Genomic DNA, 56882 nt, shown 5'->3' with positions numbered 1-56882 from the left:
CAACCTGTTGCTGTACGGCGAGCACGATCCGTGGCTGGTCCTGCTCTCCGTGTGCGTGGCCATGTTCGCTTCGACCATGGCCATGCAGGCCGCCGTCCAGGCGCGCAACATCCCCCAGGCCCGCCTGCGCAACACCACCTTGCTGGCGGGCAGCCTGGCGCTGGGTTGTGGCGTCTGGGCCATGCACTTCATCGGCATGCTGGCCTTCCGCCTGTGCACCCAGGTGTCTTACGAGACAGGCGCCACGACGCTCTCGGTGCTGCCCAGCATGGGTGCGTCCTGGATCGCCTTGCGCCTGCTCAGCCAGGACCGGGTCACGGCGCGCGAGCTGCTGGTCTCCGGGGTGCTGATGGGTGCCGGCATCGGCGCCATGCACTACGCCGGCATGGCCGCCATGCGCATGGCGCCGGTGCTGCGCTACGACCCCTGGATGTTCGCCCTGTCCATCGTGGTGGCGGTGGCGCTGGCCGTGCTCGCGCTGTGGGTGCGTTTCGGCCTGGCCACGCGCTTTGCACGCCGCAGCGGGCTGCCGCAAACCACGGTGGCCGGCGCCGTCATGGGCCTGGCCATCGCCGGCATGCACTACACCGGCATGGCCGCGGCGCGCTTCATCGGCAGGCCCACCGCCGAGTTCGACATGGCACCGGCCAACCAGGTGCCGCTGGCCCTGTCCATCACCCTGGTGACACTGGTCATCAGCGTGATGGTGGCCGCGGCCATCGGCCTGGTGCGCTACCGCCGCCTGCTGGAAATCAACCAGGCCAAGGAAGCCCGCCTGCGCGCCATCGCCGACACCTCCATCGACGGCATCATCGTTTTCGACGAGCACGGCACCGTCCACGAATTCAACGCCGGGGCCGCGCGCATTTTCGGCCGCTCCGCCTACAGCCTGATCGGCCAGAGCGTCGCCGAGATCATGGTGGAGCCCTACCGCAGCCAGGCCTTGGCGTCTTTCCCTGCCTTCCTGGCCTCGATCCGTCACGCGATGGGCACCACGCTGTCCATCCACTGCTTCCACAGCGATGGGCGCAGCATCCCCATCGAGCTGGTGGTCGGTCGCACGGCACGGCTGGAGGAGCAGATGTACGTGGCCTTCGTGGCCGACGTCAGCGAGCAGCAGCGCATGGAGCGCGCCCTGCGCGACAGCGAGGCCCAGTTCCGCTCGCTCATCGGCAACATCCCGGGCATTTCCTACCGCTGCCGCATGGCGCCCGGCTGGCCCATGGTCTTCGTCAGCGACGCGGCCGAGCGGCTCACGGGCTGGCCCAGCAGCGCCTTCATGGGCTCGCCGCCGGAGGTCAGCTTTGCCGACCTGGTCTCGCCCGAAGAGGCCCAGCGCATCGGGCGCATCGTCAAGCAAGCGGCCGAGACCGAACAGCAGTTCGTGCTGGAGTTCCAGCTGCGCACCCGCGGCGGCAGCGTGCGCTGGATGTGGGGCAATGGCAGCCTGGTGCGCGCGGCCGACCACAGCGTGAAGTGGATCGATGGCGTTTTGCTGGACATCACCGAGCGGCGCCAGATGGAAGACGACCTGGTGCTGGCCAAGGAGCGCGCCGAGGCCGCCGCCCAGGCCCGCAGCACCTTCCTGGCCAACATGAGCCACGAGATCCGCACGCCCATGAACGCCATCCTGGGCTTCACCGAGGTGGTGCTGGGCGGCGAGTTGCAGGGCGCCCAGCGCAAGCACCTGGAGACGGTGCACAAGTCGGCGCGCAGCCTGCTGCACCTGCTCAACGACATCCTCGACACCTCCAAGCTGGACCGCGGCGCACTGACGCTGGAGTCGCTGGACTTCTCCCTGGGCGACCTGACGCAACAGCTGTGCGCCGAGCAGTCGATCCAGGCGGGCCGCAAGGAACTGGTGCTGCGCTGTGACATGCACGAGGCGGTGGGCGACATGGTGCAAGGCGACCCGCACCGCCTGCGCCAGATCCTGCTCAACCTGCTGGGCAACGCCATCAAGTTCACCGAACAAGGCGAGGTGGTGCTGGCCGCCACACGCCAGGGCCACATCGTGCACTTCACGGTGCGCGACACCGGCATCGGCATCGCCCCGGACCGCCTGGACACCATCTTCGAGGCCTTCACGCAGGCCGATGCGTCCATGAGCCGGCGCTTCGGCGGCACCGGTCTGGGCACCACCATCAGCAAACAATTGACCGAGCTGATGGGCGGGCGCATCTGGGTGACCAGCACCGTGGGCGAAGGCAGCACCTTCCACGTGTCCCTGCCGCTGCCCGCCAGCCAGGCCGTGCGGACCGAAGCGCGCCGCCATGCAAGCGCCGTGCACCTGCCACCGCTGCACATGCTGGTGGTCGATGACGTGCCGCAGAACACCGAATTGCTCAAGGTCGTGCTCGGCCGCCAGGGCCACACCCTGACGGTGGCCAGCAACGGCCAGGAGGCCGTGGACCGCTTCGGCGAACAGGTGTTCGATGTCGTCCTCATGGACGTGCAGATGCCGGTGATGGACGGGCTGAGCGCCTGCCGCGCCATCCGCCAGCTGGAAGCCCAGCGCGGTCGCGGTCGCACCCCGGTGATCGCCCTGTCGGCCAGCGTGCAGGAAGAAGACCGCCAGGCCGCGGTGGACGCCGGCATGGACGGCTTCGCCCACAAGCCCCTGGACCTGCCCGCGCTGGCGCTGGAAATCAGCCGCGTGACGGGTGTGGCGCCACTGCCCGCCCCGCCGGGCGAGGCCACCGACGCAGCGAGCGACACCGACGCAACGCACACCCCGGTGGGCACCCGCCACGATGGCGGCCAGGCCCTGCTGGTGGACGTCCAGCAGGGACTGGCCCGCTGGGGCGATGTCCAGCCCTACCACCAGGCGCTGCGCCGATTCGCGCAGGAGCAGGCCCGCTGGCTGGACGCCCCCGAGCACCAGCCAGCGCCCGACACCCCCGCCCAGGCCCAAGCCACCGCCCACCGCCTGCAAGGCGCGGCCGCCAACCTGGGCCTCGTGGCGCTGGCCCAGGCCGCGCGGCACGTCGAGCGCTGCGACGCCGACACGCCCTCCACCCAGCGTGGCCAGGCCTGGCGCCAACTGCGCCAAGTGCTGCGCGACACCCTGGGCGCCGTGCACGACACCATGCCCGCCGAACTGCACACACCCGCCAACGGCGATGCCGCCACCTCGGACCCCCAGCAACCCGCCACCGCCGACCCCGCCCTGGTCCAGCTCTGGACGCACCAGGCCGAACGCCTGCGCCAGGCCTTCCAGCGCGGCGAGTGCCTGGAGCCCCTGTTCGGTCAGTTCTGCGATGCGGTGCGGCCCCATGCCAGAGGCCAGGCCCTGCGCACCCTGCAAGCCCTGGCTCAGGCCAGCGACGACTTCGATTTCGAAGGCGCCGTCGCCGCCCTCGACCGCCTCACCTCCCACCTGACGACCCGCAGGAGCGAAGATGCCGTACTCTGACCGCGAGGTCCGCCCCACCCTGCTCATCGTCGATGACGAGCCCACCAACCTGCAGGTGCTGCGCCAGATCCTGCAGGCCGACTACCGCCTGCTGTTCGCCCGCGACGGCCACAAGGCCCTCGAGCTCGCGGGCTCCGAGCGACCGGACCTGATCCTGCTGGACGTGATGATGCCGGGCATGACCGGCCACGAGGCCTGCGCAGCGCTCAAGGGCCACCCCGACACGCGCAGCATCCCCGTGATCTTCGTGACCGCGCTGGCCGAGACCGACAACGAGGCGCTGGGCTTCGAGCTGGGCGCGGTGGACTACATCGTCAAGCCCGTCAGCCCGCCCATCGTCAAGGCCCGCGTGCGCAACCACCTCTCGCTGGTGCGCATGGACGAGCTGATCGAGTCGCGCATGCAGATCATCGAGCGCCTGGGGCGCGCCGCCGAGTACAAGGACAACGAGACCGGCCTGCACGTCATCCGCATGAGCCACTACGCGCAAACGCTGGCCCTGGCCGCCGGCTGGTCACCCGCCGCCGCCCAAGAGCTGCTGACCGCCGCGCCCATGCACGACATCGGCAAGATCGGCATCCCCGACCACATCCTGCGCAAGAACGGGCCGCTGTCGCCGGAGGAGTGGGACGTCATGCGCACCCACCCGCGCATCGGCGCCGACATCATCGGCGAGCACCCCTCGTCCATGCTGCGCCTGGCCCGCGAGATCGCGCTGCACCACCACGAGAAATGGGACGGCACGGGCTACCCGCACAAGCTGCAGGGCGAGGACATCCCGCTGGCGGCGCGCATCGTGAGCATCGCCGACGTGTTCGACGCCCTGACCACCGCCCGCCCTTACAAGCACGCCTGGACGGTCGAAGACGCGGTGGCCCAGCTGCAGAAAGACCGGGGCGGCCACTTCGACGCGCACCTGGTCGATCTGTTCGTTGCGGCGCTGCCGGAGATCCTGGAGATCCGCGAGCGCTGGAAGGAGTGAGGCCGGCCCCAGGGCTCAGGCAGCAGCATTCAGGCAGCTTTTTCCTGGCGGCGCTCCGCCACCACCGGCATGGCGTTGAGCACCGCGTGGTCCAGCGGCATGCTCAGGATGAGCTGGGTGCCTTGCCCCGGCTCGCTGCGGATCTGCAACCAGCCGCCATGCTGACCCGCACACGCCCGCATGCCCGCCACACCGTGGGCATCGAAACGCTCGAAGGCGCTGGGCGGCGCACCGCGGCCGTTGTCCTTGACCAGCAGCGTCAGGTCACCCGGCTTGGCACACACCCGGATGAGCACCTCGGTGGCCTGCGCGTGGCGCGCCACATTGGTGAGCATTTCCTGGAAGATGCCGCAAATGGCGTCTGCGTGGGCACCCTGCGGCGCGCCCACACCGGGGTCGATGTCGATGGACGCCACGCAACGCAAGCCGCTGCGCTCGGTGAAATCCTGCACCTGCCACGCCAGGGCGGCCCACATGCCCTGCTGTGCCAGCAGCGACAGATGTCCGGTGGGCGGCGCGATCGGGTGGGCAGAAGGGGGGTGCGAGGCCATGGCAAGCGGGGCGTTGCAAGCGCCGTGCCACAGCCGCCCCGATCAGCCTGACCCGCCAGCGTCAGCCAGCGCTCAGCGCGCCCAGGCCTGCTTCAGCGCCTCGCCCAGAGCGTCGTGCGCCTGGGCGGCCTCGGGCAGGAAGCGGCCCATGTTGATGAAGTCGTGGATGACGCCCGGCCATTCGCGCAGCACCACCGGCACACCGGCTTCGCGCAGGCGCGCGGCGTAGAGGTGGCCCTCGTCGGTGAGCGGGTCGCACTGCGCCAGCCCGATCCAGGCGGGCGCCACGCCGGTGTGGCTGGGCGCATGCAGGGGCTCGCGGTGCCAACGCTCGCGCTGTGCACCACCCTGGGTCTGCTTTTCAAACCAGTGCATCAGGTCCCAGCTCAGCAAGGTGGAGCGCGAATACGCCATCAGCGATTCGGTTTTCATGCCGAGCTGCACCGAGGGATAGAACAGGGCCTGCAGCACCAGCGGGATGCCTGCGTCACGCGCCATCAGCGCGGTCGATGCGGCCAGCGTGCCGCCCGCGCTGTCGCCGCCCACGGCCATGCGGCTGGCGTCCAGGCCGCGGGTGTGGCCCTGCGCGGCCAACCACTGCAGGGCGGCGAAGCTGTCGTCCAGGCCGGCGGGGAATTTGTGCTCGGGCGCCAGGCGGTAGTCGATGGCCACCACCGCGCCGCCGCTGCGCTGCGCCAGCACGGTGCACATGGCCTCGCAGGTGTCGATGCCGCCGATCACGAAACCACCGCCGTGCAGGTAGAGGAACACCGGCATGTCGGGCGCCTGGCTGGCGGCCCACAGGCGCGCCGGGATCTGTCCGGCCGGGCCGGGGATGTGGAAGTCCTCGACCCGCGCCATGGGCAAGGGCGGCAAGGCCGTGGCGCCCACGCCCAGGCTGTAAGAGCGCCGCGCTTGCGCCAGCGGTTGTTCGTGGATGGGCGGAAATCCAGCGCGTTTGACGCTGTCCAGCAAAGCCTGGGTGGCCGAGGAAAACACCGAGGGGCCGCCGTTGGCGGGGTCCGGGCCGGGCATCGAGGTCATGCGTGTCTCCGTGTGGGGTCGTGGTGAGAGCGTGGTGGGGGGCGTGATGAGGGCGTGGTGCTGCTCATGGCGCGGTGCCGCTCATGGCGCGGTGACGCGGATCTCCAGTTGCTCCGACTGGCTGCTCTCCACATCCCGCGTGGACAGCGTACCGGATTGCGAGCGCTGCTCGCGCCCACCGTTGCGCGCCACCACCACCCACTCGCCCAGGGGCACGCTCACGGTGCTGGCCAGCTCGGTGCGGCGGGTCTGGCCATCGGGGTCGAGCTGGCCGCCATAGGCCGAGCCGGGCTGCACCGGCTGGCGCGACTGCGCCTCGATGTCCACCACCACGTCGCGCCCACCCGACCAGCGCGGCGTGACGTGGATGCCCTCGCCGACGTCGATCCAGACCGTCTGCGGCAGGGCCATGAGCCCCGGGCTGAAGACGAGCTGCCAGGCCGTGACCGATTGCGAGCGGCCCATGTACAGGCGCGCCCGCCCGCCGTTGAGCACCATCACCTGCTGGACGCTGCTGCCCTGGGACTCGGTGCGCACCGTGCCCGCCGTGATGCCCGCCTGTCCGATGACGCCGCGGCGGCTGTCGATGATGACGCGGCCCACCTCGATGCCCGCCTGGCGTTGCGTGCTGGCGCCCTGGCCACCCACCCGCCATTCGACCAGCAGGTTGCGCTGCGGCAGGCCATCGCGCGGGCCGGCGTGGACCATCCCGCTCAGCCCCAGCCACACCGCCATCCCGCCCACCGCCAAGCCGGCCCTTGCCGCGGCCACCCATGTTGTCATCTGCCACCTCCTGGGGGCGCACCACGCGCCCGCTGATGTGCCGATGTTCGCTCAGTGTGTGCCCGCCGTGCACGGCCACCGCCTGCGCAAAAGCGTGCAACAAGCACGCTCCTGGCCTGCATTTCCACCTGTCAAAAAAGTCTGGCATCGGCGAAGCTCTTGCCAAGACCCAACAGGTCGAAGAACGTTCACTCTGCCACGCAAACTGCGCCTGCCTGCGCCGTGGTGGTGATTCAATTGCTTTGCATCGGATTGGAGGCCGTCACATGCAGCTCGAAGCCCTGTTCAAACAACCCCAGGCCCTGCCGGCCATCCCCAAGATCGTCCATGAGCTGATCGACAGCTTCAACAACCAGGACGTCTCCATCGACGACATCGCCAAGAAGCTGGCGGCGGACCCGGTGCTGTCGGCCCGCCTGCTGCGCCTGGCCAACTCGGCCTACTACCATGTGTCGCGCAGCATCGGCACCGTCAACGAGGCGCTGTCCATGCTGGGCTTCGTCACGGTGCGCACGCTGGTGATCAGCTCCGGCCTGACCGGCGGCTACAAGTCCATGCCGGGCATGGACCTCAGCAAGTTCTGGCGCTACAGCCTGCACACCGCCGCGGTGGCCGGCTGGGTGGCCAAGAAAACCGGCGTCAACGGCGACCAGGCCTTCACCGTGGCCCTGATGCACGCCATCGGCCAGCTGGTGATGCACGCCGCCATGCCTGAGCAGATGCTGCAGGTGGACAAGCTGGCCTCGCCGCTGGACTGCCGCCGCCTGGACATGGAGACCACCTCGTTTGGCTACAACTTCTCGGCCGTCGGTGCCGAGCTGGCCCGCCAGTGGCGCTTCCCCGTGAGCTTCGCCCAGGCGATCGCCCACTACCCCGAGCCCCTGGCCCACGAGCCCTTCGACCCGGTGGCCGCCGTGATCCACATCGCGGCCTGGCGCGCCCGTGCCGAGCACAACGGCCTGCAAGCCGCCGAGATGGCCGCCACCGTGCCCGCCGATGTCTGCAAGAAGCTGGGCCTGGCGCCCGAGACCTTGCTCACCGAGATGCCGCCCCTGTCCGAGCTGTCGGAAGGGCTGGAGTCGATGCTGGGCTGATCGCCGTCAGATCGCCAGCGGGTCCACGTCCACCGCCCAGCGGATCAAACCGCTGCGGCGGTGTTGTTGTGCCTGGGCCAGCCACACCGCCTGCGCTTCGCTCAGAAACCGCTGCAGCACGGCGCGCTGGCCGCACTCGATCATGAGCTGCGCCCGCTCGACGTTGGCCACGCGCTGCACCGGCGTGGGCACGGCCGGGTAGAGCATCAGGCCGGCGGCCTCGGGCGTTTGCGCCACCAGGTCCTGCACCGCGGACGCCGCGGCCTCCAGGAAGCCCTGCGCGGCTTCTTGCGTTTTGCCCTCGGCGCGCAGCATGGCCAGGCTGGCGTAAGGCGGCAGGCCGGCCATCTGGCGCTCCTGCAACTGCCGCGTCGCAAAAGAAGCGAAGTCGTAGCGCTGCAGCGCCTGGTAAAGCGGGTGGGTGGCGTGCCAGGTCTGGACCCACATCTCGCTGTGGCCGGCCACGTCGGCGTCGCGCCCGGCGCGTCCCGCGGCCTGCAGCAAGAGCGCGAACTGGCGCTCGGCCGCGCGGAAATCGCTGGCGAAGAGCGCGGCGTCCGGGTTCACCGCCGCCACCAGGGTGATGCGGCGGAAGTCGTGCCCCTTGGCCACCATCTGCGTGCCCACCAGCACGTCCACCTCGCCGGCGTGCACGCTGGCCAGCTGCGCTTCCAGCGCGCCCTTGAGCTTGGTGACGTCGGCGTCGATGCGGCCCACGCGGGCGCCGGGCAGGGCCGCGGCGAGCTGCTCTTCCAGGCGCTCGGTGCCGCGGCCCACGGGCTGGATGTCCTGGTTACCGCAGTCCGGGCAAGCACGCGGCACGCGCTCCGAGAAGCCGCAATGGTGGCAGCGCAGGGTGCGGTCGGCCTTGTGGAAGACGCGCCAGGCGCTGCAGTGCGGGCAGCCGCTCTTCCAGCCGCAGTCGCTGCAATGCAGCACAGGCGCGTAGCCGCGGCGGTTGAGCAGCACCAGGCTTTGCTCGCCCCGCTCGACGCGCTGGGCGATGGCGTCCAGCAAGGGGCGCGACAGGGGCGGCGGCTCCTGCCCCATGGTGGCCTTGAGCACGTGGTTCTGGTCCAGCAGGCGCACGCGCGGCATGTCGCCACCGCCGATGCGCTCGGGCATGTCCAGGCGCAGGTAACGGCCACTGCCGCCCTCGGCCACGGGCAGGGCGTTGTGCCAGCTCTCCAGGCTGGGCGTGGCCGAGCCCAACATCACCGGCACCTTCTCCAGGTGAGCGCGATAGACCGCCAGGTCGCGGGCGGAGTAGCGCGCGCCATCCTGCTGCTTGTAGCTGGGGTCGTGCTCCTCGTCGACGACGATCAGGCCCAGGCGCGGCAGCGGCGTGAACACCGACAGGCGCGTGCCCAGCACCAGGTCGGCGTGGCCCTGCAGCGCCATCACCCAGTTGCGCAGGCGCTGGGCCGGCGTCAGGCCGCTGTGCAGCGAGACGATGCGCCGGCCGGCGAAGCGCTCGGCCACGCGGGCCTCCAACTGCGGCGTCAGGTTGATCTCCGGCACCATCATCAGCACCTGCTGGCCGGCATCGAGCGCCTCCTGGGCACGGCGCAGATAAACCTCGGTCTTGCCGCTGCCGGTGCTGCCCCACAGCAGGAAGGGCCGGGCGCCGCCCGCCGCCAGCGCACTCAGCGCCAGGGCCTGCTGCGCGCTGAGTTCAGGCAAGGGGGCGCCGGTGCTGTCACCTGCAGCTGTCGCGGCAACGGTCGCCACAGGGGCCGCCACAGGGGCCGTCGCCAAGGCCTTGTCCAGGCGCTTGAGGCGGCGCTGCAGCTGCACCGCGTCCAGCTGGCGCAGCTCGGGCGGCAACACCATCAGCGCCATCTCGCCCAGCCCGCGTTGGTAGTAGGCCGCGGCAAAAGCAACCAGCTGGCGCCACGCGGACGGCAGGGCGGGCAGGCCGTCCAGCACCTCGATGACGGCCTTGAGGTCCTCGGTGGCCCGCACCGGCACCTCGCCCGACGGCGGCAGCACCGCCCAGACCACGCCCGTCACCACCCGGCGCCCCAGGGGCACCCGCACCAGCGTGCCCGGCGGCAAGGGGGTGGCGCTGAGGTAGTCGAGCACCCCCAGCAGGCCGCTGTGCTGCGGCGCTTCCACCACAACACCCAGGCGCACGGCGGCTTCGTCAAGGCGGAGATCGGCGGGCGTCATGCGGGGCGGAATGTCGGAAGAATTCTGACAAAAGCGTGAAGAGGATGGGCCAAGTGCTTGATTTTCTGAGGGGTCACCCTTATCCACGGGGTCTGTGGATAACTTTGTGGGAAAGCTTTGTAAACGCTCGCTAAATGCTTGTCACGTCGTCGTTTGGGTCAGATTGCCTCAGAAAGAGGCAGCGCGATCGGCTCTATGTGAATCAATGACTTAGCGGTGGTTTGCGTGCATCACACCGCCCTCGCCCGCGCGCCCCAGGGCAGTGCGGTGGATCGCCCCTCGGTGGGGATAAGTGCGACGCGAGTCATCAAAATCAAGGGTTTTCCCTAGTTGCTCAGCGCCCTACACGGTTTGTCAGCGTCCGTGAACCAGTTCACGGATCGCAGTCATTCGCGAAATGTCCCCCACTCGTGTGCCAGACATGCGCCAGGGCCCTCCGCGTGGCCAAAACACCGCAGTGCGCGCCGCAATTGTGCGCCGGATCGGCCCGGAATCTGGCGCAGCACCACCCCCGCTTTCAGGCCCGACTTGGCGTCGTTACCAAACGCAGCACTGGAACTGCCCCCTCTAAGCCCTTGATTCACAAAGCCTGATCCCTTTGGACCCATCTGTGGATAACTTTGTGGGGAACCTCGGGGACTTCTGAGAGCGCCAAGCAGGCCCCGGGATTTCCCCTGAAAGATCAAGCGGCGTCGCATTTTCATATTTGCCAATCAAATCAATGACTTACATCAGAGCCTCTGGCGCTCACAGGGGGTTGACAAGGGCACAAAACTGCAATCCACCGCACGCTTCTTTTTGGGGATAACTGCCCCAGGCTGGCGCATGTTTCGGCCCGATCCACCTGCGCAAAACCTGACGTGGTGAGGACCCCGCGTCATCTGACGACAAAATGAGCCACATGCCGTCCCTTGAGCGGGGGTGTCCGCGCACGGCAGGCCGCGACGGCCACACGCAAAGGCTGACGCTCGGGTTATGCTAGAGCGCGCGTGGTGCCCAGACACACAAGCAGGCTCACCTGCTGGCCTGAACAACGCGCGTCACAAATCCACCCAGACCCTAGCGAGACAAACCATGAGCTTCTCGATCGAATCCAAACTCGGCGACCTGCTGGACAACGAAACCACCAAGGCCATCCTGGAAAAGCACCTGCCCGGCATCTCGACCCACCCGCAAATCGCCATGGGCAAGGGCTTCGCCCTGTCGATGGTCGCCAAGTTCTCCGGCGGCCTGATCACCGACGATCTGCTGCAGAAGGTCAACGCCGAGCTGTCCGCGCTGTGATCTGACCTGTGTCCGCTGCAGGCAACTGCAGCACGCACCCGTCAAAAAGCCTCCCCGGCAACTTGCCGCAGGGAGGCTTTTTCTTGGGCGTGTGCGTTGGGAGGCGCCCAGGAGCGCCTCAGGCCATCACGGCCACATTTCGGTGGGCTGGGTGCAGTCGGGCGACGAAGGGTTCACGTCGCAACGGATGCGCTTGATGATCTTCAGCCCCTTCTTGTCGTAGAAGCCCTTGTCGGCCATGTCGATGCGGCCGTCGCGCATGAGGTTGACGTAGCGCTCGGCGTCGGCCTCGGACGGGTCCATCCAGAACTTGGCCGGGATGGTCGCATCGGCGCGGCGGGTCAGCTCGACGATCTGGTCGAAGCGGCTCAACCAGGCTTCGCGCGACTTCTGGCCGTAGCCTTCGGGGAACTTGTCCCGCTTGAAGATCATCTGGTAGGTCAGGATGGTCAGGGGGAAGCGGTGCACCGCACCCTTGCTGCCCATGCCCTTGTGCAGCTCCAGCGGCTTGTAGGCAATGGACGGGGCCATGACCACATCGACGTTGCCGTTGTTGAACATGGTGCCGAAGTTCATGACGTCGGCGGACACGGGGCGCGCGCCCACACGCTGGATGAGCTGGGCCTGGGCCTTGTCGTGGTCGAAAGCGGCCACGCGCTTGCCGCTGGCGGCTTCCAGGTTGCTGATGCTGCGGTCGTTGACGAAGGCGTAAGCCGCGCCCAGCGGCGCGATGCCACCCACTTCGTAGGCACCTTGCACCATCAGCGGCGCGGCCTTCGGCGAGGCGAAGGTCTGCACCGTCTTGCGCACGACCTCGATGCTCGCGGCCATGTCGAGCTTGCCCTTGCGCACCACGGTGGAGGCGCCCACCGAGTCGATGGCGGCGGTCAGGGCGTTGAAGGCGCGGGTGCGCAGGGCGGTGGCCATGACGGCGTCGCACTGGCCGGTGCGGAAGTCTTCCACCGCCACGCGTTCGTCGATGTAAACCTTGAGCTCGATGTCGGCGCCGTGCTTTTGCATCTCCAGGGCGTAGTCTTTGGCGGTGTTGTAGCCGTCGCCGCTGGTGCCGAGGATGTCGAACACGCAGATCTTCTGCTTGGCCAGGGCCATCGGGCTGGCGGCCACCATCGCGGCCAGAGCGGCCGCTTTCCAGGTCGAGTGCATGGGATGTGTCTCCTGTCGTTGTACCGCGGTGCGTGGGCCCTTGACGCAAAGGTCAGGCACGCGCATCCAAGCGGCACAGCATAGGGGGCGATCGCTCGGCGGTCGCACTGCGCTGCGGGTAAGCCCGGGGTCGCCACCCTCACCCAGGTGGAACAAATGGCGTCATATCCAGCCCACGCAGCGCGGTGCACCGCACAGGCAGCGCAGGCGACCTGCGTGGTGGGTCGGGCCGTAGCGCGCGGTGAGCTCCTCGCCCTCGGCGATGTCGCGCAGCGCGTAAAAAGCGACGCGGCCTTGCTGCACCTTGAGCACCATGTTGGGCGCGCAGGCGTGGTTGGCGAAACGCAGCGGGTCGGTGGACTGGGTGGCGTCCACGGCGCGGCGCTCCGAAATGGCGACCATGAAGATGCGGCCGGTGCTGCGCTCGGCGGCACGGGCGCGGGCGCGGGCTTCGGTCAGGTCGATGAACTCGCCGCGGATTTCACCGATCTTGCGGCGCGCAGGGATGGCCTCGGCAGCGAAGGCGCCCTGGCCGTCGATGGCGCTGGGGCCGACGCGGACCTGGAATTTCTGCGGGTCGGCGGGCAGGCGCCTGGCCGGTGGGGCCGGGACGGTGTCGTCGGCTGGCGGTGGCGTCAGGGGTTTCAGCGTGGGCATGGCGGCGAGCCTAACCGCAATCCTCAGGCGTCAGACCACTCCAGCACGCGCCAGCGTTCGGCGCGGCCGTCGAGCTCGACCCAGGCCAGCGCGGGGTCGTCGGCATCTTGCCGCATCTGGCAGTGGTGGGTCTGGCCTTCGCGCGCCGGCAGGGTCGAGCGCTCCACCGTCCAGCGGCCCTGCTCGCAACGGCCGAAGCTGAGCTCCTGGTCCAGCCAGTGCAGGGCCTGGTCGGGCCGGTGCATCATGGCCTCGGCCAGGGTGAGGCCCGGGCGCATGCCACGTGGCCAAGCGGTGGCCCGCAGCCGCGCACGCATGGCGTAGGCGCCCGCCACCAGCACGCGGCGGCCGTCGTCCTGCCCCTGGGCGTCGAGGCCGGCCAGGCAGCGGAAACGGCCCACCGAGTCGGGCAGGCGTTGCCAGAGCTCGGTGTCGTCGGCATGAACGCCGATGCGCATGAGGCGGTCGGGCGCGAGGAAAACGACCCAGGCGGCGTCAGGCGCCAGGCCCGGCGGTTGGTAGTCGGCCTGGCGCAACCAGGTGCACAGCTCGCCTTCGGGGTGGGCCTGCACCTGGGCACAGCCCACGTGGGCCTGCTGGTGGGTCAGCGCGGCGAGCTGGGCGGGGCTGAGGCCGTCGAGCGCGCGGGCTTCGCGCTGCTGCAGGGCGTCAGGGGGCACGCGCAGGTGGGCGTGCCATCGGCTGGTCTGGAGCCAGCGCGCCCAGGGGGCACCCTGTGCTGGGTCGGCCGCGTCAGCGTCGGCGGCATGGCCGGCTCGGGTCCAGACGCCACGGTAGTCGGGGGGCACCCCGGCGCTCGGCGTCATGGCTGGGCCGCGACCGCGGCGGCGGTCCGTGGGGGGGGTGGCGCGAAGGGCGTCGAGCCCGCCTGGCCTGGCTGCGTCGTCGTGTGCATGGCTGGCCTGTGCTGTCAGGCGTCCCTGGGGGCCGGGCGTGCACGGCAAGGCGCCGCCCGAATCGTTGCCCGCACTTTACACAGCGGCCAGGGCCTGGCACGACTCATCCGCGCCACATTCACCCCCTAGGTGCCATCGATTGGCACGCTTGGCACAGCGAGACGCCACCCACCCCTGGCGATGGCGGACATCTCCCACCCAGCGAAAACCCTGAGTCAGGCCGGCAGCAGCCCGTCGGCGCGGAGCAGTTGCTCCAGGCACTGCGCCTGGATGCCGTAAAAAGCCTTGATGTCGCGGATCTGGGCGACCACCGCGTCGGCGGAACCGGCCTCTGCGCGCTTGACGGCCAGGATCATCTTGTTCTTGTTGGTGTGCTCCAGCGAGATGAACTCGAAGACCTGGGTGTCGTAGCCGGCGGCGTCCAGCAGCAAGGCACGCAGGCCGTCGGTGAGCATCTCGGCCTCTTGCGCCTGGTGGATGCCGTGCTGCAGGATGGGCCGCAGCGGGTGCGGGTTGAGCAGCTGCGGGCGCACTTCCTTGTGGCAGCACGGCGAGCACAGGATGATGTCGGCGCCGGCGCGGATGCCGAGGTGGATGGCGTGGTCGGTGGCGATGTCGCAGGCGTGCAGCGCGATCATCACGTTGAGCTGGGCCGGGTGGTGGTCACGCACGTCGCCCTGCTCATAGGCCATGCCGTCGAGGTGCAGCTTGCCGATGACGCCGCGGCAGAGCTGGACGAGGTCCTCGCGCAGTTCCACACCCGTGACCACGGCTTCGCGCTGCAGGGTGTGGCGCAACCAGTCGTGGATGGCGAAGGTCAGGTAGCCCTTGCCAGAGCCGAAATCCACCACGTGGATGGGCTGCTGGTCGCGCGGCGGCTGGGCCAGCGGCGAGCGCGCCAGGGCCGCGGCGAAGACTTCGACGAACTTGTTGATCTGCTTCCACTTGCGCGACATGGCCGGCACCAGCTGGCCGCGCGCGTCGGTGACACCGAGCTCGCGCAGGAAGGGGCGGGAGAGTTCGAGCAGGCGGTGCTTGTCGCGGTTGTGGGCGCCCGAGACCGCAGGGGGCGCGGAGGCCTCGGCGGGGGCTGCACCATGAGCCACCGGTTGTGACACGGTCTGCGCCCCTGTCTGTGCCGTCGGTTTGGCGTTCGACAGCTTGCCCACGCGCACCGTGGCCTTGCCCTTCTTGCTGAAGGCCAGCTGCACTTCCTCGGTCGGCGTGAAGAGATGGGCGTTGCGGAAAGCGCCATCGCGCAGCCACAGGCCCAGGTGGTGCCAGGCCTCGTCCAGCGTCAGGTTCTTGGTGATGTCTTTGGTGGGGAAGCGCAGCACCAGGCTCAGGTGGGGCTGGCCGCGCAGCGTCACGGGCCGCGCGATGACGCGCTGCAGCTGCTGGCCCAGGGCCTCGATGTCGGCCACGCCGCCTTGGTAAGCCACCAGCATGAGCTGCACCAGGCGGCCCGCGTCCGCCGCCTCGCGCAGCAGGGCGCCGAAACGGGCCAGCGGTGCGGCGTTGGCCTGGGCGGTGTCGGCATCGGGCGAGCGGGCGAGCTCAGAGGCTGGCTGGCGGGCGGGCAGGGGATCGGGCATGGTGGTGCGTTCGAAAGGGGCGGCCATTGTGCCTGCCGGAGACATGCGCAGGGGGCATCGGCGGCCTCACCAGCGGCTGATGCCATAGGCCGTCACGCCCAGGCCGAAGAGCAGCTGCATCACGAACAGCAGGTTGAAGGCCGCCGTGTAGCGCACCCAGCGCCAGCGGCGCTGGTCGTCCAGCAGGAAGAGGCGGGCGTGCTCGGGCAAGCCCGCTTCCAGCTGCTTGAGGCCTTGCTTGGTGAGGTGCAGCAGGTGGCGGCTGCGCGCGTCCACCACGGCGAACACCAGGGCCAGCAGGCTGACGAAGCCGCCCAGCAACACCAGCACGGCCGGGTGCGTGGCTTTTTCCAGGGCTGCGAACACCATGCCGTTGGCAAAGATGGACAGCGCCACGTAGAAGTTGAATGCCTTGAGCCGCTGCTCGGCGTTGAACTTCCAGTGCTCCCAGAGGTAGGTGTTGTGGGTCAGGCTCATGGCGGGGCTCAGCCGCGCGGGGCGCCGCCACCCTCTCGCCCGCCACCACCACCGCGCGGGCCGCGAGGCCCTTGCGGACGGCCACGGTCGTCTCGGCGGCCACCGGCGTGCGCGCGGGGGCCGTCGTTGCGGCCCTCGTTGCGGCCGCCTTCGCGGCGACCAGGGCCTTGGCCCGGGCGGCCATGGCCGTGCTCGGGGCGATGGTGAGGTCGCTGCGGACGGGCCGCATCTTCCTGGGCTTCCTTGCGAGCCTGCTCCAGCAGGCCGTCGAGCTGCTCGGGCGCGATGCCTTTGAGCGCGCAGAAATTGGCCGCGGTCAGCTTGGTGGTCTCGAAGTCGCGCAGCAGGCCGAAGCGCTGGCGGCGGCCGGCTTCTTCCTGTTCGCGCTGGGCGTCTTCCTGGGCGCGGCGGGCCTGCTGGTTGGCGCGGCGGCGGGCGAGCTCGTCGGCGGCCAGCTGGCGGTGCTCTTCGCTGAGCTCGCCGGCCGGCTGACCGTCGAGGTCAAAGCGCTGCTTGCCGCGCGACACGGCCACGAGGTAGGACGTGGCGCCGGTGAGGCGGCGGAAGAAGGCCGACAGGGCCTGCTTGCTGAACTCGCCGGGGGCGCGCTCCTGGATGTCCACCTGGATGCGCAGCTTCAGGGGCTTGGGCGCACCGCCGAACAGGGCCGGGAAGAGCTCGGCCAGGCGGGCGCCGGTGGCCGCGGTGGACACCTCGGCGCGCGGCGCGGCGGCCGGGGCGTCTGCGGCAGCAGGCTGGGTGGCGCCTCCCGCAGAGCCTTCCTCGGCGCCGTCTTCAGCACGGCGCTCGGCCATGGCCTCGGCAGGGTCGCCGCCATCGGCTGACGCAGCCGGCTCGGGCTGAGCCGCCGCATCGGGCTGCGTGGCCAGAGGCTCGGCAGCGGCAGCGGGCACCACCTCCGTGGACAGCGCGGCAGGCGCGGCCGTCACGGCGTGGGTGGGATCAGCGGTCTCGGCAGAGGGGGCCGGGTTCGTCGAGGACATGGGTCGGTCGCAGTGAATCGCAAAGCGGGGATTGTCGCCCCTGGCGAGCCGATTTCACAGTGCCCACCCCACATCTCGTCGGCAAACAGCCTGCGGCGGCGCCGTGCCGCGCGCCAAGGCGGGCTTCAGCGCCCCAGCACCACCCCACGCTCGCGGGCCGACAAGGCGCCCACAGGCCCCACGCGGGCCTCGATGGCGGCCTGCACCTCGCGGCGCCAGCCCAGCAGGAAACCGGCTTCGGCCACCACGAACAGCGGCCCGATGACCAGGCCGGTGAGGTCGTCAACGAACGCCGGCTTGCGGCCCTCGTAGATGTGGCCGATGAACTGCAGCACCCAGCCGCCGAAGAACAGGCCCAGGCTGGCGCTCAACCAGGCCGCCATGGGCAGGGCGGCCAGGGCGTGCCCGGCCCACAGCGACAAACCGGTCAGCACGGCCATGCTCAGGCCGTAGCGCAGGTCCAGGCGCAGGAAAAACAGCGTGGAGGCCAACCAGGTCAGCGTGGCCAGCGACACCGACACGCCGCCCACGTCCAGCGCCGCGCGGCCCAGCAAGGCCATCACCGAGACCACGATGACGGGGATGCCCACGAAGTGCGTGGCCACGTTGCGCACATGGCGGTGGTAGGCGGCGTAGCCGGCGAGGTGGTCGGTCAGGGTCTTCATGGCGGGCTTCAAGGTGGCGGCGGGGCGGTGGCAGGATGGCGGCAGGGACATCGAGAACAAGGCAATGGCCACATCGTGAGGCCAGCGCCGGCGCGTGTCTGCCATCTGCCCGACAGTCCATGTGCCTGCGCCTCAGGGATGTCACCTAGCGCCGCCACCGTTGTCGCGCGTAACCTGCGCGCCTGTGACACCCACCCACGACGCCCCCACCCTGGCCCTGTTGCGCCAGGGCCGCTGGTTTTCCGGCCTGCCCGAAGGTTTCCAACACCGCCTGGTGCAGCCCGGGCACCGCGTGCAACTGGCCCGCGGCGAGCGCCTGTTCGCGCGGGGCGATGCCAACAGCGGCCTGTACGCGGTGCTGTCGGGCGCCATCAGCGTGGGCGCGGTCGGCCCCGGCGGCAAGGAGGCCCTGGTGGCCGTGGCCGAAGCGCCGCAGTGGTTCGGTGAAATCGCCCTGATCGACGGTGGCCTGCGCACGCACAACGCCGACGCCCGCGAGGCCAGCACCCTGCTGTGGCTGCCATTGGCCGAGCTGCACGCCCTGCTGGCCGAAGACCCGCGCCGCTGGCAAGCCTTTGGCCAGCTCGCCATGGAGAAGCTGCGCGCCCTGTTCATGGGCGTGGAAGAGCTCGCCTTGCTGGCCGCCCCGGCGCGGGTGGCGCGGCGCCTGCTGTCATTGGCCACAGCCCACGGCCAGCTCGCCGAAGGCCAGACCCGCGATGCCCTGCAACTCAACCAGGAGCAGCTCGGCGCCATGCTGGCGCTGACGCGGCAGACGGTCAACCTCGTGCTCAAGGACTTCGAAGCGCGCGGCCTGCTGCGCTGCCAGTACGGCCGCATCGACATCCTCGACTGGGCGGCGCTGGGCCGCGAGGGCGAGGGCTGACGCGTCGGCCCAGGCCCAGGCTCAGGCTCAGGCGGCGGCCAACGCCCCCGGCAGCATCCGCGCCAGCAGGGCGCCTTCGAAGCGCGCGTCCAGCGGGATGCGCACGTGCAGCGGGCTGCCCGGTGCGGCCAAAATGGGCTCGCCGTCGAGGTTGCGCATGGTGTCGAGCTTGAGCATCTGGTTGCCCAGCGGGTGGATCACCTCGACGGTGTCGCCCACGTCGAAGCGGTTCTTCACGATCACTTCGGCCCAGCCGTCCTGCACGCCCTTGACCTCGCCGCAGAACTGGCTGCGGTGGAACTCGGAGTGGCCGGTGATGTAGTTCTGGTGGTCCTGCGCGGGGCGGCGCTCCAGGAAACCCGCCGTGTAGCCCCGGCTGGCCAGGCCTTCGAGCTGGATGAGCAGTTCGCGGTTGAAGGGCCGCCCGGCCATGGCGTCGTCGATGGCGTTGCGATAGACCTGGGCCACGCGCGCCACGTAGTACAGCGACTTGGTGCGGCCTTCCACTTTCAGTGAATCGACGCCGATCTTCGCCAGACGCTCGACGTGCTCGACGGCACGCAGGTCCTTCGAATTCATGATGTAGGTGCCGTGGTCGTCTTCCATGATGGGCATGAGCTCGCCCGGCCGGCCGGCTTCTTCGATCAGATAGACCTTGTCGGCCGCGGGGTGGCGCTGGCCGTCACCACAAGCACTCGGGGAGAAAGACGCGGCCTGCGCATTGGCCTGCTCTTCCTCGAAGTTGAAGACGCCTTCCAGTTTGACCGGGATGGCTTCGCCCGAGTCAGACTGCTCGGTGGCCGATTGCGTCTTGTAGTTCCAGCGGCAGGCGTTGGTGCAGGTGCCCTGGTTGGGGTCGCGGCGGTTGAAGTAGCCCGACAGCAGGCAGCGGCCCGAGTAGGCGATGCACAGCGCGCCGTGCACGAACACCTCCAGCGCCATGTCGGGGCATTCCTGGCGGATGCGCTCGATCTCATCGAGGCTCAATTCGCGCGACAAGATGATGCGCTGCACGCCCATCTTCTGCCAGAACTTCACCGTGGCGAAGTTGGTCGTGTTGGCCTGCACCGAGAGGTGGATGGGCACGTGCGGCCACTTCTCGCGCACCATCATGATCAAACCCGGGTCGGCCATGATGATGCCGTCGGGGTTCATCTCGATGATGGGCTCGATGTCGCGCAGGTAGGTGCGGACCTTGTCGTTGTGCGCGATCAGGTTGCTGGTCACGAACAGCTTCTTGCCGCGCTGGCGGGCCTCGGTGATGCCTTGCGCCAGTTGCTCCAGCTTGAACTCGTTGTTGCGCGCGCGCAGGGAGTAGCGCGGCTGGCCGGCATAGACGGCATCGGCGCCGAAGTCAAAGGCGGCGCGCATTTTGTCGAGCGAGCCGGCGGGCAGCAGCAGTTCAGGGGCCTTCATGGCCGGCATTGTCGCCGCTGCGGCGGTTTCGTGCATCCGGGTCTCAGGTCAGGGCGCCACGACGGCCTCACCGTCACGGGTGGCTGCACGCACACGCACCAGCTCATCGGCCATGAAGGCGGCGATGCCCTGCGGGTCGGCGGGGTAGAGGTCGCGCATGGCCGGGTTGCCGTCGAAGCTGGCCTGCACCAGCGCGGCCAACTCATCGAGCGTCATGCGCTGCGCTTCCAGCAGCTTGAAAGCCAGCAGCACCTTGAGCGCGTTGTCGGCGTTGCGGCGGGGCTCCTCGCTGAGCCACTGGATGCGCGAGCGGGCCGCGGCCAGCGCCGCACTCACCGCACCATCGTGCTCGCCAAACGGCGCACCATGGCCGGGAATGACCACGCTTGGCTGCAACTGGCCGATGAGGTCCAGCGTGGCGGCCTGCTCGGCGAACCCGGGGATGCCCTCCAGCTCGGGGAAGATGACGCCAAAGCCCTTTTGCCACAGCGCGTCCGCCGAGATCAACAGCCCCAGTCGCTCGCACCACAGCATCACCATGGCGTGGTCGTGGCCCATGGCGGGCAGCACCGTCCAGTCCTCGCCGCCCAGGCTGACCACGCTGTGCGGCTGCAGCAGCGCGTCGTGGCGGAAAGGCGGGCATTGCTGGCCGGTGCGGCGGTAGCTCAGGCGATCCTCGTCCCAGGTGTCCACCAGGGCGGCATCGCCGGGCGGGATCCAGGTCTCGCAACCGAAATGCGCGGTCAGCATGGCGTTGCCACCGGCGTGGTCGGAGTGCAGGTGGGTGTTGAGGATGCGGCCCAGCGGGCGGCCTGTCAGCGCCTGCTGCAACAGCGTCAGGGTGGTGTCGGCGTGGGTGACGTAGCCGGTGTCCACCACCGTGGGCACCTCGTCGGCGGCGAACACGATGTTGTTGGACGACAGCCAGCCGCGCTCCAGCACCTGGATGGCATCGGGCAACAGGGGGTGACAGAACGGGTGGCGCATGCGGGTCCTGGGCGCGCCTGACCGCGACGCGCCGGGTGATCTTATGACAGGCGCATGCCCCACGTTGAATTGGCCGTGGCATGCCCCGCTGTTTGCCGGATCACGCCACGCCAGGTTTTCCACAATCCGCTCACGACGTCCCGCCGACGAGGCGTCGTGGCGCACACCGCGTGCGTGCTCACCCCCACGAGGACACCATGACCCACAGTGTTTCCATCGCCGGCAAGCCAGAGGTGCGTCCACCCGACGCTCAGCACCACCGCGCTGCCACCGCCCCGCAAGGGCCTCACAACCGCGCGCGCATCCGCGAATTCTTCCGCTACCACGGCGTCTGGGCGCCCGGTGTGCGCCTGTTCCGGCGCCTGGGCTTTCAGGGCAAGGCCTTCGTGCTCACGGCGGTCTTCCTGGTGCCGATCGCGCTGCTGTCCTGGCAGTATTTCAGCGACAGCGCCCGCACCATCCGCTTCACCGCCCTGGAACGCCAGGGCGTGGTCGCGATGCGGCAGTTCGTGCCCGTGCTCAAGGGCATCATCGACATCCGCAACGCCACGCGCGCCATGGCCGGCGGCTTCGACGCCGCAGCCGATTACCAGCGGGCCCGCCAGGGCACCGACCAGGCCTTGGCCGCCATGGCAGCCACCCTGCGCGCCGACAACGACACCCTGCAGCTGCAAGCCGCGCTGGCCAAGTTGCAAACCGCCTGGGCCGCCACGGCGAACGCCAAACAGGGCTTGGACGACAAGGGCCGCACCGTGTTCGGCCCGGTCACGCAGGCCGCGGTGGAATTGCTCAACCTGATCGGCGACCGCTCGAACCTCGTGCTCGACCCCGACATCGACAGCTACTACCTGGTCAACGCGCTGGTGCTGACCCTGCCGCAAACGATGGAGAACGTCGGGCAGCTCTGGGGCTGGGGCACCTACGCGGCCATCCGCGGGGGCATCGGCACGGACAACGAGAAGTCCTGGTACGTCTGGGACGCCCGCGTGAAGTCCGGCGTGGACGATGTGCGCGCCTACCTGCACCGCGCTTGGGACGCCAACCCCTCGCTCAAGCCACGGCTCGACCTGGCCGCGCTCGACCAGGCCCTGACCCTGCGCAAGGTCGGTGAGCTTGCCGTGTTCGACGCCAGCGCGCCCAAGCCGGCCGACTACTACCGCCAGGGTCAGCAAACCGTGGCCAGCCTGGCGGCTTTCTACGACCAGGCCCTGCCCCTGCTCGACGAACTGCTGGCGCGGCGCGAAGCCCACCTGCAGAACGCCCGGCTGGGCACGCTGGTCGTGCTGGTGGCGGCGCTGACGCTGACCAGCTACCTGTTCCTGTCCTTCCAGAAGGTGCTGGAAGGCGGCCTGCGCGAGGTGGTCTTCCACATCGACGCCATCCGCCAGGGCAACCTCACCACGCACCCGCGGGCCTGGGGCGCCGACGAAGTCGCTGGCCTGATGAGCAACATCACGGGCCTGCAGACCGCGCTCAAGCGCATCGTCGGCCAGATGCGGACCTCGGCCGACCACATCGTGCACGCCAGCAGCGAGATCGCCGCGGGCTCCACCGACCTGGCCGCGCGCACCGAAGAATCGGCCGCCAGCCTGCAGCAGCAGGCCCAGACCATGGCGCACATCGCCCAGACGGTGCAGGCCACCGCGAACATCGCGAACGAAGCCTCGGCGCTGGCCACGAACAATGCCGAAGCCGCGCGCCGCGGCGGCGACATCATCCACACCATGGTGGACACCATGGGCGGCATCCAGCAAGCTTCGCGGCGCATCGGCGACATCACCGCCGCCATCGACGGCATCGCCTTCCAGACCAACCTGCTGGCGCTCAACGCCGCGGTGGAAGCCGCCCGCGCGGGCGAGGCCGGCCGGGGCTTTGCGGTGGTGGCCGGCGAGGTGCGGGCGCTGGCCCAGCGGGCCTCCACGGCCGCGCGCGAGATCAAGGGCCTGGTGTCCGACAGCGTGGGCCGCATCGACACGGGCACCGCCATCGTGGGCCAGGCCGGTGCCGCGGTGGACGAGATCGTCGCGCAGGCCTTGCGCATCAACGAGATGCTGGCCCACGTGGCCACCAGCTCGCGCCAGGAGGCCGACGAGGTCCAGCAGACCACACTGGCCGTGCAGGCCATGGACGCGGTGACGCAGCAAAACGCCGCGCTGGTCGAGCAGAACGCTGCGGCTGCGGCCTCCATGCGGGACCAGGCCGAGGTGCTGTCGTCCGAGGTGTCGGCCTTCCAGCTGGCCTGAGCCCGGCCCGACCCCGCCTCAACCGTGGCGGATGAGGTGGTCGAAGGCGCTCAGCGCCGCCTTGGCACCGTCGCCCGCAGCAATCACGATCTGCTTGTAAGGCACGGTCGTGCAGTCGCCCGCCGCGAACACCCCGGGGATGTTGGTCGCGCCCTTGGCATCGACGATGATTTCGCCGAACTTGCTCAGCTCGACCGTGCCGCGCAGGAATTCGGTGTTGGGCACCAGGCCGATCTGCACGAACACACCTTCCAGCGGCACCAGGTGCTCCACGCCGGTGGCGCGGTCCTTGTACTTCAGGCCATTGACCTTGCCATCCACGCCGGTGATTTCCGTGGTCTGCGCGTTGGTGTGGATGGTCACGTTGGGCAGGCTTTGCAGCTTCTTGACCAGCACCGCGTCGGCCTTGAGCTGCTCGGCGAACTCCACCACCGTCACGTGGGCCACCACACCGGCCAGGTCGATGGCGGCTTCCACGCCCGAGTTGCCACCGCCGATCACCGCCGTGCGCTTGCCCTTGAACAGCGGGCCGTCGCAGTGCGGGCAGTAGGCCACGCCCTTGTTCTTGTACTCGGCCTCGCCGGGCACGTTGACGTTGCGCCAGCGCGCGCCGGTGGACAGGATCACGGTTTTGGCCTTGAGCACACCGCCATTGGCCATCTTCACCTCGACGAGGCCGCCGGCTTGCGCGGCAGGCACGATGGCGTCGGCGCGTTGCAGGTTCATGATGTCCACGTCGTAGGCCTTGGCGTGGGCTTCGAGCGCGGCCGAGAACTTCGGGCCGTCGGTTTCCAGCACCGAGATGTAGTTCTCGATGCCCAGCGTGTCATTGGTCTGGCCACCGAAACGCTCGGCGGCGATGCCGGTGCGGATGCCCTTGCGGGCGGCGTACACGGCGGCTGCAGCACCCGCGGGGCCACCGCCGACGATGAGCACGTCGTACGGGGCCTTGGCATTGAGCTTGGCCGCTTCCTTGGCACCGGCGTTGGTGTCGAGCTTGGCCACGATCTCATCGACCGTCATGCGGCCGGAGGCGAACACCTGGCCGTTGAGGAAGACCATGGGCACGGCCATGATCTCGCGACGCTCCACCTCTTCCTGGAAGGCGCCGCCCTCGATGACGGTGGTCTTGACCTTGGGGTTCAGGATGGCCATGAGCGACAGCGCCTGCACCACGTCGGGGCAGTTGTGGCAGCTCAGGGACATGAAGACTTCGAAATGGAAGTCGCCGCCATCTGCAGGGCTCAGGGCGCGGATGTTGTCCAGCGTCTCGGCCGTTTCCTTCGGCGGGTGGCCGCCGGTCCAGAGCAGGGCCAGCACCAGCGAGGTGAACTCATGGCCCAGCGGCAGGCCGGCGAAGCGAAGCGATGTGTCGCTGCCGGTGCGCTGCAGCGAGAACGACGGCTTGCGGGCGTCCTGGCCGTCGGTGCGCAGGGTGATTTTGTCGGAGCGCAGACTTTGGATGGTCTGCAGCAACTCAAGCATCTCGCGGGAGTTCTCGGAGTCACTCAGGGATGCAACGATCTCGAAGGGTTGTTGGACCCGCTCCAGGTAGGCGGCGAGTTGGGCCTTGAGGGTGTCGTCGAGCATGGGGGGCATCCTTCAATGTGAGTTCAAGTGACTTCGGGAACCGGCCTCCTCTTGCGTTGGCGAGGTGAGGCGGCCAGGGTCATCCACCCACCCGCCTTGTGAGCGGGCAGGGGGCGGGTTTTCAACGGTGTGGTGAGGTCAGGCCTCCACACAGGTCAAAGCTTGGAAAGATCGCAAGGGCGCGATCAGATCTTGCCGACCAGGTCCAGCGAGGGAGCCAAAGTCTTGGCGCCTTCCTTCCACTTGGCCGGGCAGACCTGGCCAGGGTTGGCGGCGGTGTACTGGGCGGCCTTCAGCTTGCGCAGGGTTTCCGACACGTCGCGGGCGATTTCGTTGGAGTGCACTTCGGCGGTCTTGATGACGCCGTCGGGGTTGACGATGAAGGTGCCGCGCAGGGCCAGGCCTTCTTCTTCGATGTGCACGTCAAAGGCGCGGGTCAGCTTGTGGGTCGGGTCGCCGACCAGGGGGAACTTGGCCTTGCCCACGGCGGGGGAGGTCTCGTGCCACACCTTGTGCGAGAAGTGGGTGTCGGTGGTGACGATGTAGACCTCGGCGCCAGCAGCCTGGAAGGCGGCGTAGTTGTCGGCGGCGTCTTCGATTTCGGTCGGGCAGTTGAAGGTGAAGGCGGCCGGCATGAAGATCAGCACGGACCACTTGCCCTTCAGGCTCTCGTCGGAGACGGTGATGAACTCGCCCTTGCCGCCACGGTTGACGAAGGCTTCGGTCTTGAACGGCTGAACGGGGGTGTTGATCAGGGACATGACAGGGATCCTCTAAGGTTGGGTTGGCAGGGCCGGAAAAATGGCCCTGTGTGAGAAGGCAGAACGGATCTTAGGCCATGCCTTGCCATATGGCGAATTGATTGAGCAAATGCTTTTGATTGTGCAAGGCTATGGGGCGAACCCTGCGAACCAGCTCACCGTCGCCCATGAAAAAAGCCCCACCTGTTGCCAGACGGGGCCTTTGATGAGAGTGTTTGCTCACTTCACATAGAAGCGCGTCGCGTTGACCGGGGTGTTGGACAAGCGGTTGATGCCGAAAGTGGACAGCGTCGGGCTGACCGCGCGCCCGACCACCGCGGCCGACAGCGTCACCGAGCTCACGCCCGCAGGCACCTTGCACATGTAGAGGCCGGTGCTGCCAGACGCGCAGCTCACGCCCGCGGTGTTGACCTTGAAGGTGGCAGCGCCTGTGAACGGTGTGCCGTTGGTGTTGAGCAGCCAGCCCGAGACCATGAAACTGCCATCGCTGGCCACGGTGGTCGCGGTGGTTTTGCCCAGGGCGGCCACGGTGGACTTGGTCTGCAGCACCGAGGCCACGACGTTCTCCGTGGCGGTGCCGCAGACGGCGCCCGCGCTGGTGCACTTGAGTTGCGGCGAGGAGAACAGCGCCACGCGCGGCGAGATGTAGGACATCACCGTGCCGAACGCACCCGACACGCCCTTGCCGTAGCTGTGGCTGAACACGCCCGGGAAGGACGAGTTGGCCTTGTCGTGCGCGTTGCCCAGGTTGTGGCCCAGCTCGTGCGCCAGGGTCAGGGACTCGCAGTACCAGCCGTTGCTGGTCTGGCCGTCGTTGAGCGCCGCGAACATCAGGTAAGGCGCCTGCGACTTGAACGTGGCCAGGCCGGCAGCGTTGGCCGCAGGCACGTAGGCCAGGCCGCAGGTGCCGGTGGTGGACGTCACGGCGTTGAAGGGCGAGAAGAACACGGTCATGGCCGCGCCATTGAGCGACTTCTGAGCGGCCGTGCCCTTGAACGCACCCGCGTCCAGGCGCAGGTTGCCCAGATGGGTTTGCGGCGTGGCATCGGCCACCGCCACCTGGCGCCAGCCCACCACGCGGAACTTGATGCCCGTGCCGCTGTTGCCGTAGGCGCTGTTGGCCACTTCCACCAGGTTGGACAGGCGGGTGCGCGCGGCCGTCTCGTTGCCCCACATCTTGACGTAGCTGGGGCTGTAGGTCATGAGCAGGTTGATGGTGGTGTCCACCGTGCCGGCCTTCAGCGGGATCAGGCTGGGTGTGGTGGTGGTCGTGGTGGTCGTGGTCGTCGTGGTGGTGGTCGTGACTGCCGCCTGGGTCCTGACCAGGGCGCCGGCCGACAGGGGTTCGCCGTCCAGCAGGCCGCTCACCTCGATGTGGTCATCGCCCCGCGGGGCTTGCCAGCCAGCGGCTTTGGGGTCGAGGATCTGTGTTTTGCCACCGCGCGTGACGATCTGGTACTCGCCCTGCGAGGTCAGCACCGTGCCGAAGACGGCGTCTTTGCTGATGGTCAGTTGCGTCGGGTAGGCGATGCCGTCCATGCGGCTGACGCCAGTGACTTGCTGGAAGCCGTGCTCGTCGATGGCGGCGCGGGTCACCACGGCCACCTCGGTCAGGCCACCGGGCAGCGGCAGGGCGATTTCCGCACCTTCACCCGCTTGCGCGATGGCGGCAAAGTTGCCGCTGATCTCGTGGACGCCCTTCTCCAGGCTGTTGCCCACGGCGTAGGCCTGGCCGGCCACCGCGGCCAGGGCCGAGGCGTCCACCGCGCGCAAGGCACTGCCCTGCTGCTGGAAGGCCACCTGGCGATCGGCAAAGCGGATGGCGCCGACAAAGCCCGCCGAGGTCTGCTTCAGATAGACGCGGTCTCGGGTGCTGCCCGCCAGGCGGCCATGCCAGTAGGCCAGGCCGTCGATGCCGCGGGTGGTGGTCTCGAACACCACCGTCTTGCGGCCGATGACGGGGAAGTCGATGGCCACCTGCTCGCCGGCCTTCATGGCCAGCAAAGCGCGGGCGTCCAGCTTCATGGGCGACAGGATGTTCAGCCCTTGCGGCGCGGCCGCCGGCTCGGCGGCGTGGGCGGCACCCACCGACAGGGCCAGGACGGCCGAGGCAAAGACGGTGGGCAAGGCAAGGTGAGATCGCATGTGCACTCCTGAGACGCGGGACAAGGGATGGCGGTCTCGCCATCCAGGGCGTGCAAAGTGCGCGTGCGGACACCCCGCCCGATGGCGGCATGGCGGCCCGGCTGGCGTGGGTGCACTGGCACCGTTAGCCCCGCAGCTTTGCGTCACCGCACTTTCGTGCGGGTTGCCCAGATGAGTCCTCAGCTTAGTGCAAGCAGACGTGAACACGTGTGAACGAATGGACAAAGCGCGAAATGCCGCGGCTTGGGGTGCCAGTTTTCTGGCGGGCAGGCAGGCTGCATTTCCGGGTTTCTGTCAGGCAACTTCCTACAAGGCGTGTAGCCGGCTGCCGACCGGCCTTACATCCAGACACCTATCAAGGAAATTGGCAGGTGTTTGCACAATGACTCCATCGACACCGCAAACACAACGCGGTTCACCACACACCCCGCACACCGGAGCCCAACCATGAACGCCGACCAGATCCTGATGGAAATCCGCGAAGTCAACCTGTCCTACCTGATGCTGGCCCAGAGCCTCATCCGTTCGGACCGCGAACAGGCGCTCTACCGCCTGGGGATCTCGGAGCAAGCCGCCGAGCGCCTGGCCTCGCTGAGCCCGGCCCAGGTGCTGAAGGTCGCGTCCGGCAACACCCTGCTGTGCCGCATGCGCATCGACGACGACCTGGTCTGGTCCCTGCTGACCAGCCACTCCAAGTCGGCCAACGATTCCGTCACCCGCCTGCACGCCAACATCCTGATGGCCGGCCGCCACCAGGAAGCTGCCTGACCCGCACGACGACACCCCCGACTTTCAGAACGCCCCCAGGAGACCACCATGCGCACCAAGAGCCTGTTGACCGAAGCCAAGCAAATCGACCGCGCCGTCACGCTCATCCACCTCGGTGCACGCCTGCAGGTCCTGGAGTCGGAGACCGACATGTCCTACGAGCGCCTGCTGCGCCTGTACAAGGAAGTTTCGGGCAAGTCGCCTTCCAAGGGCCAGCTGCCGTTCTCGACGGACTGGTTCATGACCTGGCAGCCCAACATCCACGCCAGCCTGTTCCTCAACGTCCACGAGTACCTCAACAAGGCCTCGGAGATGGACGAGATCGACGTCGTCATCAAGGCCTACCAGCTCTACCTGGAGCAGACCCAATCCCAAGGCCTGGAGCCCCTGCTGTCGGTGACCCGCGCCTGGCGCCTGGTCAAGTTCATCGACAACGGCATGCTGACGATGACCAAGTGCAACAAGTGCGGTGGCCACTTCGTCACCCACCCGCACGAAATCGCCCGCCACTTCACCTGCGGCCTGTGCAACCCACCCGCACGCGCCGGCAAGGGCAAGGCCGCCGGTTCGCTGCAGATGCACTGAGCCGCGTCAACGCCGCATCAGCGCACGTAGAAACGGCCGACCACTGGCAAGGCGCTGGTGGCGCTGGCCGAGGGGTTGTTCACCGAGAAGGTCGCCAGCCCCGGCGTGACCGAACGCCCCGGCACTTGGGCGCGCAAGGTCACGGTGTGCACGCCCGCTGGCACGCTGCAGCTGTAGTAACCCGTGCGGCCGGTGCGGCAACGCACGCGCGCGTCGGTGGCCCGCAAGCTGGCCGCACCTGTGAAAGGTGCACCATCGGCCTGCAGCAACCAGCCCGTCACGCTCAAGCCGGTTTCGAGCGCGGCCGGCGCGGCACCCGCCTGGCCCAGCGCGGCCGCGATCGATTTGGTCTGCAGCATGGTCGCCACCACGTTTTCGGTGCTGGAGCCACAGCGCTGCCCATCAGAGGTGCACGACAGTTGCGGCGACGAGAACATCGCCACGCGCGGCTGGATGTAGGACATCACCGTGCCGAACACCCCCGCCACGCCCTTGCCGAAGCTGTAGCTGAACACGCCCTTGAAGGGTGCGTTGTCCTTGTCATGGACGGCGCCCAGCAGGTGGCCCAGCTCGTGCGCCAGCGACAGGGATTCGCAGTACTGTGTGTTCCATTGCCCATCGTTCAGCGCAGCAAAGGCCAACAGCGGCACCTGCTGGCGGTAAGCCGTCAGCCCCCCGGCGAACGCCGCCGGCACATAGGCGATGCCGCAGGTGTTGGTGGCCACGGTCACCTCGTTGAGCGGCGCAAAGAACACGGTCATGGCCGCGCCCTGCTGGGCTTTCTGGCTGGCCGTTCCCTGGAAGCCGCCGTTGTCCAGGCGCAAGCGGTCCAGCTGGACCTGCGGGGTGTCGTCAGGCACCTGGACCTGGCGCCAACCCACCACGCGCAAGCTCACACCGGTGCCGCTGCTGCCATGCGCCGTGTTGGCAAGTTCCATCAGGTTGGCGATGCGGGTGCGCGCCGCCAGCTCAGAGCCCCACAGGGCCGAGAAACTGGCGCTGTAGGTGACCAGCACGTTCAGGGTGGTGTCCACCGTGTTGGGTGGCAGGGGCACGGGTTGGGTGGGCGGGAGGCTGCTGCCGCCGCCCGAGGGCATGCTGGCGCCCGAACCCGTGCGCCGCAAGATGGCCTGGGTGACGAGCGGCACAGGCTCCGCGGCCTGGTCTGCCTGATCGGCCTGGTTCGCCTGATCGGTGCCAGCCACATCCGCGGGCGCGGCCATCTGGTCTTCGCCCGTCGGGGCGACCACACCGGCGGCACGCGGGTCGAGGATGTGGGTGCGGCCGGCGCGGGTGAGGATCTGGTAGTCGCCACGCGGCGTGATCAGGCTGCCGAACACCGCCTCGGGGCTGACGGTCAGCAGCACCGGGTAGGCCACGCCGTCCATGCGGCTGACGCCGGCGATCTGCTGGAAGCCATGTTCGTCCACCCGGCTGTGGGTGAGGATGGCGACCTCGGTGACGCCACCCGGCAAGGGCAGGGCCACCTCGCTGCCCGGCTGGGCCTGGGCGAGGGCGGCCAGGTTGCTGCGCAACTCGACCTCGCCGCGGCCCAGCGGGGCGCCCAGCGCATAAGCCTGACCGGCCACGGCCAGCACCGCCGCGTCGGCACGGGCCAGCGGCTGCTGGTCGCGCTGCGCGAAGGCGATCTGGCGACCGGCAAAACGCACGGCGCCGACGAAGCCGGTGGCAGTTTGCTTGAGGAACACGCGGTCGCGCGGGTTCTGCCCAAGGCGGCCATGCCAGTAAACGCGCTGGTCGAGGCCGCGGGTGATGGTTTCGAAGGTGACGGTGTGGCGGCCGATCTCGGGGAAGTCGATGGCGATTTGCTCACCGGCCTTCATGGACAGCAGGCGGCGCGCGTCCAGCTTCAGCGCGGTCTGCACGCGCAGTTCACCGGGCGACGTGGATGCCACGGAGCTCGCCGCGCCTGCCGTCTGCGCCTGGGCGGCCGGCACAGCCAGGAGCGAGGCGACAACGGCGGTCGCGAGGACAGATCGGGCGTGGGTGTCCATGAGGCTCTCCTGAAATGGGCGCGTCTGCGCGCGCTGATTTTTTTGAATGCACCGAGGTTAATGGATGCAGTGCACAACGTGAGGATATTCCAGGATCCGGAATTACCCTGAACCTGGATCAAGGTGAGGACAGGTGTGGCGCCGCAGCCCTGCGACACGGCGCGCGGGCTATGCTTGCCGCCATGCTGCATGTCCGACAACTGGCCAAGGTTCACCACACGGCGCCATCCATGGGCAGCGAGAAGGTCCCGGTGTTTGCCCAGGTGGACCTGGACGTGGCACCGGGCGAGTTCGTCGCCATCGTCGGGGAATCTGGCGTCGGCAAATCGACCTTGCTGAACTGTCTCGCCGGGCTGGACACGCCCTCGGCGGGCAGCGTGCAGGTGCTGGGCACCGACCTGGGCGCGCTGCCAGAAGGCCCGCAAGCGCACTTCAGGCGGCGCCACCTGGGCTTCGTCTTCCAGGCCTTCCACGTGCTGCCGCACCTCAGCGTGGCGCAGAACGTGGCCCTGCCTTTGATGCTGCTGGGCGTGCCGCGGGCGCAGCAGCTGCAGCGCGTGGCCGAGGAGCTGGCCGCCGTGGGCCTGGGCGATCTGGGCGAGCGCCTGCCGCAGCAGCTCTCGGGCGGACAGCTGCAGCGCGTGGCCCTGGCGCGCGCCCTGGTGCACCGCCCGGCCCTGATCCTGGCCGACGAGCCCACGGGCAACCTCGACCCCGACACCGCCGAGCGCGTCATGCAGCTGCTGGCCGCGCAGACGCGCCAGCACGGCGCGGCCTGCGTGATGGTGACGCACTCACGGGCCGCAGCGGCCCACGCCGACCGGGTGCTGCGCCTGACGGCCACGGGCATGCGCCCGGAGCCCGCGCATGGTTGAACCTCGGGCTGCAGGCCAGGCCGATGCCCACACCATCTGGACCCTGCTGCGCTGGGTGAGCTGGGCCGAGTGGCGCCACCACGCGCTGCGCCAGGCCACGGCGGTGCTGGCGGTGCTGCTGGGCGTGGCCCTGGCGTTCTCGGTGCACCTCATCAACGCCTCGGCCTTGAGCGAGTTCGGCGCGGCGGTGCGCAGCGTCAATGGCGAGGCGGACCTGCGCCTGCAAGCAGCCCATGGCGCGCTGGACGAATCCCTCTACCCGCAGGTGGCGCGGCACCCGCAGGTCGCGCGGGTCAGCCCCGTGATCGCGCTGCAAACCCAGGCGCGCGACCGCCAGGGCCGGCCGCAAGCGCTCAAGCTCATCGGGCAAGACAGCCTGGTGGCCGCGCCACTGGCCCCCGCCCTGCTGCCGCAGCTGGCCACCGAGGTCGAGGGCATCGACGCGATGGCGGTGTTCTCGCCGTCCTCGGTGCTGCTCAATGCGGCGGCGCGGCGCCTGCTGGGCGTGGCGCCGGGCGAGCTCCTCACCGTGCTCGCGCCGACGCCATCGGGCATCACGGAAACCAGCCTGCGCGTGGTGGGTGGCGTCAGCGCTGGCGGCGAGCCCCTGGCCGTGATGGACCTGGCCGGTGCGCAGGACCACTTCGGCCTGCTGGGCAAGCTGACGCGGCTGGACGTCCAGCTCGTGGCCGGCGCCTCGGCGCAAGACGTGGTGCGCAGCCTGCAGCTGCCCGCAGGCGTGGTGGCCGAGGAGCCCGACGAGGCCTCGCAGCGGCTCTCCAACATGTCCCGCGCCTACCGGGTCAACCTCACGGTGCTGGCCCTGGTGGCGCTGTTCACCGGGGCCTTCCTGGTGTTCTCCATCCTGTCGCTGTCGGTGGCCAAGCGCCTGCCGCAGCTGGCGCTGCTGGGCGTGCTGGGCCTGAGCGCGCGCGAACGCCTGCGCCTGGTGCTGGCCGAATCGGCCGTGGTCGGGCTGCTGGGTGCGGTGCTGGGGCTGGCCCTGGGCACCGCGCTGGCAGCCCTGGCGCTGCGCCTGCTGGCGGGTGACCTGGGCGGGGGCTACTTCCCCGGCATCACGCCACGGCTGCAGTGGTCGCCAGTCGCGGCACTGGTTTATGGCGCCCTGGGCGTGGCCGCGGCGGTGGCTGGCGGCTGGTTGCCGGCGCGCGCGGCGCAGGGCATCGCGCCCGCGCAGGCGCTCAAGGGCCTGGGCGATGTCGGCGCGGGCCGCAGCGTGACTTGGTTGGGGCCGATGCTGCTGGTGCTGGGCGCTGCCTTGGCGTTGCTGCCCCCGGTGGACGGCGTGCCGCTGTGGGCCTACATCTCGGTGGCCTGCATCCTGATGGGCGGCATCGCCTGTGTGCCGGCGGTGGTGCAGGCCCTGCTGGGGCGCTGGCCGGCGCCGCAACAGGCCACCTGGCTGCTGGCGCTGGAGCGCGCCCGGCGCATGCGCCACACGGCCACCATCGCCATGGCCGGGGTGGTGGCCAGCCTGAGTTTGTCGGTCGCGCTCACGGTGATGGTGGCCAGCTTCCGCGAATCGGTGACAACCTGGCTGGACGTCGTTCTGCCCGCCGACCTCTACGCACGTGCCGCCACAACGGGCGGCGGCGACACCCTGCACCTGCCGCGCGCCTTGCTGGGCCAGATCGCGCAACTGCCCGGTGTGGCCCGCGTGGCCGGCGTGCGCGTGGGCAAGCTGACGCTGGACGCACAACAGGCGCCGCTGGCCCTCATCGCCCGGGAACTGGGCGACCCGGCCCGCAGCCTGCCGCTGGTGGGTGAGCTGCTGCCGCCGCGCGCAGGCGCCGTCGGCATCTTCGTGAGCGAGGCGGTGGTGGACCTCTACGACGGCCGCCCCGGCCAGACCCTGATGCTGCCCCTGCGCGCCGGCCAGCCGCCGGTGGCGGCGTTCGTGCGCGGCGTCTGGCGCGACTACGCCCGCCAGCAAGGCGCCATCGTCATCGACGAGGCCGACTACCAGCGCCTCACCGGCGACACCGACGTCAACGACCTGGCGATGTGGCTGACCCCCGGCGCCCGCGTGGACGCCGTGCAGACCGCCGTGCGCGGGCTCGCCTCGCGGCAAGGCCTGGACGGCGCGCTGCTGGAGTTCGCCGAGCCCGGCCAGATCCGCCAGACCACGCTGCGCATCTTCGACCGCAGCTTCGCCGTCACCTACTGGCTGCAGGCGGTGGCCATCGGCATCGGGCTGTTCGGCACGGCGGCGAGCTTTTCGGCCCAGGTGCTGGCGCGGCGCAAGGAGTTCGGCCTGCTCAGCCACCTGGGCTTCACGCGCCGCCAGGTGCTGGCCATCGTGGCCGGCGAGGGCGCGGCCTTCACCTCGGTGGGTGCGCTGCTCGGGTTGGCGCTGGGCGTGGCCGTCAGCGTGGTGCTGGTGGTGGTGGTCAACCCACAAAGCTTCCACTGGACCATGGACCTGCTGCTGCCCTGGGCCCGCCTGGCCGCGCTGTGCGCCAGCGTGATGCTGGCCGGCACGCTCACGGCCTGGGCCGCGGCGCGCGCGGCGGTGGGGCGGGATGCGGTGCTGGCCGTCAAGGAGGATTGGTGATGGCACCCACACGGCGCGCCGCCCTGCAAACCCTGGCCGCGGGCCTGACCTGGCACGCCCACGGCGCCCACGCGCTCAGCCCCATGCGCGCCCTGCCCCCCGTGCTGCACCCCGGCGAGCCGCTGCGCTTCCCGCAGGATTTCGGCGCGCACCCGGCCTTCCGCACCGAGTGGTGGTACCTCACCGGCAGCCTGTGGCCGCAAAATGGCAGCGCACGGGATGCCGCCACATCGGGCGCCCACCGCCCTGCCCCGCTGGGCTTCCAGATCACCTTCTTCCGCTCGCGGGTCGATGCCGCCGCGGACAGCCGCAGCGCCTTCGCCGCGCGCCAGCTGGTGTTCGCCCACGCCGCGCTCACCGACGTGGCCGCCGCCCGCCTGGTGCACGACCAGCGCATCGGCCGCACCGGCTTCGGCCTGGTCGAGGCCCGCGAGGGCGACACCCACGTCGTGCTGCGCGACTGGACCCTGCAGCGCAGCGGCCCCGCCGAGCGCAGCACCTACGCCAGCCGCGTCACCGCGCGCGACTTCACGCTCGACCTGCGCTTCACACAGACGCAAGCCCTGCTGCTGCAGGGCGACGCTGGCTTCTCGCAAAAAGGCCCGCGCATCGAGCAGGCCAGCCGTTACTACTCCCACCCGCAACTGCAGGTGAGCGGCCAGCTCACGCGCGCCGGCCGCACCCAGGCCGTCAGCGGCCGCGCCTGGATGGACCACGAATGGAGCGAGTCCCTGCTCGATGCCGACGCCGTGGGCTGGGACTGGATCGGCATGAACCTCGACGACGGCGGCGCCCTCACCGCCTTCCGCCTGCGCCGCGCCGATGGCAGCACCCTGTGGGCCGGCGGCAGCCTGCGCGCACCCGGCCAGCCCGCCCGCAAGCTGTCGCCCGACGAGGTGCGCTTCACGCCCCTGCGCCACTGGACCAGCCCTGCCACCCGCGCCCGCTACCCGGTGGCCTGGCAGGTGGACGTGGCCGGCCAGCGCTTCACCGTCGAGGCCCGCACCGACGCCCAGGAGCTCGACAGCCGCGGCAGCACGGGCAGCGTCTATTGGGAAGGCCTCAGCACCCTGCGCGACGCCCGTGGCCAGCCGGTCGGCAGCGGTTATCTGGAGATGACCGGCTACAGCGGCGCCCTGCGGCTTTGACGCCGCTTTGAACACCCGCGACCCGCCACTGAAGCAGGATTGTGTCGGTTTGAGCTGGGTGTTGACCCGCGATCGGGCTATCCCCAGCTTGCCAAGGCCGGGCCCAGCCTCTACAACGAAGTGTGCGTTGTGTCACACATCCCGTGTGAGTGCGTGCCGTCGCACACCCTGCGATCCAAGGAGGTCCGATGAACCTGTCTTCGATGCCATCCAGCACCCCACCGACCGCGCCTGCGCCAGCGTCGGCCACTGCCCCGTCGGCCTGGTTGCGCTCGCGCTACTGGACCACGGCGTCTTTCGTGGCCACCGCCCTGGGCGGTGCACTGCTGCTGGGCAACGCCCACCACCTGCACGGTGGGTTGATGCTGCTGGCCGCGGGCGTGCTGCTGCGGCAAAGCCTGCTTGGCCGTCGCGCCCGCCGCCACGCGGCCATCGTCAACATGCGCCGCGCCTACGAGGGCACGGCCCACTGAGGTCAGGCCCTCACACACTGGCCTCTCACCGGGTCAACCCACGACCAGGCCGTCCATGCGCACGACCTCGAACTGGCTGCCCGTGACCTGACGCAACTCGGACGAGAGCCGGTCGTTGTTCCAGCGATCGTCCGGCGCACCGCTGACGAACCAGTTGCTGCCGTTGTCGGCCAGGATGAGGCCGTAGGTTTTCATGGCCTGCAGCAGCGCCTTGGTTTCGGTGCTGAACGAGGCCGGGATCTGGTACGAAGCCTTCAGGCGCACCCGCATGCCCATGGGCGGCAGGTCGGCGCTGGTGTTGCTGGACGCGAAGTGCGTGGCCGGTGGCACGTAGGCCCGGCGCGTGCGCGCCACCGTGAAACGCAAGGCGTGGCGGATGCCGCCCGCACCCAGCATGGCCTCGTCGTACCGCGCCAAGCCCGGGAAGATGGGCAGGCCGGCCGCATCGGCGCTGGTCCAGCCGGGCTGGCCGCCCGGGCGCACGGTGTTGCTGTCGAGGTGGAAAAGCGCGCCACCGCTGGCGTCCCAGCCGCTGGCCTGCGGGTAGGCGTTGCCGATTTCGTAGAGGCGGTTGTTGTCACGGTCGATGACGAGCACATGGCGGTCGCCGCTGCTCTGGGCACCGCCCTCGATGGGCGCGCTCAGCGGGATGGGGAAGGGCCCCGGGTCGCTCTCATCGCCATAAGCGGTGTAGTTGATGGGCAGGCGCGCTTCGCTGCCCGACACCACCAGGTAGGGGATGCCGATGGGCGAGCCGTCGTAGAGGCCCGCGCCAAAGTCGGCGTGCAAGCCGGTGCCCGTGCCGATGCTGGCGATCAGCTTGGCCGAGTTCGGGTCCACCGGCAAGGCGCTGATGTCGGTGTTCCAGGCGTTGTCGGCCGGGAAGGGGATGGCGCCGTTCAGCGAGGCGCCCACACCCAACGACGCACCGCGCAGGTTGGCGTACACCGGCGTGCTGCCGAGGGGGGTCGAGCCTGTGGGGGTGGGGGTGGGGGTGGGCGTCGAGCCGCCGCCGGTGCCGGAGGGGTTGCGCAGCTTGTTGGCATCTTCGGGTGACGGGGCGGGCGAACCTCCGCCGCCACCGCCACAGGCGCTCAACAACAGGGCGGGCACCGCCGCGAGGGCCAGGCGGCGTTGACTTTGCCAGTGCGGCAAGGCGTGCTTCGGGTCAGGCTTGTGCGTCATGTCTCCATCCCTTTCGTGTGCACCCGATGCGCCATTTGGCGTCATCTGGTGTGAATGGTCTGGATTGTGCTGTGAACGGATGACATGCAGGCGGCACGGCATCAGGATGAGACGACGCTTACCAGATGTCACGCCAGGACCGTGCCGCGGTGCACGGTCCGTGGCCTGCGCCGCGCTCAGGCGGCGATCTGCACCACCACCCGGCCACGCACCTGCCCGTCCAGCAGCTGCTGGGCGACGGGGATGGCCTCGGCCAGCGAGATGGTGCGGGTGATCAGGCCCAGCTTGGCCAGGTCCAGGTCGGTGGCCAGCCGCTGCCAGGCTTGCAGGCGAAGGGCCTTGGGCGCCATCACGCTGTCCACGCCCGCCAGGGTGACGCCCCGCAGGATGAAGGGCATGACGGTGGCCGGCAAGTCAAAGCCTCCCGCCAGGCCACAGGCCGTCACGACGCCACCGTACTTCGTGCTGGCGCACACATTGGCCAGGGTGTGGCTGCCGACCGTGTCCACGGCACCGGCCCAGCGCTCCTTGGCCAGGGGCTTGCCGGGGTTGGCGAACTCGGCGCGGTCCAGCACGGTGGTGGCGCCCAGCTGTTTGAAGTAGTCGGCTTCCTGCGGGCGGCCGGTCACGGCGGCCACGGTGTAGCCCAGCTTGGCCAAGAGGGCCACGGCCACGCTGCCCACGCCACCGGCCGCGCCGGTCACGACGATCTCGCCATCGGACGGCTTCACGCCATGGCGCTCCAGGGCCAGCACGCACAGCATGGCGGTGTAGCCGGCCGTGCCGATGGCCATGGCCTGGGCCGGCGTGAAGGCCAGGGGCAAGGGCACCAGCCAGTCGCCGTTGAGGCGGGCTTTTTCGGCCAGACCGCCCCAGTGGGTTTCGCCCACCCCCCAGCCATTGAGCACCACCGCATCGCCCACCCGCCAGTCGGGGTGGCTGCTGGCCTCGACGGTGCCGGCCAGGTCGATGCCCGGCACCATCGGGAACTTGCGCACCACGGGCGACTTGCCGGTGATGGCCAGGCCGTCCTTGTAATTCAGCGTGGACGCCGCCACGCGCACGGTCACATTGCCTTCGGGCAAAGCGCTGTCGTCGATGTCTTTGAGCGCGGCGCGGTAACCGTGCTCGTCTTTGTCGATGAGGATGCCCTTGAACACGTGACGTCTCCAGCAATGGCCGCGGGGGCGGCGGAGAGCGCAGCATACTGCGCCTCGCACCGCCCCCGCTGGGCTGGCCTTCAAGCCCCAGGGTTCATCCTGGGGCTGGGCCTCAGAAAGCCTTGGACAGCGACAGCACCAGGGCGGTCTTGCCAGCTTCCTTGCCCGCGGCGGTGGTGAAGTAGCCCTTCTTGCTGGTGGCGACCAGCGAGGCACCGGCGACCCAGCCGCTCAAGTCCTTGGTGACGCCCACGCGGTAGTCGGAGACGTTGTCCGCGCTGTAACCGAAGTCCTTGGCGTTCTTGATGTACTGGTAGCCGTAATGGCCGTTGACGCCCCAACCATTGCCCAGGTCCTTGGCCACGCCCAGGTCCAGGTAGTAATTGCCCTTGGTGTTCGTCGAGGAGCCATCGCCCAGGCCGAAGAAGTTGGTCAGGCCGTAGCTGAACTTGGCGGTGAAGATGTCGTAGGCGGCACCCAGGTAGATCTCGGTCTGCTTGACGCCCTTGTTGCCGTCCTTCTTGGACGAGGGGTAGGCGTAGTGCAGCAGGCCGGCGTCCATGGTCACGGGGCCCAGGGCGTACTTGTAGCCGCCGTAGAAGTTCATCTCCAGGCTGGCGCCGCGGTACAGGCCGGACTCGACGTTGGAGTTCCAGTTGCCAGCGTAGAAGCCAGACGCGTGGACCACGTCAAACCCGCCCTGGAAAGCGGGCTTGTAGCCAGTTTGCGAGAAACCACGGAAACGGTAGTCGGAGTACAGGCCAGCGTTGCCGGTGATGGTCCAGTCAGACTTGGCTTGGGCCATGGCGACGGTCACGGTGCCCAGGGAGAGGGCGGCAGCCAGGAGCGCATTCTTGTTCATGTGCATGTCCATTTCAATGTGAATGGTTGGAGGAACGGGGCCCCAAATCAGAGCGATGTCTCTACCGCGAGGATCGTGCCAGCCCGAAGGCGGGCCATTTGGCGCGGCAAGCGGCAACAATGCACCAACTTGACGCACGGACTGCCACACCGCGCGCCGCCTTTGGCGCAGCGCCAAGCAAGAACGCCCTCTTTTGGGGCGCCACGGCCGCAGGCCGCGCCGAAGCTGCCACTCTGGGGCGACTGCGGTTAGATTGGGCAGGGTCACCGTCCCCGCTTTTTGCGCCAACCTCGCCCCGGAGAAGCCCATGTCTGTCACCCGTCACGCCCACCTTCCCGCACCGTCAGCCGCACCTGGCTCGCCGGCATGCACAGACGGCCCTGCGCGCCCCGCACGCCGCGCCTTCCACCGCCAGGCCGCCGCCTGGGCCGCCTTGCTCGTCACCGCCGCGCACCAGCAAGCCTGGGCGCTGTCGCTGTCCGACCTGTCGAACCAGGACGCCAGCAGCGGCATCAAGGTCGCCCTGGAAAAAGGGGTGCAGGCCGCGGTGGCGCTGCTGGGCCAGCAAGGTGGCTTCCTCGACAACCCGAAGGTCCGCATCCCCCTGCCGGGCTTCCTGGAGCAGGCCGCTGGCGTGCTGAAGATGACGGGCCAGGGCAAGCGCATCGACGAGCTGGTCACGGGCATGAACCGCGCGGCAGAGGCCGCCGTGCCCATGGGCAAGGACCTGCTGGTCAAGGCCGTGAAGTCGATGACGGTGCAGGACGCCAAGCAGATCCTCACCGGCGGCGACAACGCCGTCACCCAGTTCTTCGCCGACAAGACGCGCGCGCCGCTGGGGCAGTCTTTCCTGCCCGTGGTGACGAAAGCCGTGAGCCAGGTCGGGCTGGCCAGGACCTACGACCGCATCGCCGGCAAGGCCTCGGGCATGGGCCTGATCAAGAACGAAGACGCCAGCATCGAGCACTACGTGACGGGCAAGACGCTGGACGGGCTCTACACCGTCATCGGCGACGAGGAGCGCAAGATCCGCCAGGACCCGGTCGGCACGGGCAGCGCGCTGCTGCAGAAGGTGTTCGGCGCTTCGCAGTGAGCGCCCAGCCTGGCGGGTGGGGTGCTCAGTGCCAGGCCTCGCGCACGCGCACATTGAGCGGGTGCCCGTCCAGCCAGCGCACCAGGGCCACCACGCCCGCGCCTGACAGCAAGCCGCCGGCCACGAAGGCCGCGGTGTAGCCGAAGGCGTCGCCCACCATGCCGCCGGCGATGCCACCCAGCGTGGCCAGCGAAAAGCCGATGCTGCCCAGCAAGGTGTAGTCGGTGCCGGCGTGGGCGGGGTCGGCGGCGTCCATCATCAGCGAGAACAGCGCCACGGTGGCCACGGTGCCGATGACGCCTTCCGCCAGCGTCGCCACCCACAGCAGCGGCATGCCGCCCCAGCCCGTGGCCGCCAGGGCGTACAAGCCGAACACGCCCACCTGGGCCAGGCCACTGCCCAGGAGCGCCTGCCTGCGGCCCATGCGCAGCATCAGCCAGCCGCCCAGCGCGGCGCCCAGCAGGCTGGTGCCCGAGCCCACCGCGCCTTTCATCAGCGCCAGCGTGGGTTTGTCCACGCCATGGTCGAGCAGGAAGGGCGTGATGAGGGCCGAGGCCATCTGGTCGCCAAAGCGGAAACAGAAGATCAAACCGGCCAGGGGCAGGACGCCCGGGCGCAGCGCGCGGTGCAACCACAGCAGGGCCAGCGCCAGGCCGCGGGGTGGGGAGGCTGCATCGGCATCGGCCACGGTGGCAGGCGCTGCGCTCAGCAAGGCGGCCGGGGCGTGGGGGTGTGCGGTCTCGGTCGGATCGGTGGGGCCGGTGGGATCAGCCGATGGGTGTGAGGCGGGTGGCGGCTCGGCCATGCGCCACACGGGCAGGGTGAGCAGCGCCAGCAGGGCGGCCATGGCCAGGAAGGTGACGCTCCAGCTGGTGCGCGCGAGCAGCCACAGCAGGAGGCCACCGCCCAGCACCATGCCGAAGCGGTAGGCGCCCACCTGGATGCCGTTGGCCAGGCCGCGCTGCTGCGCGTTGAGCAGGCGCACGGCCAGGCCGTCGGTGGCCACGTCCTGCGTGGCGGCCAGCAGGTTGAAAGCGAACACCGCCACGAACAGGCCGATGCTGCCTTCGTGGAAGCCCATGGCAGCCATGGCCAGCGCCAGCGCGCACGAACCCAGCTGCATCGACAGCAACCAGGCGCGGCGCGTGCCGTGGTGGTCCACCACCGGCGCCCAGAGCATCTTCAGCACCCACGGGGCGGCGAGGAACTGCAGGAAACCCAGGGCGGTGAGCGACCAGCCCGCCTCGCGCATCAGCACGGGCAAGGCCAGCGTGAAAAAGCCGTACGGCAAGCCCTGGGCGGTGTAGAGCGCCGCCAGCAAGGGCAGGTGGGGCGTGCGCAACAGGGCGGTGCGTGGAACGGGGGAGGTGGGTGGGGTGAGGCTCACCCGCCGATGCTAGCGCGGGCCGGGGGCTTGGGCCCTCAGGGCTGCGGGCGGTCGGCGTCGGGCATGGGGTAGGAGTCGGCGGTGTAGGTCGGCCCCTTCATCAGGATGACGATGGCGCAGCCAATCGCAGCGGTGAGCACCAGCGTCCAGTGCAGCACCACGATGCCGATCATGATGAACTCCAGGCGCAGCGAGGCCGGGTCGCGGGCACCATCGGGTGCGTCGGGCGACAGCGCCCATGACGCGCCCAGCACCAGCAGGGGCAGGGCCGTGCCAACCGCCAGGATGCGCGGCAGGCGCCGCCACAGCGCCCACTCCAGGCCAGGGGCCGAGCGCACGGAGTGGGGGTGTTTGTTCAACCAAGCCATGCCGCGATGGTAGGCCCTCGCGGCGCCGACGGGGTGAGGCCGAACGACGTCAGCGGCAGGTCAAACCGGCAGGTCAAACCGGCGGGTCAAACCGGCGGGAATCGGCCCTCGTTGATGTCGATCTTGCGGTGCGCCGCGGCCACCAGGTCGATGCCCAGCTGGTTGCCCATCTGCACGAGGTAGAGCAGCACATCGGCCATCTCCAGGGCGACTGCGTCTTTCGCCTCGGCGGGCAAGGCACGGCTTTGCGCCTCGGTCAGCCACTGGAAGGGCTCCAGCAACTCGGCCGCCTCGACGATGAGCGCCGAGGCCAGGTTCTTGGGCGAGTGGAAAGGGCCCCAGTCGCGGGCATCGGCGAAGCGCTGCAGGCGCTGGGCCAGGTCGTCAAGGGAATCGCTCATGGCGCGCAGCTTGCCACGGAACGCCCGTGCCGCGATCGGCCGTGATCAGGCGCCCTCAGAACAACTGCGTGCTCAGCGCGTAAGCCAGCGCCGCCACCGCGGCCGCGGCCGGGATGGTGAAGATCCAGGCCCACACGATGTTGCCCGCCACGCCCCAACGCACCGCGCTGGCGCGCTGCACCGAGCCCACGCCGACGATGGCGCCGGTGATGGTGTGGGTGGTGGACACCGGCACCCCGATGGCCGTGGCGATGAACAGGGTCAGGGCGCCACCGGTCTCGGCACAGAAGCCACCGACGGGCTTGAGCTTGGTGATTTTCTGGCCCATGGTCTTGACGATGCGCCAGCCGCCGAACAGGGTGCCCAGGCCGATGGCCAGGTAGCAACTCACGATGGTCCAGGTGGGCGGGGCCTGATCGGCGCTGCTGGCATAGCCCGTGGCGATCAGCAGCATCCAGATGATGCCGATGGTCTTTTGCGCGTCGTTGCCGCCGTGGCCCAGGCTGTAGGCGCCGGCCGACACCAGCTGCGCGCGGCGGAGCCAGCGGTCCACCCGCGAGGGCGAGACGCGGCGGAACACCCAGGCCACCAGCACCATCATCAGCGAGCCCAGCAGGTAGCCCAGCATCGGCGAGAGGAAGATGAAGGTCACGGTGCGCACGATGCCGGTGGCGACCAGCGCGTCCGGGCCGGCTTTGGCCAGCACCGCGCCCACGATGCCACCGATCAGCGCATGCGAGGAACTGCTCGGGATGCCCCAGTACCAGGTGACGAGGTTCCAGGCGATGGCGCCCACCAAGGCGCCGAACACCACGTGCGCGTCGATCACACCCGCATCGGCAATGCCTTTGCCCACCGTGGCCGCCACGCTGAGGTGGAAGATGAAAATGGCCACCACGTTGAAGAAGGCCGCGAACAGCACCGCGTGGCTGGGCCGCAGCACGCCGGTGGAGACCACCGTCGCGATGGAGTTGGCCGCGTCATGGAAGCCGTTCATGAAGTCGAACAGCAAGGCCAGGATGACCAGGAGGACGATGACCCAGAGCCCCATCTGAGAGGCCACCTGCATGGATTGCATGGGAGGTGCTCCTGCCGGCTCAGGAGTTTTCGAGGATCACGCCCTCGATGAGCTTGGCCACGTCGTCGCACTTGTCGGTGACGGTTTCCAGCAGCTCGTAGATCGCCTTGAGCTTGATGACCTCGCGCACATCGGGCTCTTCGCGGAAGAGCTTGCTCATGGCCGCGCGCATGACGCGGTCGGCGTCCGACTCCAGCTGGTCGATTTCTTCGCAGGTCTTGAGGGCTGCCGCGGCCGTGTCGGCATCGCCGATTTCCTTGAGCAGGGCCACGGCGCTCTTGAGGCGCTCCGTGCTCTTCACGCACAGGTCGGCCAGGCGCACCACCTCGTCGGTGACGCGGCGCACGTCGTACAGGGCCATGGTTTCGGCCGCGTCCTGCATCAGGTCGGCGACATCGTCCATGGTGTTGATCAGGGTGTGGATCTGCTCGCGGTCGATGGGCGTGATGAAGGTCTTGTGCAGCAGGCGGTTGACCTCGCGCAGGATGGTGTCGGCCATGCCCTCGGCGGCGTCCACGTCGCGGTGGTATTTCTCGCGCAGCGCCGGGTCGTTGTAGTGCTGGACCAGGGCCGCGAAAGCGTGCGCCGAGGCCACGATGTGCTGGGCGTGCTGGTCGAAGAGCTCAAAAAAATTGCCCTCTCGGGGCAGCAGCTTTCCAAAAATCATGGCGGCGGTGGGCGTGCCACTTTCATGACAGCGCATGGTCCAAACGGACTATTCTAGGGCCGCCCGCCCACCGGCACCAGACCCCTGAGCCCGGGGACCCCCCGGGTCGCGCAGGCGAACCGGGGGCATCGGTGTGTCAAGCGCTCAGAGCGCAGGCTTGTCCAGCAGGCCATTGGTGCCGATGCCGGACGCACCGTGCGCATCGGCCTGCGCCCCCCCGTTCGCCGCAACCGGCACGCTGGCAGGCTTGAAGAGGAAGTGCGCCAGGGCCGGCAGCAAGATCAAGGCCCCCAGCATGTTCCAGACGAACATGAAGGCCAGCAAGATGCCCATGTCGGCCTGGAACTTGATGGGCGAGAAGGCCCAGGTGGCCACGGCCACGCCCAGGGTGATGCCAGTGAGCACCACCACCTTGCCGGTGAACAGCAGGGCCTTGTAGTAGGCCTGCGAGAGGCTCTCGCCCGCGCGCAGGCCGGCCAGCGTCACGGTCATCACGTAGAGCGCGTAATCCACGCCAATGCCCACACCCAGCGCGATGACGGGCAGCGTCGCCACCTTCACGCCGATGTTCAGCCCGACCATCAGCGCCTCGCACAGCACCGAGGTCAGCATCAGCGGCAGCACCGCGCAGACCACGGCCTTCCAGGAGCGGAAGGTGATGAAGGCCAGCACCACCACAGCCGCATAGACCCACATCAGCATCTCGGCATTGGCCTTGCGCACCACGATGTTGGTGGCGGCTTCGATGCCGGCATTGCCCGCGGCCGAGAGGAACTGCACCTCCTGCGTGTTGTGGGCCAGCGCGAACGCCTCGACCACCTTGACGACGCTGTCGAGCGTGTCGGCCTTGTGGTCCTTGAGATAGACGTAAACCGACAGCAGGTTGCATTGCTGGTTGAAAAGCTCGCGGGTGGCATACGAGATGACAGTGTTGAGCGAGTCCTGGCTGCGCGGGATGTCGTACCAGCGCAGGCTGCCCTCGTTGAGCCCCGAGCTGGCGCGCTTGCTCAGGCCGGCCAGGGAGTTGGTGCCTTCCACGCCGGGCAGCTGCTGCAGCTGGGTCTCCAGCTCATCGACCTTGAGCAGGTTGGGGTAGAGCGCGCACTGGAACTGCGGCGTCTTGACCATGACGACGTAGGTGTCGCTGCTGGCCGCGTAGTTCTTGACGATGTAGGCGTTGTCGCGGTTGTAGCGCGAGTCGGGGCGCAGCTCGGGCGCGCCAGGGTCGGTGTCGCCCACCGTCAGGCGCAGGCTGATGGCGAAGCCCACGACCGCCAGCAGGGCCGAGGCCAGCAAGGCGCGCTGGGCCCATCGGCGCTGCGTGAACAGGTCGAGGAAGGCCCAGAAGGGGTGCTTGGTCTGCGACTCGGCTTCGGCCGTTTCCTCTTTCAGGCTGCGACGCGCCGCCACCGGGCTCACCCCCGCGTAGGACAGCAAGATCGGCAGCAGCACGAGGTTGGTGAAGACCAGCACGGCCACGCCCAGGCTGGCGGTCAGGGCCAGGTCCTGGATGACGCGGATGTCGATCACCATCAGCACGGCAAAGCCCACCGCGTCGGCGATCAGCGCCGTCAGGCCGGCCAGGAAGAGGCGGCGGAAGGTGTAGCGCGCGGCGACCAGCTTGTGCGTGCCCCGGCCGATGTCCTGCATGATGCCGTTCATCTTCTGCGCGCCATGGCTCATGCCGATGGCGAACACGAGGAAGGGCACGAGCACGGAGTAGGGGTCGAGCTCGAAGCCCAGCAGCGGCAGCAGGCCCAGCAACCAGACCACGGCCACCACCGAGCACAGCATCACCAGCAGGGTGCTGCGCACACAGCGCGTGTACCAGAACAGCACGCCGGCGCACACGAGGATGGCCAGGGCGAAGAAGAAGAGCACCTGGCGCAGGCCTTCGATCAGGTCGCCGATGACCTTGGCGAAGCCGTTGATGTGCAGCGCGGTGGCGTCGTTGTCGTACTTGGCGCGCAGCTGCTCCAGGCGGGCGGAGAGGTCGGCGTAATCGATGGGCTGGCCCGTCTCGGCGTTCTTGTCCTGCAAGGGGATGAGGATGACGCTGGACTTGTAATCGGCGGACACGAGGCTGCCGATCTCGCCGGAGCGCTCGACGTTCAGGCGCAGCTGGTCGAGGCTGTCGGGCTGGCCGTCGAAACCATCGGGGATGACGGGGCCGCCGTCCAGGCCTTCTTCGGTGACGCCGGTCCAGCGCACCGCGGGCGTCCACAGCGACTTCAGGTAAGGCCGATCGGCCTCGGGGAAGAGGAAGACGTCGTCGGTGAGCTTGCGCAGCGTCTCCATGTAGGCCGCGTCGAAGATGGTGCCCTTCTTCGCTTCCACCGCGATGCGGATGGTGTTGCCCAGGCCGCCCAGCTGGCTCCTGTTGTCCAGGTAGTTGACGATGTAGGGGTGCTGCGTGGGCAGCATCTTCTCGAAGGCCGCGTTGAGCTTCAGGCCCTTGGCCGTGTAGCCCAGCACCAGCGTGACAAGCAGGCACAGCGCCACGATGACGAGGCGGTTGTTGAACAGCAGGCGCTCGGCGACGGTGCCGGAGCGCTGGTCAAAATCCTCCACGCGGGCGATGACCGGCGTGGCTTCGGTGGCGGAGATGGGGGTCATGGTTTGGCGGCTCCCGGAGCGGTGCCGGCCACAGTGGCGGCAGGGACGTGCATGGCACCGCGCGCACTCGACAGCACCAGGCTGCCATCGCGGGTTTGCACGACGTCGGTGAACGAGGCGGTCTGCTTGAGCGAGACGGTGGTGAAGCTCTGGCCGCTGTCGCGGCTCACGAGCAGCTTGCCGGCCTCATCGACCAGGACCATGCGGCCGTCGGCCAGCAAGGTGCCGCCGGTGAGGGTGACGGGGGCGGGTGTGGTGACCTTCTCCCAGGTGCCGCTGCCGGCCGCGCTGCGCCAGACGTTGCCGCGCAGGCCATAGGCCAGCAGGTCGCCCTGGCGGGATGCGATCACGCCGAAGAAGGTGCCGGCGTAGGGCGTTTGCACGGTTTTGAAAGGCTGGTCCAGGCCATCGGCATGGAAGAGGGTGCCTTGCTCGCCGGCCAGGTAGAGCGCCTTGCCCAGCACCAGCAGGTGGTTGAGGTGGCGGCCACTGGGGTTGGGCACGTCGGCGCGGCGCGAGCGCCAGGTCTTGCCGCCGTCGCGGGTGGCGAAGATGGCGCCGTAGGCCCCGACGACCAGGCCGTTCTGGCGGTCGAAGAAGCGCACGTCGAGGAAGGGCTTGTCGGCGCCCTGGTCCAGCAGGCGCTGGGCCTGCTTGCGGTGTTCGTCGCTGGCCTGGGGGTCGGCCTGCACCGCGGCCATCTCCAGCTTGGCGGCTTGCAGGCCATCGAGCTGGCGCGCCCAGGTCTGGCCGCCGTCGTGGCTGGCCAGCACGACCTGGCCGTGGCCCACGGCCCAGCCGTGCTCGGCGTCCACGAAGCTGACGCGGCTGAGGGTGACGCTGACGGGCGCGCTGGCCTGGCGCCAGGTCTGGCCCTGGTCGTCGGACAGCACGATGGTGCCGCGTTCGCCGACCGCCACGATGCGGTCACCGGCGCGCGCCACCGACAGCAAAACGCCCGCCTGGGCGCGGCTGCTGAGGGCGGCCGATTTCTGCAGCGGGTCGAAGGGACTGGCGGCGGCCGCAGGGGCCGGCGTGGCGGCCTGGACAGCCACAGGCGCGGTGACCGGGGCGGCTGTGGCGGCCAGGGCCACCCACGCGCCAGCCAGCCAGCGGCGGGGGGAGGGGGCACAGGAGGGATGCATGGCGGTGGGCAGGCAAGAAAGGGGTGGGCGGCGTGCGCGTCGGGCTGGGCACGGGGCCCAGCCCGGGTCAAGTCAGGTCAGGCGAGGTCAGCGCGCGGCGTCGGCGGCCACGGCATCACCCGTGAAGAAGCTTTCCGACTTGCGCGGCACGACGCGGTAGGCCTCGCCGTTGAGCGCCTGCACCGTGCTCATCGTGCCGGCCTGCAGGTTGAACACCGAGACCGTCTTGATGACCACCGCGGGGATGGCCGGCACCACGAAGGGGTAGGCCTGGGTGGTGCGCCACAGCTTGCCTTCGGCGTCGTAGCCGTCCATCAGGGTCAGGGCCCAGCTGTCTTCGTCGAGGTAGAAGCGGCGCTTGGGCACGGCGTGGCGCTTGCCCGGGGCGACCGTGGCTTCGACCACCCACACGCGGTGCAGCTCCCAGCGGGTCTTGTCCGCGTTCATGTGGTGCTTGGTGAAGGCGTCGTCCAGCTTGGCGGTGACCAGGCCGTTGTTGTTGTACGGGACGTACATCTCCTGCTTGCCGACCAGCTTCCAGTTGTAGCGGTCGATCGCGCCCAGGAAGCCTTGCACTTCGTCGAAGTAGTTGGCGCCGGAGGCCACGAAGTCGGGCGTGTCGTAGGCCACAGTGGGCGCGCGGCGCACGCGGCGCTGGCCCACGAGGTACTGCCACGCCTGGCGCGAGTTCTTGATGTCGATGCTGTCGCGGAAGACCAGCGACTCACCGGCCTTGAACGGCGGCTCGGTGGCGTTGAAGCGCTGCATCAGGTACTCGCCGCTCCAGCTCTCGGGCGAACCGTCCTTGTAGTAGTAGGGGTGCTGGAAGTTGATGTCGTTGCGCGTGGCCAGGGCACGGGCACCGTCCGAGCTGGTCACCATGTTGCGGAAGCCGTAGGACAGCGACTCGGCCTCGACGCGCAGCTGCATGTTCCAGGCGGCCTCGGCACCATCTTTGGGGATGGGGAAGGGGATGCCGCCAAAGCAGCCTTCCACCGACCAACCCGTGTCCTTGGTTTTGCAGCGCGTGGCGTTCTTGAAGGTGTTGTCATAGACATAGGCCGGGGCCGAGGCCGTGCGGCGCGTCTGGTAAACATCGACGCGGAAGGTGTCGGGGTACTTCTTCAGCAGGGCCAGCGTGCCTTCGCTGAGCTTGTCGGCGTGCTGGGCGGCGTTCTTGGCGGTGATCTGCAGCACCACCTTGTCATTGGGGAAGGGGTTGGCCGGCACGTCGCCGACCTTGGCGCCGGTGGCTTGCGTCAGGCCGCCGTCCCAGGCGGGGATGGTGCCGTCCTTGTTGGCGGCCTTGTCGGCGCCCAGGGGCGTCAGGCTGCTCTTGAGCTTGGCGGCTTCGTCGGCGGTCACGGCGGCGTGTGCGGCACCCATGGCCATCGCGGCCATCAGGGTGCTGGCGACGAGGGTGTTCACCATGTGCTTGTGTTGGGTCATCAAAGTCTCCTTGTGCGTCGGGGCGGTGTCGTCAGAAGCTGCGCTGGAGGGTCAGCGAGATGAAGTCGCGGTCCTTGTAGTACTGCTTGTAGCTGGCGTAGGTCCCGGTGGGGCCCGCAGCTGGCAGGCTGGGCGCAGGGCCGGCAGAGCCGAAGTAGTGGGTGAACTGCAGGCCCGCTTTCCAGGTCTTCTGGTAGTCGAAGTTGAAGCCGATGCTCATGTCGCCACCGCGCTCGGGTGCGATCTGGAAAACAGCCGAGCGGCCATACAAGCCCAGGCCGATGCCGATGGGCACTTGCAGGTCCAGCTGGGGCAAGACCTGGAAGTACTCGGGCTGGAAGACCAGGCGACCGGCCAGGTGGCCCTTGGAGTGCGTGGTGTTGAGCGCATCGGGGATGGGCGCGCCCATGCCCGTCGGTGCACGCGTCACCTGCAAGAGGCGGTTGTAGGCCAGCTCACCGACGACGCTGGCGGCGTCCCACAGCGGCGAGGCCGCCATCACGGAGATGGCCGACACGTGATGTGCAGGGTGTTGCCCAGCGCGTAGGGCGTGTTGCCCTGGTTGTTCGCGGTGGGGTTGAGCGTGAGCACCAGGTCGCCCAGCGGGGCCAACGGGGTGTCGCGGCGCGTCGAGATTTCGGCCGCCACGTTGGTCTCACCGATCACGGTGGACAGGCTGGCGCCGAAGGTCTTGACCTTGCGCTGGTAGTACAGCGCATAAGTGCCCGTGGTCAGGTCCACGACCGGCACCGGCAGCTTCTCGTCGAACTGCGCGGCATAAAGGCCGTAGTCCACATCGCCCACCTTGAAGCGGACCTGCATGCCGTACTGGCCGCCCTTGGAGCCCTTGCGGTCGGCGGTGCGGGGTGCTGCGCCGCTGGGCAGCAGCAGCAGGTTGGCGCCATCGCCCACGAAGTCGGCGGGGCTGAAGTAGCTGCCCGTGGCCGGCAGGCGGATGGGGCGCCATTCGAGCTGGTAGTACGCGCCCACCGAAAGCTTGGAGTTGACTTGCAGGTTGCTCGACACCTGGTTGACCGGCAGCGCGATTTCCTTGAACTGCGCCGTGGGCTGAGAGAAGGCCTTGATGAGGTCCACCGGGGCCTGGGCGTAGGCGATGCCGTTGGCGCCCAGGAAGAGGGTCTCGCCGTAGAGCTGGGTGTGACGGCCGGCACGCACGCTGAGCTTGCTGTCGCCGAGCTCGGTCGAGCCATAGACGAAGGCGTCGGAGAACTCGCTTTTCTGGCCCATCAGGCGGCGGGTCTGCGGCGTGAAGACGTTGTTGGGGCCACCGTTGGCTGCGCTCAGCGTATTGGGTGCGCCACCAGCGGGGTAGTCGTTGCTGTTTTGGCGATAGACCGAGTCGTACCAGGCGGCGCCGGACACGCGCAGGCCGACGTTCTTGTACGCGGCATCGAGCTCGCTGAGGACGTCGATGCGGTTGTTGATGAGGCCCCGCTTGAAGGCCAGGTCGCCGGCATCGACGTTGGGCTGTTCGGCCGAGGCCGCCACGGACTGGCTCGGGTCTTTCAGGCGAAAGCCTGCGCCGTACTTGAACGTGTTGTCCCATCGCACCTTGAGCTCGGGCACGCCAGTGTCGATGGCGGCGGCCCACACGGGCGTCAGCATCGAGGCCATGACGGCCAGAGCAGACGCAGACAGTCGCGGCATGCGCGCACGGTTCAGGTTCATCTCGGTCTCCTACACGCGGTGTTGTGGTGTCAGCGGCAGGGCTTCGCTGAAGCAGCCTGCGTGGGAAGAGACCTTATCGAAGCGACCTGCGGCAATCCAATACCGATGCAGACACGCGCTGATACTCCGAAAGTATGTGGATTGGCGCCACGTCAAGGGATTTCACGGACTGCCGCACCACCCGCTTGTGTGGCAGTTCGGGCCCGACATCGGATCCCACATCGGGCCACAAAAAAGCGCCGGCGCTTGCGCGACCGACGCTTTCAAAGGTGCCGCACCGCAGGCCCACCCAGGGCCCGGGATGCCGATGGCTTCAGGGCTTGCGGAAGATGGCTTTCTGCATCTTGCCCACCACGCGCAGCTGGACGTCGCTCTCGGGGTAGATGCAGCAGGCCAGCACCTCGCGGCGCGCCTCATCGGCCTCGCTGACATGGCAGCGGCTCATGGGCCGCGTGCGGAACTCGCCGGTCAGCACCTGCACCTTGCAGACGCCGCAACCGCCACCGCGACAGCCCACGGGGATGCCCTTGCGGCCCGAACGCGACAAGGCGTTGAGCGCGGTCTCGGCCGAGGCGCAGGCAAAGGATTCGCCGGTCTCGGCGATGACCACCTGGTGTCGGCCAGCGGGTGAGGCGGCCGGGTCGGTTGGCACGTTCGTGCTCATGGTGTGTCTCCGTCGGTGGGGCACGCGGGGTGCCTTGCTGTGCGCCAGTGTCTCGATCGCGGCGGCGCTGTCCAATACCTCGGCGGTGCGTCGGCCATACCTTGGCGAGCATGAGGGTTCGACGCCATGGTGCGGCTCAGGCAGGCCCTTTACCCTGTGCTTTGTAGCCCTTGCGAAGCCCCTTGCCATCACGGGTTGACCCTGATCCTGGCGAACACCACGGCACCCTCTGCATGCACGACCCCAGCCGCCGCTTCGACCTGACGCCCCACCTGCGCTTCAACATCGAGTCGGGCGACATCTGGCTCAACGAACAGCGCATGGTGCTCATGCACAGCGACGCCATGGGCATGCTGCGCCGCGAGCTCATCCACAGCGTCGGGCTGGAACGCGCCCAAGGCATCTTGTTGCGCATGGGCTTTGCCGCCGGCCAGCGCGACGCCGAGCTGGCCAAGTCCCTCGTCAAGGACGGCCCGCTGGAAGACGCCTTCCTGCTGGGCCCTCGCCTGCACACCCTGCAAGGCCTGGTGCAGGCCGAGACCGTCCGCTGCACCCTGGACCTGGCCAGCGGCGACTTCGACGCCGAGGTGCACTTCCACAAGTCCTGGGAAGTCCAGGCCCACCTGCGCGACCAGGGCAGCAGCCACGCGCCCGTGTGCTGGCACGAGGTGGGCTATGCCTCGGGCTACACCACGGCCTTCATGCAGCGCTTCATCGTCTTCAAGGAATGCGCCTGCGCGGCCACCGGCGATGCCCACTGCAGCATCGTCGGCAAGCCCGCCGAAGACTGGCAGGACCCGGCCTACCTGCGCCACTTCGAGCCCGAGCAGGTGACCGATGATTTGCGCCGCCTGCAATCCGAGGTGCAGCAGCTGCATGCCGCCCTGTCGCAGCAACGTGCCGCCAGCCCCATCATCGGGGCCTCGGCGCCCATCCGCCAGGCCGTGGGCCTGCTGGAGAAGGCCGCCACCCACCGCATCACCGTGCTGCTGCAGGGCGAGACCGGCGTGGGCAAGGAGGTGTTCGCACAATGGCTGCACCGCCACAGCCCGCGCGCCGAGCAGGCCTTCGTGGCCGTCAACTGCGCGGCCATGCCGCACGAGCTGGTCGAGTCCGAGCTGTTCGGCGTGGAGCGCGGCGCCTACACGGGCGCCCAGCAATCGCGCGCCGGGCGCTTCGAGCGTGCACACGGCGGCACGCTCTTCCTTGACGAGATCGGGGACCTGTCCCTGTCGGCGCAGGCCAAGCTGCTGCGCGTGCTGCAGACGGGCACCGTCGAGCGCCTGGGCGCCGAGACCGCGCGGCAGGTCGATGTGCGCCTGGTGACCGCCACCCACGTGGACCTGGAGCAGGCCGTGCAGGCCGGCCGCTTCCGCGCCGACCTCTACTACCGCCTGAGCGCCTTCCCCATCCACATCCCGCCGCTGCGCGAGCGCCGCAGCGACATCCCCCTGTTCGTGCAATGCTTCATCGACAAGCACTGCGCGGCCAACCAGAAGCGCGTGCGCGGTGTCAGCGACCGCGCCCTGCAGGCCCTGCAGGCGCACGCCTGGCCGGGCAATGTGCGCGAGCTGGAGAACATGGTGGAGCGTGGCGTGCTGCTGGCCCCGCCGGGCGGGGACATCGAGGTCGAGCACCTCTTCGCCAAGCCCTGGCGGCCCTCGCCAGACGAAGCCGTCATCGGCGCGCGTGGCACGCTGGACGCGCCGCCGCCCGAGGGCCCCGACGAGGCCCTGCTGGCAAGCCTGCTGGGCGAGGGCCTGGACCTGTCGGCGCTGGAGGACCGCCTCGTCGCGATGGCCCTGCAGCGCTCGCAAGGCCACCTCGCCCAGGCCGCCCGCATGCTGGGCCTGACACGGCGCCAGCTGAGCTACCGGCTCAAGCAACCCGCGGACATTCCTGTCACCGCGCCCTCCCAGCCCTGAACACTTTTTGTCGGGGCAAGCCCTTGGTTGGCGGCCTTGAACACGCCATTTCAGGCCGTTTCGGGCCGATCCCGGCCCATCTGGCCCTGGCCCGTCGATTGCGTATCTCCGGTGTTCTGTGAGCGACACACGACCCCGGAGACACCCCATGCAAATCGACCTCAAGACCCTCGCCATCGAGCCCTTGCGGCCCGCCTACGACCACCTCGTCAGGCGCTTCGGCCACAAGCCCGCCACGCGCTACCAGGAAGCCAGTTACGACCTGCAGGCCGAAGAGCAGCTGCACTACCGGCCCACCTGGGACCCGGCGCACGCGCTGTACGACAAGTCCCTGAGCAAGATCGTCATGCAGGACTGGCAGGCCCTGAAAGACCCACGCCAGTACTACTACAGCACCTACACCCTGGCGCGCGCCAAGCAGCAGGACACGGCCGAGGCCAACTTTCAGTTCGTCACCAACTACGGCCTGTTCGCGGCCATGCCCGAGGCCCTGCGCCAGACGGCCCAACAACTGCTCGTGCCACTGCGCCACGCCGCCTGGGGCAGCAACCTGAACAACACCTTCATCTGCGGCTACGGCTACGGCGCGCCCTTCACGCAACCGTGCATCTACCAGGCCATGGACCAGCTCGGCATCGCGCAGTACCTCTCGCGCCTGGGCCTGCTGCTGGGCGACACCGAGGCGCTGGACCAAGCCAAGCAGGACTGGATGACGGGCGAGGCCTGGCAGGCCCTGCGCCGCTACACCGAGGACTGCATGGTCGTGCGCGACCCGGTGGAGGTCTTCGTGGCACAGAACGTGGCCATGGACGGCCTGCTCTACCCGCTGGTTTACGAGCGCGTGGTCGATGACGCCTGGTCGCTGCAAGGCGGCTCCTCGCTGGCCCTGCTGACCCAGTTCATGAGCGAGTGGCACGCCGAAACCCGCACCTGGGTGGACGCCGTGCTCAAGACCATGGCCGCCGAGTCCGACGCCAACCGCCAGCAACTTGACGCCTGGCTGCAGCACTGGGGCACGCGCGCCGCCGCCGCCCTGCTGCCGGTGCTGTCCATCGCCTTGCCAGACAGCGCCGACGCGGCCGTGGCCGAATACCGCGCCGCCTTCCAGGCCCGCATGGCCAAGCCCGGCCTGAACGCCTGAAGGAGCCGCCATGTCACGCGTGTTCATCGCCCTGCAAAGCAACGAAGAGACCCGTTGCATCGTCGATGCCCTGGTGCACGACAACCCCGACGCCCACGTCGATCACCAACCCGCCATGGTGCGCATCAGCGCCGAAGGCCGCCTGGTGCTGCGCAAGGACAGCGTCGAGCAAGAACTCGGTCGCCCCTTCGACATGCAGTCCATCCACGTCCACATCGTGACGCTGGGCGGCCACGTCGATGAAGAAGACGACGCCCTGACCATCTGCTGGAACCACTGACCCCCGAGGAGACCGACATGGACATGCAAGTCAAGGCCAAGAAGCTGGGCCTCAAAGAGCGCTACCGCCTGCTCACCCGCGACCTGGGCTGGGAGCCCAGCTACCAGAGCCACGAAGCCATCTACCCCTACGCCAGCTACGAGGGCATCCAGATCCACGACTGGAACCAGTGGGAAGACCCCTTCCGCCTGACCATGGACGCCTACTGGAAGTACCAGGGCGAGAAGGAGCGCAAGTTCTACGCGATCATCGACGCCCACGTGCAGAACAACGGCCACCTGAACATCTCGGACGCGCGCTACCTGACCGCCGTGAAGATCTTCCTGCAGGCCATCAGCCCCGGCGAGTACTCGGCGCACCGTGGCTATGCACGCATCGGCCGCGAGCTGCCCGGCGTGGGCACGCAGGTCGCCTGCCAGATGCAGGCCATCGACGAGATCCGCCATGCGCAGACGCAAGTGCACGCCATCTCGAACTACAACCGTTACTACAACGGCTTCCACGCCTTCACCCAGATGCGCGACCGCATTTGGTACAACTCGGTGCCGCGCTCCTTCTTCGACGACGCGATGTCGGCCGGGCCCTTCGAGTTCATGATCGCGGTGGGCTTCTCCTTCGAGTACGTGCTCACCAACCTGCTGTTCGTGCCCTTCATGTCGGGCGCGGCCTACAACGGCGACATGGCCACCGTGACGTTCGGCTTCTCGGCGCAAAGCGACGAAGCCCGCCACATGACCCTGGGGCTGGAGTGCATCAAGTTCATGCTGGAGCAAGACCCGGCCAACCTGCCCATCGTGCAGGCCTGGCTGGACAAGTGGTTCTGGCGCGGCCTGCGCCTGCTGTCCCTGGTCAGCACCATGATGGACTACATGCTGCCCAAGCGCGTGATGTCGTGGCGCGAGGCCTGGGACCTGTACGGCGAGGAAAACGGCGGCGCCCTGTTCAAGGACCTGGCCCGCTACGGCATCAAGCCGCCCAAGGGCTGGGACGAGGCCGCCGAGGCCCGGGACCACATCTCCCACCAGCTCATGCTGGGCTTTTACCAGTGGAGTTTCGGCACGTCCTTCCACAGCTGGATCCCGTCCGACGAGGACATGGACTGGCTGTCGGCCAAGTACCCCGAGACCTTCGACAAGTACTACCGCCCGCGCTGGATGCACATCCGCAAGATGGCCGAAGAAGGCCGCCCCTTCCAGAACGTGGGCCTGGCCAAGCTGTGCCAAACCTGCCAGATGCCCTGCGTGTTCACCGAACCGGGCGACCCGACCACGCTGTGCAGCCGCGAGCTGGCACACGAGGGCGAGCTCTACCAGTTCTGCTCGGACCACTGCCAGGACATCTTCCTCAACGAGCCCGAGAAGTACATGCAGGCCTGGCTGCCCATGAACCAGTTCTTCCAGACCGCGCCCAGCGAGGGCGGCATCGAAGCCTGGATGGCCTGGGTGGGCCTGGTCGGCGGACAGGACAACGGCGATTACCACGGCTCGCAGGACCAGCAGAA

The 56882-nt window shown here is 68.9% G+C and carries 48 protein-coding genes and 1 riboswitch (2 of these 49 running past the window's edge); of the genes, 17 read left to right on the top strand and 31 right to left on the bottom strand.

What is annotated here, in order from left to right:
* A protein-coding gene (locus EV672_RS10715) for an MHYT domain-containing protein (protein WP_133609034.1) crosses the window boundary here: on the top strand, nt 1-3415 show its 3' portion. 41 nt of this gene lie to the left of the window's left edge; only the last 3415 of its 3456 coding nucleotides appear in the window; its start codon lies off the left edge, out of view; its stop codon occupies nt 3413-3415.
* Nucleotides 3402-4397, top strand: a complete 996-nt coding sequence (locus EV672_RS10710; RefSeq protein ID WP_133609032.1) for an HD domain-containing phosphohydrolase — start codon at nt 3402-3404, stop codon at nt 4395-4397. Before EV672_RS10715 ends, EV672_RS10710 begins: the two co-directional genes overlap by 14 nt.
* 29 nt (nt 4398-4426) lie before the next feature.
* On the opposite strand, the gene EV672_RS10705 is transcribed toward EV672_RS10710, so the two are convergent.
* The 3 genes from EV672_RS10705 to EV672_RS10695 all read right to left on the bottom strand — a co-directional run bounded on the left by EV672_RS10705 (nt 4427) and on the right by EV672_RS10695 (nt 6775).
* On the bottom strand, nt 4427-4948 hold the full coding sequence (locus EV672_RS10705) for a sensor histidine kinase (protein ID WP_133609030.1): 522 nt from the start codon (nt 4946-4948) through the stop codon (nt 4427-4429).
* Nucleotides 4949-5020: 72 nt separating this feature from the next.
* Nucleotides 5021-5992 (bottom strand): alpha/beta hydrolase, encoded by a 972-nt coding sequence (locus EV672_RS10700; RefSeq protein WP_243738627.1) that lies wholly within the window; start codon nt 5990-5992, stop codon nt 5021-5023.
* Between the two features lie 81 nt (nt 5993-6073).
* Nucleotides 6074-6775, bottom strand: coding sequence for a hypothetical protein (locus EV672_RS10695; RefSeq protein ID WP_133609028.1), 702 nt, complete (start codon nt 6773-6775; stop codon nt 6074-6076).
* A gap of 266 nt (nt 6776-7041) precedes the next feature.
* Between EV672_RS10695 and EV672_RS10690 the strand changes: the two genes are divergently transcribed.
* On the top strand, nt 7042-7869 hold the full coding sequence (locus EV672_RS10690; protein WP_133609026.1) for an HDOD domain-containing protein: 828 nt from the start codon (nt 7042-7044) through the stop codon (nt 7867-7869).
* Nucleotides 7870-7875: 6 nt separating this feature from the next.
* Here the strand turns inward: EV672_RS10690 and priA are convergent, their stop codons facing one another.
* The gene (priA, locus tag EV672_RS10685) at nt 7876-10041 is read right to left on the bottom strand and encodes a replication restart helicase PriA (RefSeq protein WP_133609024.1); all 2166 of its coding nucleotides are present in this window, start codon (nt 10039-10041) and stop codon (nt 7876-7878) included.
* Nucleotides 10042-11115: 1074 nt separating this feature from the next.
* Here priA and EV672_RS10680 point away from each other — a divergent pair.
* Nucleotides 11116-11325: a hypothetical protein gene (locus EV672_RS10680; RefSeq protein ID WP_133609022.1), complete on the top strand. Its 210-nt coding sequence runs from the start codon at nt 11116-11118 to the stop codon at nt 11323-11325.
* Between the two features lie 126 nt (nt 11326-11451).
* Here the strand turns inward: EV672_RS10680 and EV672_RS10675 are convergent, their stop codons facing one another.
* The 7 genes from EV672_RS10675 to EV672_RS10645 form a co-directional block, all read right to left on the bottom strand.
* Nucleotides 11452-12489 carry a putative solute-binding protein gene (locus EV672_RS10675; protein WP_133609020.1) on the bottom strand — a complete coding sequence of 346 codons (1038 nt, stop codon included), beginning with the start codon at nt 12487-12489 and terminating at the stop codon, nt 11452-11454.
* A gap of 162 nt (nt 12490-12651) precedes the next feature.
* Nucleotides 12652-13146, bottom strand: coding sequence for an SET domain-containing protein (locus tag EV672_RS10670; protein WP_133609018.1), 495 nt, complete (start codon nt 13144-13146; stop codon nt 12652-12654).
* Nucleotides 13147-13169: 23 nt separating this feature from the next.
* The gene (locus tag EV672_RS10665) at nt 13170-13973 is read right to left on the bottom strand and encodes a hypothetical protein (protein WP_133609016.1); all 804 of its coding nucleotides are present in this window, start codon (nt 13971-13973) and stop codon (nt 13170-13172) included.
* Between the two features lie 305 nt (nt 13974-14278).
* Nucleotides 14279-15658: a class I SAM-dependent methyltransferase gene (locus EV672_RS10660; protein WP_133609014.1), complete on the bottom strand. Its 1380-nt coding sequence runs from the start codon at nt 15656-15658 to the stop codon at nt 14279-14281.
* A 66-nt stretch (nt 15659-15724) separates the two neighbouring features.
* Complete coding sequence (locus EV672_RS10655) at nt 15725-16135, bottom strand: hypothetical protein (protein ID WP_133609012.1); 411 nt, start codon at nt 16133-16135, stop codon at nt 15725-15727.
* A gap of 8 nt (nt 16136-16143) precedes the next feature.
* Complete coding sequence (locus EV672_RS10650; RefSeq protein WP_243738626.1) at nt 16144-17139, bottom strand: ProQ/FINO family protein; 996 nt, start codon at nt 17137-17139, stop codon at nt 16144-16146.
* A 125-nt stretch (nt 17140-17264) separates the two neighbouring features.
* Nucleotides 17265-17804 (bottom strand): Mpo1 family 2-hydroxy fatty acid dioxygenase, encoded by a 540-nt coding sequence (locus EV672_RS10645; RefSeq protein ID WP_133609146.1) that lies wholly within the window; start codon nt 17802-17804, stop codon nt 17265-17267.
* Between the two features lie 184 nt (nt 17805-17988).
* On the opposite strand from EV672_RS10645, the gene EV672_RS10640 reads away from it, so the two are divergent.
* Complete coding sequence (locus EV672_RS10640; protein ID WP_208110756.1) at nt 17989-18690, top strand: Crp/Fnr family transcriptional regulator; 702 nt, start codon at nt 17989-17991, stop codon at nt 18688-18690.
* A 27-nt stretch (nt 18691-18717) separates the two neighbouring features.
* On the opposite strand, the gene trhP is transcribed toward EV672_RS10640, so the two are convergent.
* Together trhP and EV672_RS10630 are read right to left on the bottom strand one after the other, a co-directional pair.
* The gene (gene trhP, locus EV672_RS10635; RefSeq protein ID WP_243738625.1) at nt 18718-20142 is read right to left on the bottom strand and encodes a prephenate-dependent tRNA uridine(34) hydroxylase TrhP; all 1425 of its coding nucleotides are present in this window, start codon (nt 20140-20142) and stop codon (nt 18718-18720) included.
* 12 nt (nt 20143-20154) lie between these two features.
* Nucleotides 20155-21093 (bottom strand): MBL fold metallo-hydrolase, encoded by a 939-nt coding sequence (locus EV672_RS10630; RefSeq protein ID WP_133609010.1) that lies wholly within the window; start codon nt 21091-21093, stop codon nt 20155-20157.
* A 197-nt stretch (nt 21094-21290) separates the two neighbouring features.
* On the opposite strand from EV672_RS10630, the gene EV672_RS10625 reads away from it, so the two are divergent.
* On the top strand, nt 21291-23336 hold the full coding sequence (locus EV672_RS10625; RefSeq protein WP_166643537.1) for a methyl-accepting chemotaxis protein: 2046 nt from the start codon (nt 21291-21293) through the stop codon (nt 23334-23336).
* A gap of 18 nt (nt 23337-23354) precedes the next feature.
* Here EV672_RS10625 and ahpF read toward each other — a convergent pair whose 3' ends face one another.
* The 3 genes from ahpF to EV672_RS10610 all read right to left on the bottom strand — a co-directional run bounded on the left by ahpF (nt 23355) and on the right by EV672_RS10610 (nt 27832).
* Nucleotides 23355-24926 (bottom strand): alkyl hydroperoxide reductase subunit F, encoded by a 1572-nt coding sequence (gene ahpF / locus EV672_RS10620; protein WP_133609006.1) that lies wholly within the window; start codon nt 24924-24926, stop codon nt 23355-23357.
* A gap of 185 nt (nt 24927-25111) precedes the next feature.
* A complete protein-coding gene (ahpC, locus tag EV672_RS10615; RefSeq protein WP_133609004.1) occupies nt 25112-25687 on the bottom strand; it encodes an alkyl hydroperoxide reductase subunit C in 576 nt (191 codons plus the stop codon).
* Between the two features lie 219 nt (nt 25688-25906).
* A complete protein-coding gene (locus tag EV672_RS10610) occupies nt 25907-27832 on the bottom strand; it encodes a reprolysin-like metallopeptidase (protein ID WP_133609002.1) in 1926 nt (641 codons plus the stop codon).
* Between the two features lie 88 nt (nt 27833-27920).
* Nucleotides 27921-28010, bottom strand: a riboswitch (cyclic di-GMP riboswitch).
* A gap of 269 nt (nt 28011-28279) precedes the next feature.
* Between EV672_RS10610 and flhD the strand changes: the two genes are divergently transcribed.
* Nucleotides 28280-28600 carry a flagellar transcriptional regulator FlhD gene (flhD, locus tag EV672_RS10605; RefSeq protein WP_133609000.1) on the top strand — a complete coding sequence of 107 codons (321 nt, stop codon included), beginning with the start codon at nt 28280-28282 and terminating at the stop codon, nt 28598-28600.
* A gap of 48 nt (nt 28601-28648) precedes the next feature.
* Nucleotides 28649-29185, top strand: coding sequence for a flagellar transcriptional regulator FlhC (flhC, locus tag EV672_RS10600; protein WP_133607011.1), 537 nt, complete (start codon nt 28649-28651; stop codon nt 29183-29185).
* A 17-nt stretch (nt 29186-29202) separates the two neighbouring features.
* On the opposite strand, the gene EV672_RS10595 is transcribed toward flhC, so the two are convergent.
* The gene (locus tag EV672_RS10595) at nt 29203-31200 is read right to left on the bottom strand and encodes a reprolysin-like metallopeptidase (protein ID WP_133608998.1); all 1998 of its coding nucleotides are present in this window, start codon (nt 31198-31200) and stop codon (nt 29203-29205) included.
* A 182-nt stretch (nt 31201-31382) separates the two neighbouring features.
* Between EV672_RS10595 and EV672_RS10590 the strand changes: the two genes are divergently transcribed.
* The 4 genes from EV672_RS10590 to EV672_RS10575 all read left to right on the top strand — a co-directional run bounded on the left by EV672_RS10590 (nt 31383) and on the right by EV672_RS10575 (nt 36271).
* On the top strand, nt 31383-32075 hold the full coding sequence (locus EV672_RS10590; RefSeq protein ID WP_133608996.1) for an ABC transporter ATP-binding protein: 693 nt from the start codon (nt 31383-31385) through the stop codon (nt 32073-32075).
* Nucleotides 32068-34650 carry an FtsX-like permease family protein gene (locus EV672_RS10585; RefSeq protein WP_133608994.1) on the top strand — a complete coding sequence of 861 codons (2583 nt, stop codon included), beginning with the start codon at nt 32068-32070 and terminating at the stop codon, nt 34648-34650. The genes EV672_RS10590 and EV672_RS10585 overlap by 8 nt, the downstream gene beginning before the upstream one ends.
* A complete protein-coding gene (locus EV672_RS10580; RefSeq protein WP_133608992.1) occupies nt 34650-35798 on the top strand; it encodes a lipocalin-like domain-containing protein in 1149 nt (382 codons plus the stop codon). The genes EV672_RS10585 and EV672_RS10580 overlap by 1 nt, the downstream gene beginning before the upstream one ends.
* A 188-nt stretch (nt 35799-35986) precedes the next feature.
* Nucleotides 35987-36271: a hypothetical protein gene (locus EV672_RS10575; protein ID WP_133608989.1), complete on the top strand. Its 285-nt coding sequence runs from the start codon at nt 35987-35989 to the stop codon at nt 36269-36271.
* Nucleotides 36272-36304: 33 nt separating this feature from the next.
* Here the strand turns inward: EV672_RS10575 and EV672_RS19045 are convergent, their stop codons facing one another.
* From EV672_RS19045 to EV672_RS10560, 3 genes are all read right to left on the bottom strand, one after another.
* A complete protein-coding gene (locus tag EV672_RS19045) occupies nt 36305-37456 on the bottom strand; it encodes a hypothetical protein (protein ID WP_243738624.1) in 1152 nt (383 codons plus the stop codon).
* Nucleotides 37457-37632: 176 nt separating this feature from the next.
* A complete protein-coding gene (gene acuI, locus EV672_RS10565) occupies nt 37633-38616 on the bottom strand; it encodes an acrylyl-CoA reductase (NADPH) (RefSeq protein WP_133608987.1) in 984 nt (327 codons plus the stop codon).
* Nucleotides 38617-38728: 112 nt separating this feature from the next.
* Nucleotides 38729-39478, bottom strand: coding sequence for a TorF family putative porin (locus EV672_RS10560; RefSeq protein WP_166643536.1), 750 nt, complete (start codon nt 39476-39478; stop codon nt 38729-38731).
* Nucleotides 39479-39785: 307 nt separating this feature from the next.
* Between EV672_RS10560 and EV672_RS10555 the strand changes: the two genes are divergently transcribed.
* On the top strand, nt 39786-40571 hold the full coding sequence (locus tag EV672_RS10555; RefSeq protein WP_133608983.1) for a DUF4197 domain-containing protein: 786 nt from the start codon (nt 39786-39788) through the stop codon (nt 40569-40571).
* Between the two features lie 25 nt (nt 40572-40596).
* On the opposite strand, the gene EV672_RS10550 is transcribed toward EV672_RS10555, so the two are convergent.
* The 11 genes from EV672_RS10550 to EV672_RS10505 all read right to left on the bottom strand — a co-directional run bounded on the left by EV672_RS10550 (nt 40597) and on the right by EV672_RS10505 (nt 52035).
* Complete coding sequence (locus EV672_RS10550; RefSeq protein ID WP_133608981.1) at nt 40597-41958, bottom strand: MFS transporter; 1362 nt, start codon at nt 41956-41958, stop codon at nt 40597-40599.
* Nucleotides 41959-41993: 35 nt separating this feature from the next.
* A complete protein-coding gene (locus EV672_RS10545) occupies nt 41994-42317 on the bottom strand; it encodes a hypothetical protein (protein WP_133608979.1) in 324 nt (107 codons plus the stop codon).
* Nucleotides 42318-42412: 95 nt separating this feature from the next.
* The gene (locus EV672_RS10540) at nt 42413-42727 is read right to left on the bottom strand and encodes a nucleotide pyrophosphohydrolase (protein ID WP_133608977.1); all 315 of its coding nucleotides are present in this window, start codon (nt 42725-42727) and stop codon (nt 42413-42415) included.
* Nucleotides 42728-42782: 55 nt separating this feature from the next.
* Nucleotides 42783-43805 (bottom strand): inorganic phosphate transporter, encoded by a 1023-nt coding sequence (locus tag EV672_RS10535; RefSeq protein WP_133608975.1) that lies wholly within the window; start codon nt 43803-43805, stop codon nt 42783-42785.
* 19 nt (nt 43806-43824) lie between these two features.
* Nucleotides 43825-44472: a DUF47 domain-containing protein gene (locus EV672_RS10530; protein ID WP_133608973.1), complete on the bottom strand. Its 648-nt coding sequence runs from the start codon at nt 44470-44472 to the stop codon at nt 43825-43827.
* Nucleotides 44473-44616: 144 nt separating this feature from the next.
* Nucleotides 44617-47088 carry an efflux RND transporter permease subunit gene (locus EV672_RS10525; protein WP_133608971.1) on the bottom strand — a complete coding sequence of 824 codons (2472 nt, stop codon included), beginning with the start codon at nt 47086-47088 and terminating at the stop codon, nt 44617-44619.
* Entirely contained in the window at nt 47085-48233 is a 1149-nt protein-coding gene (locus EV672_RS10520) for a WD40/YVTN/BNR-like repeat-containing protein (RefSeq protein WP_133608969.1), read from the bottom strand. The genes EV672_RS10525 and EV672_RS10520 overlap by 4 nt, the downstream gene beginning before the upstream one ends.
* An 87-nt stretch (nt 48234-48320) precedes the next feature.
* The gene (locus tag EV672_RS10515) at nt 48321-49682 is read right to left on the bottom strand and encodes a DUF1329 domain-containing protein (RefSeq protein ID WP_243738623.1); all 1362 of its coding nucleotides are present in this window, start codon (nt 49680-49682) and stop codon (nt 48321-48323) included.
* Between the two features lie 31 nt (nt 49683-49713).
* Entirely contained in the window at nt 49714-50199 is a 486-nt protein-coding gene (locus EV672_RS19255) for a DUF1302 family protein (protein WP_208110755.1), read from the bottom strand.
* Entirely contained in the window at nt 50181-51371 is a 1191-nt protein-coding gene (locus EV672_RS10510) for a DUF1302 domain-containing protein (RefSeq protein WP_208110754.1), read from the bottom strand. Before EV672_RS10510 ends, EV672_RS19255 begins: the two co-directional genes overlap by 19 nt.
* A 313-nt stretch (nt 51372-51684) precedes the next feature.
* Complete coding sequence (locus EV672_RS10505; RefSeq protein ID WP_133608967.1) at nt 51685-52035, bottom strand: 2Fe-2S iron-sulfur cluster-binding protein; 351 nt, start codon at nt 52033-52035, stop codon at nt 51685-51687.
* Between the two features lie 233 nt (nt 52036-52268).
* Between EV672_RS10505 and EV672_RS10500 the strand changes: the two genes are divergently transcribed.
* The 4 genes from EV672_RS10500 to EV672_RS10485 form a co-directional block, all read left to right on the top strand.
* A complete protein-coding gene (locus EV672_RS10500; protein WP_133608965.1) occupies nt 52269-53960 on the top strand; it encodes a sigma-54-dependent Fis family transcriptional regulator in 1692 nt (563 codons plus the stop codon).
* 148 nt (nt 53961-54108) lie between these two features.
* The gene (locus EV672_RS10495; protein WP_133608963.1) at nt 54109-55101 is read left to right on the top strand and encodes an aromatic/alkene monooxygenase hydroxylase subunit beta; all 993 of its coding nucleotides are present in this window, start codon (nt 54109-54111) and stop codon (nt 55099-55101) included.
* 10 nt (nt 55102-55111) lie between these two features.
* Nucleotides 55112-55381, top strand: coding sequence for an MmoB/DmpM family protein (locus tag EV672_RS10490; RefSeq protein WP_133608961.1), 270 nt, complete (start codon nt 55112-55114; stop codon nt 55379-55381).
* Nucleotides 55382-55398: 17 nt separating this feature from the next.
* On the top strand, nt 55399-56882 hold the 5' portion of the coding sequence (locus tag EV672_RS10485; RefSeq protein WP_133608959.1) for a YHS domain-containing protein. 52 nt of this gene lie beyond the right edge of the window; 1484 of the gene's 1536 nt are visible here — the first part of the coding sequence; it begins with the start codon at nt 55399-55401; the stop codon falls past the right edge of the window.

The organism is Aquabacterium commune, assembly GCF_004362855.1.
Lineage (GTDB): Bacteria > Pseudomonadota > Gammaproteobacteria > Burkholderiales > Burkholderiaceae_C > Aquabacterium > Aquabacterium commune.
Note: the sequence above shows the minus strand (reverse complement) of the source record. Positions and strands in the feature narration are given on the sequence as shown.

Bases quoted from the DNA above. Each gene is read 5' to 3' on its own strand.
- EV672_RS10575 (WP_133608989.1), top strand. From the start codon at position 35,987: ATGAACCTGTCTTCGATGCCATCCAGCACCCCACCGACCGCGCCTGCG.
- EV672_RS10610 (WP_133609002.1), bottom strand. From the start codon at position 27,832: ATGCGATCTCACCTTGCCTTGCCCACCGTCTTTGCCTCGGCCGTCCTG.
- EV672_RS10515 (WP_243738623.1), bottom strand. From the start codon at position 49,682: ATGACCCAACACAAGCACATGGTGAACACCCTCGTCGCCAGCACCCTG.
- EV672_RS10680 (WP_133609022.1), top strand. From the start codon at position 11,116: ATGAGCTTCTCGATCGAATCCAAACTCGGCGACCTGCTGGACAACGAA.
- EV672_RS10705 (WP_133609030.1), bottom strand. From the start codon at position 4,948: ATGGCCTCGCACCCCCCTTCTGCCCACCCGATCGCGCCGCCCACCGGA.
- trhP (WP_243738625.1), bottom strand. From the start codon at position 20,142: ATGCACGAAACCGCCGCAGCGGCGACAATGCCGGCCATGAAGGCCCCT.
- EV672_RS10535 (WP_133608975.1), bottom strand. From the start codon at position 43,805: ATGCAATCCATGCAGGTGGCCTCTCAGATGGGGCTCTGGGTCATCGTC.
- EV672_RS19045 (WP_243738624.1), bottom strand. From the start codon at position 37,456: ATGACGCACAAGCCTGACCCGAAGCACGCCTTGCCGCACTGGCAAAGT.
- EV672_RS10700 (WP_243738627.1), bottom strand. From the start codon at position 5,992: ATGACCTCGATGCCCGGCCCGGACCCCGCCAACGGCGGCCCCTCGGTG.
- EV672_RS10555 (WP_133608983.1), top strand. From the start codon at position 39,786: ATGTCTGTCACCCGTCACGCCCACCTTCCCGCACCGTCAGCCGCACCT.
- EV672_RS10590 (WP_133608996.1), top strand. From the start codon at position 31,383: ATGCTGCATGTCCGACAACTGGCCAAGGTTCACCACACGGCGCCATCC.
- EV672_RS10710 (WP_133609032.1), top strand. From the start codon at position 3,402: ATGCCGTACTCTGACCGCGAGGTCCGCCCCACCCTGCTCATCGTCGAT.
- EV672_RS10655 (WP_133609012.1), bottom strand. From the start codon at position 16,135: ATGAGCCTGACCCACAACACCTACCTCTGGGAGCACTGGAAGTTCAAC.
- EV672_RS10490 (WP_133608961.1), top strand. From the start codon at position 55,112: ATGTCACGCGTGTTCATCGCCCTGCAAAGCAACGAAGAGACCCGTTGC.
- EV672_RS10675 (WP_133609020.1), bottom strand. From the start codon at position 12,489: ATGCACTCGACCTGGAAAGCGGCCGCTCTGGCCGCGATGGTGGCCGCC.
- EV672_RS10580 (WP_133608992.1), top strand. From the start codon at position 34,650: ATGGCACCCACACGGCGCGCCGCCCTGCAAACCCTGGCCGCGGGCCTG.
- EV672_RS10530 (WP_133608973.1), bottom strand. From the start codon at position 44,472: ATGATTTTTGGAAAGCTGCTGCCCCGAGAGGGCAATTTTTTTGAGCTC.
- EV672_RS10645 (WP_133609146.1), bottom strand. From the start codon at position 17,804: ATGAAGACCCTGACCGACCACCTCGCCGGCTACGCCGCCTACCACCGC.
- EV672_RS10510 (WP_208110754.1), bottom strand. From the start codon at position 51,371: ATGAACCTGAACCGTGCGCGCATGCCGCGACTGTCTGCGTCTGCTCTG.
- EV672_RS10495 (WP_133608963.1), top strand. From the start codon at position 54,109: ATGCAAATCGACCTCAAGACCCTCGCCATCGAGCCCTTGCGGCCCGCC.
- EV672_RS10585 (WP_133608994.1), top strand. From the start codon at position 32,068: ATGGTTGAACCTCGGGCTGCAGGCCAGGCCGATGCCCACACCATCTGG.
- ahpF (WP_133609006.1), bottom strand. From the start codon at position 24,926: ATGCTCGACGACACCCTCAAGGCCCAACTCGCCGCCTACCTGGAGCGG.
- EV672_RS10665 (WP_133609016.1), bottom strand. From the start codon at position 13,973: ATGACGCCGAGCGCCGGGGTGCCCCCCGACTACCGTGGCGTCTGGACC.
- EV672_RS10670 (WP_133609018.1), bottom strand. From the start codon at position 13,146: ATGCCCACGCTGAAACCCCTGACGCCACCGCCAGCCGACGACACCGTC.
- EV672_RS10690 (WP_133609026.1), top strand. From the start codon at position 7,042: ATGCAGCTCGAAGCCCTGTTCAAACAACCCCAGGCCCTGCCGGCCATC.
- flhD (WP_133609000.1), top strand. From the start codon at position 28,280: ATGAACGCCGACCAGATCCTGATGGAAATCCGCGAAGTCAACCTGTCC.
- flhC (WP_133607011.1), top strand. From the start codon at position 28,649: ATGCGCACCAAGAGCCTGTTGACCGAAGCCAAGCAAATCGACCGCGCC.
- EV672_RS10695 (WP_133609028.1), bottom strand. From the start codon at position 6,775: ATGACAACATGGGTGGCCGCGGCAAGGGCCGGCTTGGCGGTGGGCGGG.
- EV672_RS10660 (WP_133609014.1), bottom strand. From the start codon at position 15,658: ATGCCCGATCCCCTGCCCGCCCGCCAGCCAGCCTCTGAGCTCGCCCGC.
- ahpC (WP_133609004.1), bottom strand. From the start codon at position 25,687: ATGTCCCTGATCAACACCCCCGTTCAGCCGTTCAAGACCGAAGCCTTC.
- EV672_RS10525 (WP_133608971.1), bottom strand. From the start codon at position 47,088: ATGACCCCCATCTCCGCCACCGAAGCCACGCCGGTCATCGCCCGCGTG.
- EV672_RS10650 (WP_243738626.1), bottom strand. From the start codon at position 17,139: ATGTCCTCGACGAACCCGGCCCCCTCTGCCGAGACCGCTGATCCCACC.
- EV672_RS10505 (WP_133608967.1), bottom strand. From the start codon at position 52,035: ATGAGCACGAACGTGCCAACCGACCCGGCCGCCTCACCCGCTGGCCGA.
- EV672_RS10520 (WP_133608969.1), bottom strand. From the start codon at position 48,233: ATGCATCCCTCCTGTGCCCCCTCCCCCCGCCGCTGGCTGGCTGGCGCG.
- EV672_RS10560 (WP_166643536.1), bottom strand. From the start codon at position 39,478: ATGAACAAGAATGCGCTCCTGGCTGCCGCCCTCTCCCTGGGCACCGTG.
- EV672_RS10630 (WP_133609010.1), bottom strand. From the start codon at position 21,093: ATGCGCCACCCGTTCTGTCACCCCCTGTTGCCCGATGCCATCCAGGTG.
- EV672_RS10540 (WP_133608977.1), bottom strand. From the start codon at position 42,727: ATGAGCGATTCCCTTGACGACCTGGCCCAGCGCCTGCAGCGCTTCGCC.
- priA (WP_133609024.1), bottom strand. From the start codon at position 10,041: ATGACGCCCGCCGATCTCCGCCTTGACGAAGCCGCCGTGCGCCTGGGT.
- EV672_RS10595 (WP_133608998.1), bottom strand. From the start codon at position 31,200: ATGGACACCCACGCCCGATCTGTCCTCGCGACCGCCGTTGTCGCCTCG.
- EV672_RS10625 (WP_166643537.1), top strand. From the start codon at position 21,291: ATGACCCACAGTGTTTCCATCGCCGGCAAGCCAGAGGTGCGTCCACCC.
- EV672_RS10500 (WP_133608965.1), top strand. From the start codon at position 52,269: ATGCACGACCCCAGCCGCCGCTTCGACCTGACGCCCCACCTGCGCTTC.